This window comes from Sphingomonas sp. PAMC 26621 (assembly GCF_000251145.1).
Classification (GTDB): Bacteria; Pseudomonadota; Alphaproteobacteria; order Sphingomonadales; family Sphingomonadaceae; genus Sphingomonas.
Genome location: NZ_AIDW01000013.1, coordinates 1 through 56,410, shown reverse-complemented (window position 1 = coordinate 56,410; position 56,410 = coordinate 1). Strand labels below are relative to the sequence as shown.

Genomic DNA, 56,410 nt, shown 5'->3' with positions numbered 1-56,410 from the left:
GGCGCTCGACTGCGGGAAGCGCCGCGATCTGTTCCGCGGTCGTCCCGCGCGACCGCTTGAGCACCACCCCGGGCTGCGCCAGCGGTTCCTCGGTCAATGCCGGATCGGTGACGATCTCCGCCACGCCGCGCGCGAAAAGGTCGTGCGTGCTGCCCCATGCCGCGAGCGCGGCCTTCTTCGTCGGCGCGGCGACATAGGCGTCGTGGAAACCGATCGGGGTGCGAAAGACTTTCAGCGCGCGGGGCATGCGAGAACGCTAGACCGCGCGGACTGCGCCGACAACGCAGTGGTAGAACGCGACGGCCTGAAAAGTGGTGCGGGCGGTCGGAATCGAACCGACACTCCTTGCGGAACCGGATTTTGAGTCCGGCGCGTCTACCAGTTCCACCACGCCCGCACGCCAGACCCGCTAGCGTAACCCACGCTTCGCTGCAACACCCTGTTGCAGCGCGATGACAGCTTCGCTCAATTCACCGCGGAGCGCCGACGATAGCTTAGCGCCTCCGCAACATGCGCCCGCCCGACCCCTTCGACTCCCGCAAGATCGGCAATGCTCCGCGCGGTCCGCAGCACGCGCGTATAACCCCGCGCCGACAACCGCATCGCCTCCGCCGCCTGCGCGAGCAGCGCACGCCCTGCCGCGTCCGGAGTCGCCACCCGATCGAGCAGCGCGCCATCCGCCTCGGCATTGGTCCGCACGCCCTCCCCCGCGTAGCGTGCGCGCTGGATCGCGCGGGCAGCCGCGACCCGCGCGGCGACCTCGGCGGAGCCTTCGGCCGGGGGCGGCAGGACGAGATCGGCGGCGCTGACGGCCTGCACCTCGATGTGGAGATCGATCCGGTCGAGCAACGGCCCCGACACCTTCGCCTGATAATCGACCGCACAGCGTGGCGCGCGCGAGCAGGCGAGCGCCGCATCGCCGAGATGTCCGCAGCGGCACGGATTCATCGCCGCGATCAGTTGAACGCGCGCGGGGAAAGTCAGGTGCGCATTGGCGCGCGCGACACTCACCGTCCCCGTCTCGAGCGGCTGGCGCAGCGAATCGAGCACGACTCGCCGGAATTCGGGAAGTTCATCGAGGAAAAGCACGCCGAGATGCGCGAGGCTCACCTCGCCCGGCTTGACCTTGAGCCCACCGCCGACCAGCGCCGCCATCGACGCCGAGTGATGCGGCGCACGGAACGGCCGCGTGCGGGTCAGTCGCCCGCCGGTCAGCGTCCCCGCGACGCTCGCGACCATCGACACCTCGAGTGCCTCGGCCGCGTCGAGCGGCGGGAGGATGCCGGGGAGACACGACGCCATCAGCGACTTGCCCGACCCGGGCGGCCCGACCATCACCAGATTATGCCCGCCCGCCGCCGCGATCTCGAGCGCGCGCTTGGCGGTTTCCTGCCCTTTGACCTGCCGCAGGTCGGGGCCGGGCATGATCGGTTCCGCCTGCCCCGGCGGCGGCGGGGAGAGCAGTCCGTGGCCCTTGAAGTGGTTGATCAGCGCCAGGATGTCGGGCGCCGCGAGCACGCCCTGCCCCGCCCACGCCGCCTCCGCCCCCTGGGCGACCGGGCAGATCAGCCCCTTGCCGAGTTCGGACGCATGCAACGCCGCGAGCAATACCCCCGGCGACGGCGCGATCCGCGCATCGAGCCCGAGTTCGCCGACGACGACATAGTCGCCAAGGTCCTCGGCATCGACGATCCCCATCGCCGCGAGCAACGCCAGCGCGATCGGCAAGTCGAAATGCGAGCCTTCCTTGGGCAGATCGGCGGGAGACAGATTGACCACGATCCGCTTGGGCGGCAGCGCCAGCCCCATCGCGGCGATCGCGCCGCGCACGCGCTCGCGGCTTTCGCCGACAGCCTTGTCGCCCAAGCCCACCACGTTGAACGCGGGCAACCCCGGGATCAACTGGACCTGCACCTCGACCGCGCGCGCCTCCAGCCCCAGATATGCCACCGTCGACACACTTGCTACCATTGCTTCCCCCCCGGGCCTGCGACGGGGCTTAACGGCACGGCCGATGAAGTCCACCGTCTTGCCAAGCGCGCCCGGCTTCCCACATGCTAGCGCGATGCGATCCACCCGCCACCCGATGCTCCGGCTCACGCTGTTCTCGACCGGGGTCGTGCTCGTCGTCGCCTCGCCGATCGTCGGGGCGATTCCGGGGCCTGGCGGGATCTTCGTGTTCGCGGCGGGACTCGCGCTGATGCTGCAGAATTCGCTGTGGGCGAAGAAGCGTTTCGTCCATGCCAAGCGTCGCTGGCCCAAGGTCGGCCATTATGCGGACATGGGGCTACGCCGCCGCAGCGCCGCCCGCCGCCGTGCGCGTGATCGCGCAATTGACTAGCCCGCCCTTTTTGCCTAGGGGGACCGCTTACGAGGCCGTCCGCGTGGCGGCCCTTTTCTGTTTGCAGTCCTAGGGAATGAACGATGAAGCGGACCTTTCAGCCGAGCAATCTGGTGCGTGCACGCCGCCACGGGTTCCGCTCGCGCATGGCGACCCCGGGTGGCCGCAACGTGATTCGCGCCCGCCGCAACCGCGGCCGCAAGAAGCTGTCGGCGTAAACCGGGATCACCGCGGCGCGACCATCGAGACGATGGCGCGCCGCGCCGATTTCCTCGCCGCGAACGCGGGGAAACGCGCGCCGATGCCGGGATTCGTCCTGTTGATGCGGCGGCGCGACGATGGTTCCCCGGCGATGCGCGTGGGGTTTACCGTCACCAAGAAAGTCGGCAATTCCGTCATCCGCAACCGGCTCAAGCGCCGGCTGCGTGCCTTGGCGCGCGAGCTGTTGCCGGTCGCCGGAGTCGAGGGCGCGGATCACGTGCTGATCGGCCGTAGCGGCGGAATCGAACGCGATTACGCGGCGATGCGCAGCGAATTGACCAAAGCGCTGGCGAAGGTGGTGCGGTGATCTTCACCTCCCTTTCCGTCATACCGGCTTCGTACCGGTATCCACGGTGCGGCGCGCTCCCGCCGCTGAATTCGGCTGCCGTGCCGTCGGCGCGGTGGACCCGGGGACAAGCCCGGGGTGACGGTCCTTGTTGATGTGCACCCCGCGCCCCACCCTTCTCGCCCGTGCGCTGATCCTGGTCGCGCGTGGGTGGCAGATTGGCCCGTCCGCGGTGCTTCCGCCAAGCTGCCGCTATCAGCCAAGCTGTTCAAGCTATGCAATTACCGCGCTTCGCCGCTATGGCGCTGTGAAGGGCGGATGGCTGGCCGCGAAACGAATCGCGCGCTGTCATCCCTGGGGCGGGTACGGACCCGACCCGGTCCCATGATCGCCGAAACCCTGATCGACGAACGGATACGACTCGCGTGAAGCACGACAGCAAGAATTTCATCCTCTTCGCGCTCTTTGCCGCGATCATCCTGCTCGGCAGCAACTTCCTCACCCAGAAGTTCTTCCCCGCGGCGAACCCGCCCGCGACCAAGGTCGTCAAGGGCAAGTCGAAGGCGCTCGACACCTCGACCGGCCCCGCCGCGGACGGTGCGATGGCAGTCCGCGATCGCAACCTCGTGCTGCGCGAAAGCGCGGGCCAGCGGATCCGGATCGAGACGCCCAAGCTCAACGGGTCGATCAACCTCAAGGGCGCGTACGTCGATGATCTGACGCTGTCGCAATATCGGGAAACGGTTGCCAAGGGCTCGCCCCCGATTCGGCTGTTTTCGCCGCGCGGGACCAAGGACGCTTATTACGCCGGCTTCGGCTGGTCGGGCGACGGCGTGACCGTCCCCAACGGCGACACCGTCTACACCGCTTCGTCCAACGTGCTGCGCCCCGGCCAGCCGGTCACGCTGAGCTATGCGAACCCGCAGGGCCAGCGGTTCGCACTGACCGTCGCGATCGACGACAAGTACATGTTCACCGTCCGCCAGGTCGCTGCCAACGGGGGCGCGACGCCCATCGCGCTGCGCGCCTATTCGATCATCTCGCGCACCGGCATCGGCACCGAGGCCGACACCTGGACCAACCACGTCGGCCCGATCGGCGTGTTCGACAAGGGCGCGACCTACGACATCACCTATGACAATCTGAAGGGCAAGGACGCCTCGTTCTTCGGCAAGATCTGGGGCAGCGGTGCCAAGCCCGGCGAGAACATGTTCGACGGCAATGGCGGCTGGGTCGGCTTTGGCGACAAATACTGGCTCGCCGCGGTCATTCCCGACGCCAACAGTTCGGTCCATGCCGGCTTCACCGCTGCCAAGGGCGACACCTTCCAGGGCGGCTTCACGCTCGCCCCGCGCGTCGTCGCGCCGGGCAAGGCGCTCGTCACCACCGCCAAGCTGTTCGCCGGTGCCAAGGAAACCAACACGCTCGACCGCTATGAGGATCGCCTCGGCGTCCGCCACTTCGGCAAGGCGATCGACTGGGGCTGGTTCGAGGTCGTCGAGAAGCCGATCTTCAAATATCTCGACTGGTTGTTCCGCATGATCGGCAACTTCGGTGTCGCGATCATCCTGCTCACCGTCACGATCCGCACGCTGATCTTCCCGGTCGCACAGCGCCAGTTCGCGTCGATGGCGGCGATGAAGGCGCTCCAGCCCAAGATGAAGGCGATCCAGGAGAAGTATAAGGACGACAAGGCGCGCCAGCAGCAGGAAGTGATGGCGCTTTACAAGACCGAAAAGGTCAACCCGCTCGCGGGCTGTCTGCCGACGCTGATCCAGATCCCGATCATGTACTCGCTGTACAAGGTGCTGCTGCTGACGATCGAAATGCGCCACCAGCCGTTCGTCGGCTGGATCCACGATCTATCCGCGCCCGACCCTGCGACGATCCTCAACCTGTTCGGCTATCTGCCGTACCATCTGCCGCCGTTCCTCGCGATCGGGATCGTGCCCGTGCTGCTCGGCGTGTCGATGTTCTTCCAGTTCAAGCTCAACCCTGCGCCGATGGACGATGCCCAGAAGCAAGTGTTCGCGCTGATGCCGTGGGTGCTGATGTTCGTGATGGCGCCGTTCGCGGTCGGCCTGCAGGTCTACTGGATCACGTCGAACCTGTGGACCGTCGCGCAGCAGCGGTTGCTGTATGCGCGTCACCCGGGCATGCGTGAGCCTGCCGCTACGAAGGTCGTCAAGGCATGAGTTTCGAACCCGAAGCGATCGAGGCGGCGCGCAAGATCTTCGCGGGGCCGGTGGCCTTCCTGAAGTCCGCGCCCGCGCTCGAATTCCTGCCCAATGCGGTCGTGCCGGAGGTTGCGTTCGCCGGGCGCTCGAACGTCGGCAAGTCGTCGCTGCTCAACGCGCTGACGCATCGAAATTCGCTCGCGCGTACGTCGAACACGCCGGGGCGGACGCAGGAGCTCAACTTCTTCGACGTCGGAACGCCGCTGACGTTCCGGCTCGTCGACATGCCCGGCTATGGTTTTGCCAAGGCGCCCAAGGACATGGTCCGCAAATGGCGCTTCCTGGTGAACGACTTCCTGCGCGGGCGCGACGTGCTCAAACGCGCGCTCGTGCTGATCGACTCGCGTCACGGCATCAAGGACGTCGACCGCGAGATCCTCGAGATGCTCGACAAGGCGGCGGTCAGCTATCGCATGGTGCTGACCAAGGCGGACAAGATCAAGGCAAGCGACCTCGCCGAGGTGACCGAGGCGACGGCGGCTGAAGCCCGCAAGCGGCCCGCGGCGCATCCGGACATTCTGGTGACGTCGAGCGATACCGGGCTGGGCATCCCCGAACTGCGCGCCGCGGTGATCGAGGCGATCGGCTGAGGGGAAGGCGCTGCCCGCGCTGACGGCCTTCTGCTCTACTGCTTCCCCGGCGAAGGCCGGGGCCCAGGAGCGCGCGTTGAGTTTGCGAGCGCAACATCCTGTTACAGCAGCCTTCTCTATTGGGCCCCGACCTGCGCCGGGGAAGGACAGAAAAAGCGGGATCGCTCACCTGGATTAGACGTCCACCGCATCCTGCTCTATACCCGCGGCATGAGCCGTAAGATGCCAAAGCCCCTTCGCCCCCTCCTCATGGCAACCGCATGCGTCGCGGGCATCACGGGCACGTCGGGCGGCGCCTTTGCGCAAAACCTCGATCCGGCGCCTTCTGCCCCTACCAGCTCCACCCCGCGAGGTGACACGATCCGCCTCAGCGATGCCGAGCGCGACGCTATCCTGAACAGCAACACCGTGGAAAGCGCAGCGATTGCACGCGGCGAACGTGACGAGTCCGGCAAGCCTGGCCTCGGGATTCACGGCGAAGTCGGTGCGATGATCGGTTCGAACGGCCTGCGCAGCGCGTACGGCGTTGCGGCGATCCCGCTGGGCGACAATGCCGGCGCGGTTGTGTCGTTCGAAAGCACGCAGTTCGGCGGGTATCGCCGCGGTCGCTGAGCCCGCCGCCACGCGCCGTTTCCCATACATTCGAAACAAGAAAGCCGCCGGCACGAGGCCGACGGCTTTCCCTTGGTATCCGGATGATCCGGATCAGGCGGCGTATACGCGGGGGGCGCGCGTACGCAGGCGCCGCAGTGCAAAGCCGATCCCGCCGAAGCCCAGCAGCATCATTGCCCAGGTCGCGGGTTCGGGAACCGCGCCGGTCGGCTGGAAGTTGGCGCGCTGCGCGACCGACCCGTCCTGCGTCGTGAAGGTGCCGCCCAAATTGTAGCCGGTCGCGTTGGTGCGGAAGATATAGGTCGCGCTGGTCTGGCCGCCCGCTTCCAGCCCATTGTCGCCGAAGTCCGCCCGGACGACCGAACCGCTGCCGTTGCGCGAAGCGGTCGTGGTCGAGCCGGGGGGCCCCTGCAAATTGGGGTTGTTGGCGGCGGCGAAGATGCCCGCGCCGTCGAAGTCGGTCGTATCGACCAGTGCATCGACGGTGTAACCGAGGAAGCCCGCGGTGGTCAGGTTGTACACTTCATCGCCCGCATTGATCGTGCTGATTGCGACCTGATAATAGAAATCCAGCGTCCCCAGCGTGTTCTGATACACCGCGCTGCGCAGGAAACCGGTGTAGGTGGTGGCACCGGTCGTCCCGGTCTCGATCTCGGCGAGCCGGGTTCCGCGCGTGGCGGCGTTGAATGCCGAAAAAGCCACGCCACTCTGGCCGGGCATCAGGACGGTTGCGCTCGCCGGCGCGGAGGCCGCGATGCCCATGGCGGTCGCTATCGCCAGAAATCCGATATGCTTCATGAAACTTCCCTTTCCAACGGATTGAGCAGGACCAGCGGTAAACCCGCTCGTCACCGGCGCGCATCAGCCGCCAGGCGCGGAAGGAACGTTAATGTTCGGTAAATATACGCAGTCTCGTACGAAAGAAGGTAACCAGCGTACGGGCTGTCAGGACAGATTATGACATGCCGCGCTGGCGCAAGCGTTCCCACCGAAGCGTCTGGACAATCCGTGCCGAACCGTTCGCCGGTTCACCCGTTCGCCACGCGGGTGTTGAACCCCGGGAGTCTCCCCCGTCGTTCAGCCCTCGGCGTAGGTCGCCGCATGCTCCACCGAAAACGCCACCGACCGCGCGATGAAACAATGCGCGCCGACCTGCGCATGGAGTGCATCCGCCGCCGCCACGTCGCTCCCCGCCGCCAGCGTGATGTGCGGCCGCAATACCGCGCGGACGAACCGCCCGGTTCCGTCGGGCGCGCTTTCGCCCACACCGAGCGGATCGTCGGCATAGCCCGTCACGACGATCCCGGCGCTGCTCGCCAGATGCAGGAACCACAGCATGTGGCACGCCGCGAGCGACGACAGCAGCAGATCCTCGGGATTGGGCAGCGTGGGATCGCCGCCGAGCCGAGGATCGTTCGAGCACGCGACCGCCGCCCCGCCGGGCGTCACCAGGTCCCAGGTCCGGTCGTATCCCCGGTAGCTTTGCGTCCCCGCCCCGCGATTGCCGGTCCACGCGATCCGCGCGGTGAAATCGTGCCCCGCCATGCTACCCCTCGATGATGTGCGGCACGAAGCGCGCGGTATTGCCCGTGATCGGGCCGTCCTCGCGGATCCCCATGCCCGCGGGCGCGCCGTCGACCACCCACGCGCCGATCACGGGGCGCTGCGTCCCGCTGCCGGGCAGGTCGTAGAGCGCCTGATAGACGAATCCTTCCGCGCCATAGTCGCCGGCACTTTCCGCGAGCGTCGCGCCGCCCTTGACCAGCGTCACGTTCGCACCCTCGCGCGCGAGCAGCGGCTTGCGGACATGGTCCCCGAGCAGCGGCGTCCGCCGCGCCTCGAGCAGATTGGGGTGCCCCGGGAACAGTTCCCACAACACCGCGAGGATCGCCTTGTTGCTCCACAGCATCTTCCAGATCGGCTCGATCCAAAGCGTCGTGCCAAGGCTTTCGACCAGATCCTTGCCGAACGGCTCATTCACCAGCCATTCCCATGGATAAAGATGGAAGATCGCGTCGATCGGCATGTTGTCGAGATCGACGAACCGCCCCCCTGCGCTGTCCCAGCCAAGCTCCGGCATTTCGATCAGCCGCGTCTCGATCCCCGCCGCGCGTGCGGTATCGGCGAGATAGGCGGTGGTGACGCTGTCCTCGCCCGCCGCGTCGGCGACGTGCGCGAGATACAGCGCGCTGCTCCCTGGCGGCGGCGCGATGTCGCGCCACTTGGCGATCAGCGCCTCGTGCAGGCGGTTATACTGGTCCGCATCCGGGAAGACCGCTTCCTTCCAGTCCCACTGGATCACCGCCGCCTCGACCAGCGAAGTCGGCGTGTCGCAGTTGAACTCGAACAATTTGGGCGGTGCCACGCCGTCATAGCCAAGGTCGAAGCGCCCGAAATTGAGCGCGGGCGGCTCGGCGTTCCACGAATCGTGGATCGCATCGTGGCAGAAGTCGGGAATGCCGAAATCGCCCAACAGTTCGCGGTCGAGCACGTGCTGGCCCGCCGCGATGAACATCTCGTACAGGTCGGCGCTCGCCGACTCGATCGTCGCGATCTGCGCGGCGGTGAAGCTGTAGCACGCGCTTTCGTCCCAATAGGGCTTGCCGTCGGCGGTGTGCCAGACGAGCCCCAACGCCTCGACCTGCGCCTGCCAGTCGGCGCGCGGCGTCGTTTCGATCCGGCGCATCACTCGCCACCCCCGCCGCCGCCACGCGCGCTCATGCCGAAGCCACCGCGCGAGACGGTCGCGGCGGACGCGCGCGCGTAGCTCGTCCCGGCGCGCGGCGACATGTAGCCGCCCGCCAGCGGTCGCCCCATCGGGGGCACGACGCTGCCGCGCGAGAGGTAATACCACGCCGCCGCGCCCATGATCGCGCCGTTCATGCCGTGCCCGCCACCGCTGCGCGCGCAATTGGCGTCCGCCGTGCGCACGCCGTTCGCATCGCGGCACACCGCGACATCGGACCGGGCGACGTCGGTCGAGGGGCCACAGCCGCTCGCGAGCAACGCGGTCGCGACTGCGCTGGTGATGGGTAGAAATCTGGGATCGAACGTACGCTTCGTCATCGAAAAACCTCCCCGTGTATCGCGAGCATAAGGCACGCGGGGCGGCGGGAACAGGAAAACCGGGCCTAGCCGTGCCCAGGACCAGCCGCTGGCAGTGCATGCGCCCCCCGGACTCCCGCCTTTGCGGGAGAACGGTGCACGACGGTCTCGTTCCCACCAGATCCCTCGCTCGCCGCTTCGCCGCTCAGTCGCGCTTGTCCTCGACCAGCGCAAGGAACGGCTTGGCGAGCCCCTGATACAGCCGCTCGCGGCACACCAGCGTACTCGCCGCATCCGCGATCAGCGCGGTCGCGAACAACGGCAAGATCATTCCCCGTGCAGCGGTCGCCTCCATCACGATGATCACCGCGGTCAGCGGCGCGCGCACTACGCCGACGAAATACGCCGTCATGCCGAGGAGAACGACCGCGCCCGCCGGTTCGGCACTGAACAGCCCGGTCAGCAGATTGCCCAGCCCCGCCCCGACCGCCAGCGACGGCGCGAAGATCCCGCCCGGCGCGCCACTCAGCGTCGTCGCGAGCGCCGCGAGGAACTTGGCGGGGCCGAAATATTGCGATTGCCCCGTCCCCTCGACCAGCGCGCGGGTCGCGCCATAGCCCGTCCCCCAGGTACTCCCGCCGGTCGCGATTCCCAGCACCGCCACGACGAGACCGCAACCGAGCGCAAGCAGGATCGGTCGAGACCGCGCGACCACCACCGGACGCCATTGCGTCGTCGCGAACCCGAGCACCAGCCGCGCGAAGCCACCCCCCGCCGCGCCCCCCAGCACGCCTGCGACCGGCGCCAGCGTCAGCACCGCGGTCACGCCGAGCGTCGCGTGCATCGCGCCGAAATAGACGTAATCCCCTGAAATACCGAGGCTGGTCAGCCCCGCGATCATTACCGCACCCATTACCAGCACCGCGACGCGTTGTTCATAGGCGGCGGCAAGTTCCTCGATCGCGAAGGCGACCCCTGCGAGCGGCGTGTTGAACGCCGCCGCAACGCCCGCCGCGCCGCCCGCGATCAGCACGCCCGCGGTGATCGGCACGCGGAAATAGCGGTGGACCTTGACCATGATCGCCGCGCTGACCTGCACCGTCGGCCCCTCGCGCCCGACCGAAGCACCGCCGAGCAGCATCACCACCGTCAGCACGAGCTTGGCCGCCGCGGTCCGCAGCGAGACCAGCGCCGCCGCCGCGCGCGATTCGGGCGCGCGGCTCGCCGCGATCACCTGGGGAATGCCCGAGCCGCGCGCAAAAGGCGCGAACCGCCGGGTGATCCACACCACCAGCACGAACACCGCCGGCGTCAGCACCAGCGGCGCATACGGCCAGCGGACCACGAACGCCGCGAAGAATGCCTGCGCCCGGTCGCTGACCCCGGCAAACGCCAGCGCCGCGAGCCCGAGCAGCACAGCGCCGACCCCGGTGGCCATCCGCCGCCGCAGCCGCCCGAGATGTTCCCCCGCCTGCCGCGAGCCGCGCCGCCGCCAGACGATGGACACCAGTCGGACGAGTTGGGGAATGTTGCGACTCATGCCGCGCGTCATGCGGGATCGATCCCGGAGATGCCACCCGGGATTGCGGCGTTGCGTGGCGTCCGGCGCTCGCTTAGGCAGGGGGCATGAAACTGATCATCGGCAACAAGGCCTATTCGTCCTGGTCCATGCGCGGCTGGCTCGCGTGCAAGCAATCGGGCCTGCTGTTCGAGGAAGCGGTCGTCCCGCTGTACGACGCCGAATGGGACAAGCGCCGCGAGGGCGACGAGTTCGCGCCCTCCTCGGGCAAGGTGCCGATCCTGTGGGACGGCGACGCGGTGGTGTGGGACAGCCTCGCGATCGTCGAATATCTCGCCGAGAAGACCAGCCGCGACCTGTTCTGGCCCGCCGACGATTCGGCGCGCGCGATGGCGCGCTCGATGGCGGCGGAAATGCATTCGAGCTTCACCGCGCTGCGCCGCAAGCACAGCATGAACGTCCGCCAGATCTTCGCGCCCGTCGCCCCCGATGCCGACGTGCTTGCTGACCTGCAGCGAATCATGGAATTGTGGGCGCAGGCGCGCGCGCGCTTCGGTGGCGAGGGGGACTTCCTGTTCGGCGCGTTCGGCGCGGCCGACATCATGTATGCGCCGGTCGTCACGCGGATCATCACCTACGGCCTGCCGATCGCGCGCTTCGCGAACGGGTATATGGACGCGGTGCTCCACCACCCGTTCGTCCAGGACTGGATCGCGCAGGCGCAGGAAGAGGAATGGGTGATCGAACAATACGAGCAGCCCGCCGCGACCGTTTAACCCACGCGTCATCCCCGTTCAGGGCAAGCGCCGCGTTTCATACGGCGTTCCATCGCGATGGTGGTAGCCGTCGGGCCCGAAGCGCATGTCGATGTCCGGATAATCCCCGCCCACCAGCCTCGGCCCCGCGCCGATCGCGACAAAGACGCAGTCCGCATCGCTGCGGTTCTGCAAATGATGCCCGCTCCGCGTCCCCGCGGCGAAGGCCGCGACGTCGCCCGGACGCAGGACCGTCTCCCCCGCGTCCTCGACCAGCACGGCTTCCCCCGCCAGCATGACGACCAGCTCGTCCTCGTCCTCATGCCAGTGGCGCTGCGACGACCACGCGCCGGGCGCAAGCACGACGTGGCTCGCGCCGAGGTGGACCAGCCCGGCGACGGGCGCCAGGCGACGGTACAGGCGCCCTTCCACCGCGGCATCGAACGGCGGCGGATACCCCGTTGCGTTTGTCTGTGGGATCATCGCGAGATCGAGTTTCGGCACCATTCCCTCCGGCTGAGCGCTCGGTGGAATGGCGCCTCCCGGTCGTTTCGACAAGACAACGAAAAGGCCGCCGGTCCTATCGGACCGGCAGCCTTCCCGCTACGCTGCACCGATCGAAATCAGGCGTGGGCGAGCCGCGGCGTGGCGCTGCGGCGCGAGCGCAGGCCGAGGCCGATCATGCCGAAGCCCGCGAGCATCATCGCCCAGGTGGTGGGCTCGGGAACCGCGCCCTCGACTGCGGTGAACGAGAACTGGCCCGCATAATCCCGGTCGTCGCCGCCGGGGCGCGCGACATTGCCGCTGACATTGTTGGCGTGCACGCGGTCCCAGCCGAAACCGACAAACGTGTAGGTCGTGTTGCCGACGGTGGACGAGGTCACATCGAGGGCCTCATCGAAAAGCGGATCGTACACGCCCGAGATCGTCGCGCCGTCAGCGAACTTGAGCGTCAGCGTGTAGCGCGGGTCCGATGCGGCCTTGCCACCGATCGGCCAGCCGTCGCCGTTGATCGTGAAGCTGTTGAGGCCGGCTTCGGTCGGATCGTTGATCGCCTGGCCAGTCGGGTTCATCACATTGCCGAGCGGCTGCTGCAGGAAGACGGTGTAGTTGCCGGTCGAGCTGGTCGTGTTCCATACGGTCGCGCCGTTCGATCCCGTGACCGCTGCGCTGACGAGGTTTGCGGCGGCGTTGGCGCCGGTCGAAACGAGTGCGAGTGCGGTGGCGGCAGCAGCGAACAGGATGGTCTTAGTCATTAACTTTACTCTCTATTTTCAATGCGTCTCTGCCCATCACCTTCGCAAACGGCGTGCCAATCGAGCATTGCCGGGGCCCTTTATCGTTAATGCCCTGCGAGGGTGTAAGCCGGGCTGACAGCCCCCGCCTGCATCGCGATGCGGCGGCGACGCATCGGCGATTTGCGCCTGTCCCTCCCTGAGTCACGTCGGACGGGGTTCGGGCGTAACGCGGGTGGCACCGAGACAATCTCCGCATGACGGCGGCGGGATTGAAAGCGGCGGTCGCATCGGCGATGTCGGAAGGATGGACCACACCGCCCCTGCCCTCGACGTCGCCGCGCTGGCGACCGCCCTGCTCGCCTGCCCCAGCATCACGCCCGCGCGCGGCGCGGTGTTCGACGTGCTCGCGGACGCGCTCGCGCCGCTCGGCTTCACGGTCGACCGCTTCGTGGTGGGCGACGCGCCCGACGGACCGGTCGAGAACCTGCTCGCGACCCGCGCCGGTACCGGTCGGCATCTCGCGTTCGCGGGGCATCTCGACGTCGTCCCGCCCGGCGATGGCTGGACCGACGACGCCTTCACCCCGACGACGCGGGGCGGTTTGCTGTATGGGCGCGGTGCGGTCGACATGAAGGGGGCGATCGCGGCGTTCGTCGCCGCGATCCCGGCGGCCCCGGGCGCACCGCTCAGCCTCATCATCACCGGCGACGAGGAAGGCCCCGCCACCTACGGTACCCGCGCGCTGATCGACCGGATGCGCGACCGCGGCATCGCGCCCGACCTGTGCCTCGTCGGCGAACCCACCTCGGCGCAGCGGCTCGGCGATACGATCAAGATCGGGCGGCGCGGGTCGGTCAACCTCTGGCTTCACGTGCCTGGCAAGCAGGGCCATGTCGCCTACCCCCAGCTCGCCGACAATCCGATCCCGCGGCTGGTCGCGATGCTCGCCGAGATCGAGGGGATCGTGCTCGATGCGGGCAACCGCTGGTTCCAGCCGTCGAATATCGAGATCACCGACATCACCGTCGGCAACCCCGCGACCAACGTCATTCCCGCCCGCGCCGACGCGCGGCTCAGCATCCGGTTCAACGACGAACAGACCGGAGCCGCGCTGGTCGATCGGATCACCGCGCTGGTGGCGCGGCACGATCCCGCCGCGACCGTCACCGCGCGGATTTCGGGCGAGGCGTTCCTAACCGAGCCCGGCCCCCTCTCCGCGCTGGTCGCGGCGGCGATCGAGCGGCAGACGGGGATCGTCCCCGAACTTTCGACCACCGGCGGCACGTCCGATGCCCGCTTCCTGTCGCGCTTGTGCCCAACGGTCGAGTTCGGGTTACTCAACGCAACGATGCACAAGCTCGACGAAGCGGTCGCGCTGGCGGATCTCGCGGCGCTGACCGCGATCTACGCGGATATCATCGTAAGCGTGGCGGCTTGAGGCAGCGCAGGATCGGCAAGTCTGTCGCGCACAGACTGCTCAAAGTGCTTCCCCGGCGAAGGCCGGGGCCATGTAGCGAGACGGAATAGGTCGGCCGCTGCGTGCCGTTACTGCCACCAACGCCCCTGGCCCCAGCCTTCGCCGGGGAAGTGTCGAAAGGGGGAAGCGTTGGTTTCCCCCCGCGACGTACTTATAGCGCGTCGAAGTCGATCGGCGCGAACCGGTCGATCGCGGCGTCCGCGCGAGGCATCGGATATTTGAGCCCGGTCGCGCAATTGAACAACACGACGCGCTCGTCCTCATCCACTTCTCGGGTCCGCAGCGCCTCGCGATACGCCGCGAGCGTCGCGCCCCCTTCCGGGCAGAGCAGCAGCCCGTCCTTCCTCGCGCAATCGTCGACCGCCTGCAGGATCGCGGGATCGCCGACGCCGAGCGCCTTGCCGCCGCTCTCGCGCACCGCGCGCAGGATCAGGAAGTCGCCGACCGCCTTGGGGACGCGGATCCCCGCCGCCACCGTCGCCGCGTCTTCCCAACGTTCTGCATGTTCCTCGCCCGCCTCGAACGCGCGGACGATCGGTGCGCAGCCGCTTGCCTGCACCGCATACATGCGCGGGCGCTCCGACCCGATCCAGCCGAGCTTCTCGAGCTCGTCGAACGCTTTCCACATGCCGATCAGGCCGGTGCCACCACCAGTCGGGTAAAAGATCGCATCGGGCAGTTTCCAGCCGAACTGCGCGGCAAGCTCGAGCCCCATCGTCTTCTTGCCCTCGATCCGATACGGCTCCTTGAGGGTCGAGAAATCGAACCAGCGTCCTTCCGCCGCGCCCTTGCCGACGATCGCGCCGCAATCGTCGATCAGGCCGTTGACGCGGTAAACGCGCGCGCCCTGCAGCGCGATCTCGCGGACGTTGATCTCGGGCGTATCGTCGGGACAGAAGACGATCGTCTCGATCCCGCACCGCGTCGCATAGGCCGCGAGCGCCGCACCGGCATTACCGTTGGTCGGCATCGCGATCCGCGTCACGCCCAGTTCCTTCGCCATCGCCACCGCCATGACGAGCCCGCGCGCCTTGAACGATCCGGTCGGCAGGCGTCCCTCGTCCTTGACCAGAACATTGGGGCTGCCCGCGCTCTTGGGAATGGCGAGCAACGGCGTCTCGATCTCGCCGAGGCTGACGATGTTCTCGGTCCGGCGCACCGGCAGCAGCTCACGCCAGCGCCACAGGTCGGTGGGACGCGCCATGATCGCCTCGCGCGTAACCGCAGCCCCGAGTGCAGCCAAATCGTACCGAACAAGGAGGGGGCGTCCGGCCCGTGAAAGCCCGCTGAGAACATCCGCAGGATACCGCTCCCCGGTCAACGAACATTCGAGATGCGAAACGAACGTCGGGCGATCAATCGTCATGTTGCTAGGCATTTGGACTCCATTTCCTTCTTGCACCTTTTGGATGAACGTGCTGTCATAAAGCGTGGACCATTAGTCTTGGGCTAACTGTACAATTGCTTCAATGGACCCGAGAGATTCTTGGAATGAACAATCGCGGCTCTGCCACGACCCTCTTGCTGGTTCTCCCGCTGCCGATCTGGCGATGCGACGGAATCCTGTATCTGGATACGCAGGCGCTGAACGGGCTACGAATGTGGCTGAAGAATTTCAACCGCTTAATCCTGTGCGTTCCCCAGATCGAGGTTGGGTCACAGCCAGTCGGCACATCGCGCTGGGACGGGCAGGTCGATGCGGAGTCATGCCAGCTTTTCACCTTGCCCAACCGCCGCACTATCTTCGGCTTCCTGATCGCGCTGCCTGGTGGGGCAAGACTACTGACCAACCTGATCAACCGGTCAAGTCATCTCCATTTTGCTATCGGCGGTCTTGCCGGAGACTGGGCCGCAATCGGGGCGTTGATCGCGCGATACAAGCAGCGCCGCGCAGCGATCTGGACCGATCGCGTCGAATCGCAGGTCACCCATTTTCAGGCGCAGGAAGCGCACGGGCTGAAGCGCGCCTATCGCCTCGCGACATCTTTCGTGATGAAGCATTTCGAGCGCTTCGTTATCAAGCGCAGTTCGCTTGGCCTGTTGCACGGGGCGGACTGTTACGAAGCCTATGCGCAGTTCAGTCCTTGTCCCCAACTGGTCCACAACATTCACCTGAGTCCTGCCGCGCGGATCAAACCGGACGTGCTGGCCCGCAAGGTTTCGGCCATTACCGAAAGCCGTCCGCTCCGGATCCTGTACGCCGGTCGCGCGCATGGCGACAAAGGCGTCCGCGACTGGATCGACACGCTGCATCTGGCCGCACAGCACGGCGTCGTCTTCCAGGCGAGATGGCTCGGCGACGGCCCGAAACTGGCCGAGGCACGGTCCTATGTGGAGGAACTCGGGCTGCAGAACCGCATTTCCTTTCCGGGACATTCCTCGGATCGCGAGGCGTTCCTGGCGGAGCTGCAAGCCGCCGACGTGTTTCTCTTCTGTCACCAGACCAGCGAGTCCCCGCGCTGCCTGATCGAGGCGCTGCTGTCTGGGACGCCCATCGTCGGCTATGCGAGTTCCTATCCGGAAGATCTGATCAGCAAGCATGCCGGCGGCGTGTTGACCAAGAAGACGCCCGAGGCGCTTGCCGCGGCGCTTTCCAGCCTCAGCGCGGATCGGCCGCAGTTGCGGGAGCTTGTCGTCGCGGCATCGCGCGACGGCGCGCCATTCACTGATGAGGACGTCTTTCGTCATCGCGCCGAACTGATGAAGACCTACGCCTGATCAAGCACGCGGGGTGACCGCGCCCGCCGACAGTCGCGCTATTGTTTTTCGGCGTGGTCGGCGTGACGGCCCCGTCGGGACCGCCACGCCGACAGATCATTGGGCCTTGGCGACCCCGACGAGCGCCGGGCGCAACAGCCGGTCCTTGATCATATAGCCCGACTGCATTTCCTGGACGACCGTGCCGGCCGGCTGGTCGCTCGGCAGTTCGAACATCGCCTGGTGGAAATTCGGATCGAGCTTCTCGCCGATCGTCGTCATCTTCTTGATGCCGTGGCGCTGGAACACCGCCTCGAGCTCGCGGCCCGTTGCGTCGAGCCCGGCGACGAGGCCCTTCATCTTCTCGTCCTCGCGCAGCGCGGCCGGGATCGCATCGAGCCCGCGCGCGAGATTGTCCGCGACCGACAGCAGGTCGCGCGCGAACGCGGTCGACGCATAGGCACGCGCGTCGGCGGTTTCCTTCTCCGCGCGGCGGCGGATGTTCTGCGCCTCGGCGTGGGCGTAGAGCACCGCCTGCTTCGATTCGGCGAGCTCCGCCTCGAGCTTCTCGAACCGCGCGTCGGCGGCATCATGCTCGGCAACCTCGGGAGCGGCTGCGGCGGTTTCCTCGCGCAGGTCCTGGGCCTGGTTAATGTCGTTATCGCTCATGTCGTCCAAAAATCCCTGGTTCAACCCATCAAGCGCGCGAGTGTCGCGGCGGTATAATCCACCATGGGCACGACGCGCGCATAGTTCAACCTCGTGGGGCCAATCACGCCGACGACTCCGACCACGCGACCGTCCAGTCCGCGGAACGGTTTGGCGATCACCGACGACCCCGTCAGCGCGAACAATTTGGTTTCGGCCCCGATGAAGATGCGGGTCGCATCCCCCGCCGCCGCATTGTCGAGCAGCCGCGCAATGTCCTGTTTTCCCTCGAGATCGTCGAGCAGATCGCGGACGCGCTCGAGGTCGGCGGCGGCGGCATCGTCGATCAGCCGCGCCTGCCCGCGAACGATCAGCACCGGGCGGCGGTCGCCATCCTCGCTCCACACCGCGAGCCCGCGTTCGATCAGCGTGCGCGCCGCGCCATCCAGTTCGGCGCGTTCGTCCGCCATCTCGATCTCGATCCGCGCGCGCGCTTCGTCGATCGTCAGCCCGCCGAGCATCGCGCTCATGTAATTGCCTGCCTCGACCAGCGCAGACACCGGCAGCCCCGGCGGCAAGGCGATCACGCGATTCTCGACCGACCCGTCCGCGCCGACGAGCACCGCGAGCGCGCGCTCGGCGGATAGCGGCACGAAGCTCATCTGCCGCAGCACCAACTCGCGCTTGGCGACCATCACCATCCCAGCGCATGCCGACAGGCCCGACAGTGCGGCGGTCGTCGCAGCAATCGCTTCCTCCACCGGCCCGGCATGCGTCAGCCGCGCGGCAATCGCGGCCTGTTCCTCCAGCGAAGGTTCGAGCGCCTGCATCATTCCGTCGACGAACAGCCGCAGCCCGGTTTCGGTCGGCATCCGCCCCGCGCTGGTATGCGGTGCTGCGAGCAGCCCGAGTTCCTCGAGGTCCTGCATCACGTTGCGGATCGACGCGGGCGACAGGTTGAGCCCCGACAGATGCGCGATCGCGCGGGATCCGATCGGCGCGCCGGTGTCGAGATAGCTCTCCACCACCACGCGGAAGATGTCCCGCGCGCGGTCGTTGAGTTCGGTGATCGGGGCTGCGGTCATGCTTACCATATGGCCCCCCTTGGCGCTTCGCTCAACCGCCGTGCCGCGCGCCCGCCTCGCCGCACCTGATCAATGTTATTCTGTTTTCGAGGAACCGTCTCGCCCCCCAAGCGCGTTAACGACACCGCACCTCAGGAGGGCCCGATGCCAAACGTCAACACCGACGATGCCCCGCTATCCGCATCCAAACACAACGCCGCCGCCGTCGAAGCGATGACCGACTCGCTGCTGGAAAAGCGTGGCGATTCGTTTGTCGGGCGCGCGGTCACGATCAATCGGCCGCGTGCCGAACTCTTCGCCTATTTCCGGGACTTCACCAATCTTCCGACCTTCATGGACAATGTCGAGCGGATCGACGTGCTCGACGCCAAGCGGTCGCATTGGGTGGTGAAAGCCCCCGGCGGCAAGACGGTCGAATGGGACTCGGTAGTTACTGACGAAGCCGACGGCGAGTATATCGCCTGGGCGTCCGAACCCGGTGCGGACATCGACAATAGCGGTCGCGTCGATTTCCGCGATGCCGGCGCACGCGGCACCGTCGTCACCGCGACGCTGCTCTACGATCCGCCCGCGGGTGTCGTCGGTAAGCTGATCGCCAAGCTGTTCCAGCGCGAACCCGCGATCCAGGCGCGCCGCGACCTGCGCCGTTTCAAGCAATTGATGGAAACCGGCGAAGTTGCCACCGCCGCGCAGACGCGCAAGCAATATGAAGAGGAGAAGGCCTGATGCGCGCGCTGACCTGGCACGGCCGCCACGACGTCCGCGTCGACACCGTCGACGATCCCGAAATCATCAACCCGCGCGACGCGATCATCAAGATCACCGCGACCGCGATCTGCGGCTCGGACCTGCACCTGTACGACGGCTATATCCCGACGATGCAGTCGGGCGACATCCTTGGCCATGAGTTCATGGGCGAAGTGGTCGAGATCGGCCCCAAGTCGACGCTCAAGAAGGGCCAGAAGGTCGTCGTCCCGTTCACCATCGCGTGCGGGAGCTGCTATCATTGCGGCAAGCATCAATATTCGGCGTGCGACAACGGCCTCCCCGCGGACAATCAGGACATCGCGCAGACGCTGTACGGCCAGCCGATGTCGGGGCTGTTCGGCTACAGCCACATGACCGGCGGCTATGCCGGGGGGCAGGCGGAATATGTCCGCGTGCCGTTCAGCGACGTCGGCCCGATCGTCATCCCCGAGGGGATCGACGACGAAAAGGTGCTGTTCCTGTCCGACATCCTCCCGACCGGCTGGATGGCGGCGGAGAATGCCGACATCGAACCCGGCGATACCGTCGCGGTATGGGGTTGCGGACCGGTCGGCCTGTTCGCGGTGCAGTCGGCGTTCTTGATGGGCGCCGAACGCGTGATCGCGATCGATCATTTCCCGCGCCGCCTCGAACTCGCGAAGAAGTTCGGTGCGGAGACGATCAACTTCGAGGATTCGGCCGTCTATGACGCGCTGATGGAGATGACCGGCGGAATTGGTCCCGACGCCGTGATCGACAGCGTCGGCCTCGAGGCACACGGCTTCTTCGTCGACAACGTGATCGACCAGATCAAGAAGTCGACCTTCCTCGGCACCGATCGCACGCATGCGATCCGCCAGGCGATCTATGCCTGCCGCAAGGGTGGCCGTGTCTCGATGCCTGCAGTATACGGCGGGTTCGTCGACAAGTTCCCGCTCGGGGCGTTCATGGAAAAGGGCCTGACGCTGAAGACCGGGCAGACGCACGTGCAGCATTACCTGCCCGGACTGCTCGCCGCGATCCTCGAGGAGAAGATCGACACGACCTTCCTCATCTCGCACCGGCTGTCGCTGGAAGAGGCACCGCAAGGCTACAAGATGTTCCACGACAACCAGAATGAGGTGACCAAGGTCGTCCTCAAGCCCGGCCTCGCGCCCACGCTCTGACCCATATTCCAGGAGAGACTATCATGGCCAACAAACTCGCGATCATCACCGGCGCATCGACCGGGATCGGCTTCGAACTCGCCACCATCGCGGCGAAGGACCGCTACGACCTGATCGTCGTCGCGAACGAAGCGCTGATCGATTCCGCCGCCGCCGACTTCAAGCAGTTCGGCACCGACGTCCAGTCGGTCAACGCCGACCTGTCGTCAATCGACGGCGTCGACCAGTTGCTCGATGCCACCGGGGGCCGTCAGGTCGACCTGCTGTGCGCCAATGCCGGGATCGGCACCGGCGGTGCGTTCCTCGATCAGGATGTCGCCAAGTGGCGGCGTTCGGTCGACACCAACATCACGGGCACGGTCTATCTTATCCAGCGTGTCCTCAAGGACATGGTCGCGCGCGACGACGGCAAGATCCTCGTCACCGGGTCGGTCGCAGGCTACATCCCGGGCGCGTTCAACGCGGTGTACAACGGCACAAAGGCGTTCGTGGACAACTGGACCGAGGCTTTGCGCAACGAGATCAAGGAGTCGAAGGGCGTCACGATCACGACGCTGATGCCGGGGCCGGTCGAGACGGAGTTCTTCGATCGCGCCGGCATGAACGACACCAGCGTCGGCCAGAGCGACAGCAAGAGCGACCCGGCCAAGGTCGCGAAGGACGGCTGGGACGCGTTGTTCGCGGGCAAGGGCAGCATCGTCTCGGGGCTGTCGAACAAGCTACAGGTTGCGGCCACAGGCGTCTTGCCCCCGTCGTTCGTCGCCGAGCAGCATCGCAAGATGGCCGAACCCGGCAGCGGTACGGAGTAACGTGCGTTGGCGGCTTCCCTCGGGGCGTAAGTGCCGGGGGTTAGCCGCTAAGCACTATCCCCGGTTAGCACTTCCCCGGCGAAGGCCGGGGCCCAGTCGAGGGCGGGTAATGGCGGGCACTGCGCTCTCTTACCGCCGACACCTCTACTGGGCCCCGGTCTCCGCCGGGAAAGCGTTTAAGGGGGGATCATCCCCCGTTAGTCCTCTTCGTCCCCGCCTTCCCCACGCTCGATCGTCCACACCTGCTCCCCCGAAACCGTATCCGGCACCGCGACCCCCGCCGCCGTCCGCGTCGGCCGATACCGCAGCTTCTCGATGATCAGGTCACACGTCGCCGCATCCAGCCGCCGGTTGCCGCTCGACCGGGTGATCCGACACGCCGTCACCCGCCCCTTCACCCCCACGTCGAACGCCATCTCGACCCGCCCAGCGACATGCGCTTCGTACAGATCGCGCGGCAGATCGCGGTAGCGCAGCTCGCCGCGGATCAGCTCGAGCGGGATCTCCCCGCCCCCGCCGCCATCGCCATCCCCACCGCGACCACTGCCCCGGCCATTGCCCTGCCCCCCGCTCCCCGTCCCCGGCCCGACCACAAGTGCCGCCCCCGCCTTCGAGTCGCTCCCCGGCCCGGCCACCGGCGCGACCACGATCGGCGGCGGCTTGGGCAGGCGGATGACCGGCGGCGGCGCAACGACTTCGGTCGGCTTGGCGGTCAGGTTCGGCGGTGCGGCCTCGGCCTCCTTGCGCTTCTCCGCCTTGCGTGGTGCGGGGATGACCTCTTTCTTCGGCGGTGGCGGTGCGGGCGGCAGCACCGAAAACGCCTTCATCTCCTCGACCACGCGCGTGCGGAAGTCGACCGACAGCCCCGTGACCAGCCCGTATCCGATCGCCACCACCAGCAACGCAGCACCCCCCGCCCCCTTGATCCGGTCGCCAGTCGCGGAAGCTTGGTAGGTCGTCATCAGGGGGTCGGGCTCCGCGGTCGTGGCCCCCTCAGATAGGGGTGACACCGTCCGAACGCACGGGTAGGTCGTCGCGACCATTCTCAGGAGATTCCCGATGCGCCCAAGCGGCCGTACCCCCGACCAGATGCGCAGCATCACGATCGAGCCGCGTTTCACGCGTCACGCCGAAGGATCGGTGCTGATCGGTTTTGGTGACACCAAGGTCCTCGTCACCGCCTCGATCGAGGAAAAGGTCCCGCCCTTCCTGCGCGGCAAGGGCGAAGGCTGGGTCACCGCCGAATATGGCATGCTCCCGCGCGCGACGCACACCCGCGGCAGCCGCGAAGCCGCCAAGGGCAAACAGTCCGGCCGGACGCAGGAAATCCAGCGCCTGATCGGGCGCAGCTTGCGCGCGGTCACCAACCTCAAGCTGCTCGGCGAGCGCCAGATCGTGCTCGATTGCGATGTGATCCAGGCGGATGGCGGCACGCGCACCGCGTCGATCTCGGGCGCCTGGGTCGCACTGCGGCTCGCGATCGACGGGCTGATGGCGAGCGGCAAGCTCACCGCCGACCCGCTGACGCAGAAGGTCGCGGCGGTTAGCTGCGGCATCTACAAGGGCACGCCGGTGCTCGACCTCGATTACGACGAGGATTCGAACGCCGACGCGGACGCCAATTTCGTCCTGCTCGAGAACGGCAACATCGCCGAAGTCCAGGCGACCGCCGAAGGCGCGACTTATGACGAGGAAGCGCTGCTCCGCCTGCTCCGTCTGGCGCGGATCGGCTGCACCGACATCTTCGCGGCACAGGCGCGCGCGGTCGCCAAGTGACGCCGACCCCGCAGGAGGGCGTGCCGCCCCAGGCGATCCGCAAGCTTGCCCCCGGCAAGCTGGTGATCGCCAGCCATAATGCGGGCAAGGTCCGTGAAATCGGCGCGCTGCTCGCCGAACACGGGATCGAGGCGATCTCCGCCGCCGATCTCGACCTGCCCGAGCCTGAGGAAACCGGCACGACCTTCGTCGCCAATGCCGAGCTGAAGGCGCTGCAGGCCGCCGACCTTTCGGGCCTCCCCGCGCTCGCCGATGACAGCGGACTGTGCGTCGAGGCGCTCGGCGGGGATCCGGGGGTCTACACCGCCAATTGGGCGGAGACGCCCAACGGGCGCGACTGGACGCTGGCGATGACCAAGGTCGAGGACGCGCTCGCCGCCAAGGGGCCTGACGCAAGCCGCAGCGCGCATTTCGTCTGCGTCCTCGCGCTCGCGTGGCCCGACGGGCACGTCCAGTGGTTCGAGGGCCGCGCCGAGGGTTCGCTCACCTGGCCGCCGCGCGGGGATGTCGGGTTCGGCTACGACCCGGTGTTCGTGCCCACCGGTGGCGAACAGACCTACGCCGAGATGGACCCCGCGCAGAAACACGCGATCAGCCACCGCGCCGCCGCCTTCGCGCAGATGACCGCGGCGGTGCTGTAGCGACGCGCACCGCGCGATCCCGACCGTCGGGGCGGTCGCCCACGCAAAAAACCCGGCGGTCGCCAGACCGCCGGGTTTTTCATTACCGTCCCGCCGAAACTCAGGCGAAGCTGAGCTTGGTCGAACGCTTGCGGTAGCGCAGGGCGGCGCCCATCAGGCCGAACCCGGCGAACATCATCGCCCAGGTCGCAGGCTCGGGCACCGCAGCGGTCACCGATGGCGTGAACTTCGCATAGACGTAACTGCCCAGCGTCGCGGTCGAGGCGTTCGCCGCGATCGAGGCGGGGACGCTGAAGTCGAGCGACGTGGTGAAGCTGTTGACCGCGTCGCCCGCCAGCACGACCCCGAAGCCCTGTGCGTACGGGATCAGGATGTTGCAGACAGCGCTGCTGGTGCAGCCGGCGGTCAGGTTCGGCCGGGTGTCGAACGCACCCGCTGCGCCGTTGATGAAGACCTGCGACAGCAACGCGTTGCTTGCCGTCATCGCGCTCGACAGGCTGGTGAAGGTGAAGTGGCTGGCGTTGCACGCACCGAAGACGCTGCCGCAGGTGCCATCCAGGAACGCGACGTCGTAGCTCTTGCCACCGATCTCGACGCCGGTCGCGCCGGTCAGCTTGCCCGCGCTGACGATCGGGGTTGCGGCCACGGCCGGCATCGCGACGAGGGCGCTGGCAAGCGCGGCGGCGGCATACAGGCCGTTGATCATCTTCATTGGTCACACCCCTTTTGATACTGGGCCGTCAACAGGCCGCTTGGTAAGAACGGGTGTATCGCCAACAAAAATCGTCATCAACGCGTCATAAGGGCCTGTTAACCAGCATCTGTTCCGAATCAGGAAGAGTAACGTTAATATCGCCGATATTGTTTGGCGGCTGCGTCAGCCGCTATTGGCTTTACCTTCGAACCAGATCGCATCGCCGATGTTAACCATGTCCGCCGGCCGAGCAACTCAACTGACGCGCTGGCCGACCACATTGCCCGGCGGCGAGTAACGGCACACCAGATAATCGTCCTGCGCGCTGCTCGCCATTGCGCAGCCGACGTGGGTCGTCGCGCGCCAGATGATCTGGGTGTAATGCGCGACATCCTCGCCGCGCCCGGTCCGGCTGAAATAGGGCGTCGCCGCATCGACGAAGTCCTTTTTCTCGGCGACCCACAGGTCGACCATCTCGCGATACGAATAGGCCCCGCGCGTTCCCCGGAACAGCGTCTCCCCCTCCCGGCCCGGTCCCATCGGCTGGTCGGCGTGGCGGAACCGTTCGGTTTCGGCCAGTTCGGCGGCATAGACCGCCGCGTCGGCGACGAGGGTCTCGTCCCATATCAGCGGCGGGGCACCGACTTCGGCGCGCGCATCGGCATGCCCGCCGAGCATCGCCGCGCGCAGCAGCGCCGCCCCGCGCGGATAATTGCCGATCTGGGTGCGCGGCTCGACCACGCGTTCTGGCTCCTGTGCCTGGCACGCCCCCACCGTCATCAGCGCGAGAACACCCACCGCGATCCGCCTTTTCAACCCCGTCAACCTTCCCACCATGCCCGTCTGCCGTCATAGCGCGGACAATGCCCGCCACGATCGATCCTACCCCGCCGCCGTTAGCGCTTTATGTGCACTGGCCGTTCTGCGTCTCGAAATGCCCGTATTGCGACTTCAACAGCCACGTCCGCGACGTGGTCGACCAGGACGCGTGGCGCAAGGCGCTGCTCGCCGACCTGAGGCACGAAGCCGATGCATTGCCCGGACGGCGGCTCGGCTCGATCTTCTTCGGCGGCGGCACGCCGTCGCTGATGCCCCCCGAGACGGTCGCGGCGGTGATCGATGCCGCCACCGCTTATTGGCCGCCCGAGCCCGACATCGAGATCACGCTCGAGGCCAACCCCTCCTCGGTCGAGGCGGCGCGCTTCGCGGATATTGCGCGGGCCGGGGTCAATCGCGTGTCGCTCGGGTTGCAGGCGCTCGACGACGACGCGCTCCGCTTCCTCGGCCGCGCGCATGACGTAACCGAGGGACTCGACGCGCTCGCCACCGCGCAGGCGGCGTTCGCGCGCGTCAGCTTCGACCTGATCTACGCGCGCCCCGGCCAGCGGATCGACGCGTGGGAAGCCGAGCTCGCGCGCGCGATCGCCTTCGGGACCGAGCATCTGTCGCTGTACCAGCTTACCATCGAACCGGGCACGCGCTTCGCGACCGAGGCGGCGGCGGGGCGGATCGTTATTCCGGACGGCGATTCCGCGGCGGATTTGTTCGAGGCAACGCGCGCGATGACCGCGGCGGCGGGATTGCCGGCATATGAAATCTCCAACCACGCGCGCCTTGGCGCGGAGAGCCGGCACAACCTCGTCTACTGGCGCTACCGCGATTACGCCGGGGTCGGTCCCGGCGCACACGGGCGACGCGGCGGACTCGCGACCGCGCGGCACAAGAAGCCCGAGAACTGGATCGGCGCGGTCGCGCGCAACGGACATGGCGCGCAGATCGAGGAACCGCTCGTCCCCGCCGACCGCGCGACCGAGGCGCTGCTGATGGGGCTGCGGCTGCGCGAAGGTGTCGATCTCGCGCGGATCGCGCGGTTGGGCGAGACGAGCGTCGACGGTCTGATCGATGCGTCCGCTGCGGAGCGGCTTGTCACGCTGGGACTGGTCGCGCGCGACGGCGACTGGATGGGGGTGACCGAAGCGGGGATGCTGCTGCTCGACGCGATCCTGCCGCTGGTGGTGCGAACGGCGTAGCGCGCAAATCAGGCGTGCCGGGGTGACGGACGCCTTGCCGCCACCCCGGTGCCCTGGATCAGAACCCGGTCGGCGCAGGCGACACCGTCACCGTCGTCCCGCTGCGAATCTCCTGCACTTCGAGCGCGCGCTCGGCCACGCTGTCGCGGCCGAAGCGGAACGCGCCGTCTATCCCGGCGAAACCGCCACGATCGCGCAACTTTTCCTCGGGGAACGCCGTGCCGATCGGCCAGTCACGCATGATGCGAATCGTCAGCAGCACCGAATCATAGCCGAGGCTCGACAGCCGAAACGGCGCCGAGCCGAACCGCGCACGATATTTGGCGGCATATTGCCGGTACAATCCGTCCGACACGCTCGCGAACCACGCACCGTTCAACGCAACCTTGCCCGCGATCGTGCTGTCCGAATTCCATAATTCGGTCCCGATGATCCGTGCGCCGCCCATGCCGTTGCGGCGCAGCACGGGAACTCCCGCCGCCGCCGCATTGCCGCCGTCGGCGATCAGCACTGCCTGATACGGCGCGCTCTTCGCCATCCGCGTGATCGCCGCGCTCATCGATCCGGTCACCCGGTCATAGGTCTGGAGCGACCCGACCCGGCCCCCGGCGGATTCCACCGCGCGCAGGAACGCGGTCGATGCGCGCTCGCCATACACCCCGTTGGGGACGAGCCCGCCGAAGCTGGTGACGCCGTGCGCCTTGGCATAATCGACCACGCGGCCGATCGACTGCGCGGGGACATAGCCCATCAGGTACACGCCGTTGCCCGCCGCGGTGGTGTCGTTCGAATAGCTCACCACCGGCACGTGCGCCTGCTTGGCGATCGGCGCGACCGCGCGGACGTCGTCGGCCAGCAGCGGCCCGAGAATCAACTGGTTGCCGTCCGCGAGCGCGCGCTGCGCGGCGGCGGCGGCGCCGGGGGCGGTATCATAGGTCGTGATCCGGACCGATTCGTTGCGCGAATCGAGCAACGCGAGCTGAGTCGCATTGGCGAGGCTCTGCCCCACCCCCGCATTGCTCCCGCTCAACGGGACGAGCAGCGCGACGCGGTGACGTGCGGTGTCCTTGGGGATGCCCTGCTCGAACACCGGCTGCTGCGGCTGGCTCGGCCCCGTCGGCGCGCGCGGGCGCGGCACCGGGCCGCGCGGGACCACCGTCTGGCACCCGCTGAGGACGATCGCACCCGCGACCAAGGAGGCCTGTCCCAGCCGCCTGATGCCGATGCGTCGTTGCATGTCCGTATCCCGCTCTGCCATGACCGTCCCTGATGACCAATGATCTATCCCCGGGCCTCTACATCGTTGCCACCCCCATCGGCAATCTCGGCGATCTGTCGCCGCGGGCGGCACATATCCTGAGCCATGCCGCTGTGATTGCGGTGGAAGACAGCCGCGTGACGGCGAAGCTGCTGCATCACATCGGGGTCAAGCGCCCGATGGTGCCGTATCACGACCACAATGCCGAGGAGGTCCGCCCCGGGCTGATCGCGCGGATGGGGACGGAGCCCGTCGCGCTCGTTTCGGATGCGGGGACGCCGCTGATCTCGGACCCGGGCTACAAGCTCGTCCGCGATGCGCGCGCGGCGGGGCATACGGTGTGGACGATTCCGGGGCCGTGCGCGGCGGTGGCGGCGCTGACGCTCGCGGGGTTGCCGACCGACCGCTTCCTGTTCGTCGGCTTCCTGCCCGCCAAGACGCAGGCGCGCGCGACCGCGATCGCTGAGATCGCGACGATCCGCGCGACGCTGGTGCTGTATGAATCCGGCCCGCGGCTTGGCGTCACGCTCGCAGCACTCGCGGAGGGGCTCGGCGACCGCGAGGCGGCGGTCACGCGCGAGATCACCAAGCATTTCGAGGAAGCGGTGACGGGCACGCTGTCGATGCTCGCCGCGCGCTATGCCGATGCGCCGCCCAAGGGCGAGATCGTTGTGGTCGTCGCCCCGCCGGGCGCGCCCGAGGCGGCGAGCGCAGAGGATGCCGACACCGCGCTGACCGAGGCGTTGACGCGCCTCTCGACCGGACAGGCGGCGAGCGAGGTCGCCAAGAAGCTCGGGCTGGATCGCAAGTCGCTGTATGCGCGCGCACTGGAATTGAAGGCGTGAGAGATCGCCGCGTCGCCGAAGCTGCCGGGCGACGGGGCGAACGGCTCGCGGGATGGTGGCTGCGGCTCCACGGCTGGGAAATCCTCGCGCGGCGCGTGCGGACGCCGGCGGGCGAGATCGATCTGGTCGCGCGCAAGGACCGGCTGGTGGCGTTCGTCGAGGTCAAGCAGCGCAAGACTGCCGCCGCGCTCGACTACGCGATCGACGAGCGGCGGCTGGCGCGGGTCGCGGCGGCGGCGGAAGTGCTGATGCCGCGGTTCGCGGGGCCAGGCGACGACATCCGCGTCGACGTGCTGCTGCTCGCGCCGGGGGTGCGGCCGCGGCATATCGAGAATGCGTGGATCGGGTAAACCCCTCCCGTCACAGCAGAGCGGTCCGGGGTGACACGGTGCGATCGACCCCCTATCTGCGCCGGGGTGACGGAACAGTCCCCGACGGAGTTACGATCAATGAGCCTGACAGTCGCCGTCCAGATGGACCCCATCGCTTCCATCAACATCACGGGCGATTCGACCTTCGCGCTGATGCTGTCGGCGCAGCAGCGCGGGCACAAGCTGTTCCACTACACCGCCGAGGCGCTCAACTATTCGAACGGCCGGGTCTGGGCGAAGGCTGAGCCGGTCACGGTCCAGCGTGTCCAGGGCAACCATTTCACGCTCGGCGACCCCGTGAACCTCGACCTGGGCGACGAAGCCGACGTCGTGCTGATGCGGCAGGATCCGCCGTTCGACCTCGGCTATATCACCGCGACGCACCTGCTCGAGCGGATCGCGGGACGGACCCTGGTGGTCAACGACCCCGCACAGGTCCGCAACGCGCCCGAAAAGGTGTTCGTGCTCGATTACGCGCAGTTCATGCCGCCGACGCTGATCACGCGCTCGCTCGACGAGGCGCGCAAGTTCCTCGCCGAGCATAAGGAAATCGTGATCAAGCCGCTCCACGGCAACGGCGGCAAGGCGATCTTCAAGGTCGGCAGCGACGGCGCGAACCTGTCCGCGCTGATCGAGGTCTTCAACACCATGTGGCGCGAACCGCACATGGTGCAGGCATTCCTTCCTGACGTCGCGAAGGGCGACAAGCGGATCGTGCTGGTCGACGGCGAGGTCGCAGGCGCGATCAACCGCTTGCCGGGCGAAGGCGAGATCCGCTCCAACCTCGCGGTTGGCGGGTCCGCGGTGAAAACCGAGCTGACTGACAAAGAGCGCGAGATCTGCGCGGTGCTCGGGCCGGAGCTCAAGAAACGCGGGTTGCTGTTCGTCGGGATCGACGTGATCGGCGGCGAGTGGCTGACCGAGATCAACGTCACCTCCCCCACCGGCATCGTCGCGATCGAGCGGTTCAACGGGACCGATGTCGCGGGGATGATCTGGGACGCGATCGAACGCAAGGTCGCGGGCTGACCGCCCGTCCGCGATGACCGAGCTGATCATCGATCTCACCGCCTGGGGCGGCTATTTCGGCATTTTCCTGCTGATGGTGCTGGAGAACGTCTTCCCGCCGATCCCGTCCGAGGTCATCATGGGGCTCGGCGGGATTGCGGTCGCGCGCGGGCAGATGGGCCTCGTCCCGCTGATCGTCGCCGGGACCGCGGGGACGGTCGCGGGGAATTACTTCTGGTACGCCATCGGCTACCGGCTCGGCTATCACCGGCTGCGCCCGTTCATCGACCGGCATGGCCGCTGGCTGACGCTCGACTGGCAGCATGTCGAGCAGCTCGAGGCGTTCTTTCGGGCGCGCGGGCAATGGGTCGTGTTCGTGTTCCGCTTCATGCCCGCGTTCCGGACGATGGTGTCGCTCCCCGCCGGCATGGCGCGGATGCCGCACCTGCGCTTCATCCTGTGGACGGCGGCCGGGTCGGCGATCTGGAACACGGGGCTCGCCTGGGCTGGCTATTATCTCGGCGCGAATTTCCGCGAACTCGATGCGTATATCGGCCCGGCGGCGGTCGCGCTGACGGTCGCGATCGTGGTCGGCTACATCTGGCGGCTGCTGACGTGGAAACCGCGCGGCTGATCGTACCATTGTTGCACTGCGGTAGTAATCGCGGGATGCGCTACCCATCTGCCGATCAGCGCGGGCTGATCGTCCGCTGGAGTAGACACTATGAACATCCTGATCGTCCTCACCTCGCATGACCAGCTCGGCGACACCGGCGCCAAGACCGGCTTCTGGCTCGAGGAGCTTGCCGCGCCTTATTATGTTTTGAAGCAGGCGGGTGCCACGCTGACGCTCGCCTCCCCCAAGGGTGGCCAGCCGCCGCTCGACCCCAAGTCCGCCGACGAGAGCGCCAAGACCGACGACACGCGCCGGTTCGAGGCTGATGCCGAAGCCAAGGCGCAGCTCGCCAGCACGGTGCGGCTCGACTCGGTCAAGATCGAGGACTTCGACGCGGTCTTCTATCCCGGCGGCCACGGTCCGCTGTGGGATCTGGCGGAGGACTCGACCTCGCGCGCGCTGATCGAAGGCGCGATCGCCGCCGACAAGCCGGTCGCTCTGGTGTGTCACGCACCGGGCGTGCTCCGCCACGTGCAGGCAGCCGACGGCAAGCCACTGGTCGCAGGCAAGAAGGTCACGGGCTTCACCAACACCGAGGAAGCTGCGGTCGGGCTGACCGACGTGGTGCCGTTCCTGGTCCAGGACATGCTGACCGCGGCGGGTGGCGTCTACTCCAAGACCGACGACTGGGGCGTCCATGTCGTGCGCGACGGGCTGCTGATCACCGGGCAGAACCCGGCGTCGTCCGCCGCCGCAGCGCAGGCGCTGGTCGAGGCGCTGCGCTAAACGTTCGTCAGCGGTAGCGTTCCGCGCCGCTCCCCGTCACCCCGGCCTGCGCCGGGGTGACGGGCATTATGCGCGCGGATGCGCGTTGCGATAGACGTCGAGCAGATGCGCCGCGTCGACCTGCGTATAGATCTGCGTCGAGCTCAGGCTCGCATGCCCCAGCAACTCCTGCAACGCGCGCAAATCCGCCCCGCGCCCGAGCAGATGCGTCGCGAACGAATGCCGCAGCGCGTGCGGCGTCGTCCGATCTGGCAATTGCAGCCGCACCCGTGCCCGCTGCACCGCGCGCCGCACCATCCGCGGCGAGAGCGGGCCGCCCTTCGCCCCGCGAAACAGTTCGGCATCGCGCGCGGTGCCATAGGGGCACAGCGCGACATACGCCTCGATCGCCGCGCGCACCTGCGGCAACAGCGGGACGATCCGCGTCTTGTCGCGCTTGCCCGTGACGACCAGCGTCGCGCCGAGCGGCAACGCCGCGCCGGTCAGCCCGAGCGCCTCCGCGACGCGCAGCCCGGCGCCGTACAGCAGCAGGAGCACCGCGAAATCGCGCGCGCCGATCCACGGCTCATCCGGATCTTCGGATACGTCCTCCGCGAGCGCGACCGCCTCGGCGGGGGAGATCGGGCGCGGCACGCCCTTGGCGACGCGCGGACCTTTCAAGCGCGGCGTGGTGCCCGCGCCGGTGACGTGATCGAGGAACCCCCGCACCGCCGACAGTTCGCGCGCCGCCGAGGCATTGCCGATCCCCTCCCCGCGCCGCGCGGCGAGGAAGGCGCGCAGGTCGGCGGTGGTGACGCGCGCGAGTACGGCCTGGTCGATCGCTTCGCCCCAATGGGTCTGGAGAAAGCCGCACAGCCGGACTGCGGTCGCTTCATAAGCGCGCACGGTGTGTGGGGAGCGCCTGCGGTCGCGCGCGAGATGCTCGGCATAGGCGCGGGGAAGGTCGCTCATGGAGTGGGTGTAGCGGATGTAGCCCGACAAGAGAATCCGCTTCTTCTTCCTTAAGCCCCTCCCCTTCAGGGGAGGGGTTGGGGTGGGGAAGTCCAGCAGAGCTCTGCTGTCTGTGAGACACAGCCCCACCCCCAACCCCTCCCCTGAAGGGGAGGGGCTTGAGAAGAAGAACACCCCCCTGAAGGTAAGGGGCGAAAGGAGAAGCCCCCCTTTGCGCCCGCCCCCGCAACCCGCCATATACCCCATATGTCCCGCGCCCGCGTCCTCGTCCTCAACTCGGCCCTCGGCCCGCTGGATTATCGCGTGCCCCACGGCATGCACGTCGAACCCGGCTCGATCGTCGTCGCGCCGCTCGGCCCGCGCCAGTTGCTCGGCGTGGTGTGGGAAAGCGAGCATATGCCGTCCGATGCCGAGGTCGGCGACAATCGCCTGCGCAACCTCGTCAGCGTCTTGCCCGTCCCCCCGCTCGCCGCGCCCTTGCGGCGGCTGGTCGAATGGACCGCGGATTATTATCTCGCCTCGCCCGCGTCGGTGGTGCGGATGGCGCTCGCCTCCACGTCCGCGCTGGAAGGCGCGAAGACGATCGTCGAATATCGCGCGACCGGCACCCTCCCCGATCGCCTCACCCCACAGCGCGAGCAAGCGATCGAGCGGATCGGCACGACCCAGGGCCTGATCCGCGAACTCGCCGCAATCGCCGAAGTCTCCGACGCGGTGATCCGCGGGCTGGTCAAGGTCGGCGCGCTGGAAGCGGTCGAGGTCGACATCGACAGCCCCTTCCCGCGCCCCGACCCCGCCTTCGCCGCACCCGCGCTCTCCGCCGACCAGCGCGCCGCCTCGGGCGCGCTCGTCGCAGACGTCGCCGCAAAGGCGTTCAAGCCCACCCTGCTCGACGGCGTGACCGGCTCGGGCAAGACCGAGGTCTATTTCGAAGCGGTCGCCGAAGCGATCCGCGAGAACCGCCAGTCGCTCGTCCTGCTGCCCGAGATCGCGCTGACCGAACCGTTCCTCAAGCGCTTCGCCGCGCGCTTCGGGGTGCAGCCGGTCGCGTGGCACTCGGGGCTGCGCTCGTCGCAGCGCCGTCGCGCGTGGCGCGCGATCGCGAGCGGCCAGGCGCTGGTCACCGTCGGCGCGCGCTCGGCGCTGTTCCTCCCTTATGCCAATCTCGGGCTGATCGTCGTCGACGAAGCGCATGAGACGAGCTTCAAGCAGGAGGAAGGCGTTCATTATCACGCGCGCGACGTCGCAGTGATGCGCGGCAAGTTCGAGCAGATCCCGGTCGTGCTCGCCTCCGCCACCCCCGCGATCGAGACGCGGCAACAAGTCGCCAACGGGCGCTATGCCGAGGTCAAGCTTCCCGGCCGCTGGGGCGCTGCCGAAATGCCGTCGATCCAGGCGCTCGACCTGATTGCCGACCCGCCCGAGCGCGGCCGCTGGATCGCGCCCAAGCTCGTCACCGCGATCGGCGAGACGCTCGCGCGGCGCGAGCAGGTGCTGCTGTTCCTCAACCGACGCGGCTATGCGCCGCTGACCTTGTGCCGGACCTGCGGCCACCGCTTCCAATGCCCCAATTGCACCGCGTGGATGGTCGAGCACCGGCTCGTCCGCCGCCTTGCCTGTCATCACTGCGGGCATACCGAGCCGGTCCCGCGCGTCTGCCCCGAATGCCAGAATGAGGACACGCTTGCGGCGGTCGGCCCGGGGGTCGAGCGGATCGCGGACGAGGTCGCGGCGATGTTCCCCGATGCCAAGACCGCGGTCGTCACCTCGGACACCATGGGGTCCCCCGCCAAGGCCGCCGAATTCGTCGCGCGGATGGAAGCGCATGACATCGACATCGTGGTCGGCACGCAATTGGTGACCAAGGGCTATCACTTCCCCAATCTGACGTTGGTGGGGGTGATCGACGCCGACCTCGGGCTCGACGGCGGCGATCTGCGCGCGAGCGAGCGAACCTTTCAGCAGATCATGCAGGTGGCGGGCCGCGCCGGGCGCGGGGCGAAGCCGGGGCATGTCTTCATCCAGACGCACAGCCCCGACGCGAGCGTGATGCGCGCCCTGGTGTCGGGCGATGCGGAAGCGTTCTACGCCGCCGAGACCGAACATCGCCGCGAGGCGGGCGCGCCGCCGTTTGGGCGGTTCGCGGGGATCGTCATCTCGAGCGAGGACCAGGGCGCGGCGCTGGAGACCGCGCGCGCGATCGGGCGGTCCGCGCCGACGCATGAGGCGATGGAGGTTTACGGCCCCGCGCCTGCGCCGCTCGCGATGCTGCGCGGGCGGCATCGCTATCGGTTGCTGGTCCATGCGCGGCGCGCGTTCGACGTGCAGGACATGTTGCGCGAGTGGCTAGGCGGGGTGGACTGGCCGTCCAAGGTGCGCGTGGTGGTGGACGTCGATCCGTACAGCTTCGTGTGACGGAAGGTTACCAGCTATATCTCCACCGGTTACTTCAGCGAAGGATAGCGTTCGGCACACCGTCCGTCATCCTGAACTCGTTTCAGGATCCAGCCCTCCGCGAGTCCGGACTGTGCTTGTTGCACGGTGGATGCTGAAACACGTTCAGTATGACGGCAGCCTTTGGGGCGAAGGGTGACGATAAACCTTCGAGCGCCTTCTTGCAGAGGTCTCGCGAAGGCCGGGGCCGATTGGCGAAACGGCGGAAGGCGGGCGGATGCATGACAGCGCACCCGTCATTCGACTGGACCCCCGCCTCCGCCGGGGAAGCGCCTTCGGTTCAAGCCCGATCCACGTCCCCAAGGGTATCGCTACAGATCCACCGAAGCCGATAGCTTCACCGTTCGCGGTGCCCCCTGCAGCAGCGCCGCCCCGAACGAATCGAACGACGACGCCCAATACCGTCGATCCGCGACGTTATCGACGCCCGCGCGGAACGTCACCGGCCGGTCTGCGACGACCGCGACATAGCGCGCGCCCAGATCGACCCGGGTCCACGACGGAATCGACAGGCTGTTCGCCGCATTCACCTGCTGCTTGCCGGTGTTGACCACCCGCCCGGTCAGCGTGACCCCGCGCAGGAACGGCGTGTCCCACTCGACATTGCCGTTGATGAGATACTCCGGCACGCCGACCGCGGTGTTGCCGTCATTCGCCCCGCCAGCGGTGTTGCGCAGCGTGGCGTCATTGACCGATCCGCCCGCGATCACCCGCAACCCCCGCGTGAGTTCGCCGTCGACGCTCAGTTCGATCCCGCGATTGCGCTGCTTGCCGAACACCCCGTAGCGAAACGTCGTCGGCGTGACGGCGATGCTGTACGCGCTCGGCTGCTCGGTCTGGAACAGCGCAACGCTCGCGTTGAACCGCCCAAGCCCGAGCTTCCCGCCGACCTCATATTGCGTGGATGTGTAGGGCGCGAAGATCTCGCCAGCGTTGAGCGTCCCCGCCGGCGCGACAGGTCCTGCGGCCAACCCCTCGATCCGGTTCGCGAACAGCGACACTCCTTTGACCGGCTTGACCACAAGCCCGAAGACCGGCGTCACCGCACTCTCGTCATAAATGCCGCTCAGCGACCCGTCGGTGTACGAATAGCTGCGCTGGTTGATCGTCTGGAGCCGCAGCCCGGCGGTCAGCAACACACGGTCGTCGAGCACCCCGATCGTATCCGACGCGAACGCGCTCCCCAGTCGGGTACGCGAGACCGGGAACGGGTCCGCGAGATTGCCCCCGACCAGCAACGAGGCGGGCAGCGCGACCTGCTGCGTATCATAGAGGTTGGTCGCGAACCCGTCGAAGCTCGCCCCGTAGCGGAAGTCATACGCATTGCGATTGACCTGCCAGATCATCGACCCGCCGACGTTGAACTCCTGCGTCACGCCCCCAGCCGCGAGCTTGACGCGAAGCCCCGCCTGCGCGGTCTCGTTATTGTCGGTGCGCGGGACATACAAAGCGGTGCCGCTCGCCGCGCCCGTCACCGCGTCGGTGACGGTGATCCCGCTGTAGATCCCCTGCTCGCTCCCGTCGCGCGCGCCCGCGGCGGCGTAGAGCATCGCGTTGTCGGTGACGTCATATTCGATCCGCCCCGATCCGAAGAGGTCGCGCAGCGTGGTGTAGGCGAACTTCTGCCCGTAATTGGCGGTCGAATCGGGCACGCGCGGGATCGTCGCCGCGCTGGCGATCGTCACCTTGGGGCGCAGGTCTCGGACCTGGACCCGCTGATACGCGAGATCGAGCGACAGCCGCAGCCGCTCGCCGCGATAGTCGAGGCCAGCGCCGATCACCGCGCTGCGGCGGAACTCGTCGTCGATCGCGACGTCGCCCGCGCGATACGCACCGTTGATCCGCACGCCAATCTCCCCGCCGCCGCCGAAGCGCCGGCCAACGTCGAAGCTGCCGCCGAAATGCCGGTCGCCGCTATAGGTCACGCTCAGTCGCGTGAGCGGTGTGTTGCCCGCGCGCTTGGAGACGAGGTTCACGCTCCCGCCGATCCCCGATCCGCCGGGTGCCGCGCCATTGAGGAACGCGCTCGCGCCGTTGAGGACCTGCACCTGTTCGTACAATTCGGGCGCGACGAGCTGGCGCGGGGTCAGGCCGTACAGCCCGTTGAAGCCGATATCGTCGCCGAACAGCGTGAAGCCGCGGATCACGAACTGCTCGGCGGCATTGCCAAAGCCGTAGGTCGTGCGCACCGACGGATCGTTCTCGAGCACCTGCCCGAGCGTCTGCGGCTGCTGGTTGAGGATCAGCGCGGCAGTGTAGCTCTTGATGCTGAACGGCACGTCCGCCGCCGCCTTGTTCCCCAGCACGCCGACCGACCCGTCGCGCGACACTTCGGTGCGGTTCTGGCGCTGCGCGGTGACGACGATGTCGGCCGAGGAATCGTCGGGCGTTGCGTTCTGCGCGAAGACCGGGGTCGCCAGCGCGGCGGCGGCAAAGGAGAGAGCCGAAGCGGATCGGCGGAACACGGTCGTCATCCGCTCAGTCCCGAACCAGCGTGGCGACCGACGCCCACCGTAGCGGCGCACGCTTCGCCCGCGGCACCCGCGCCATCGCCCAGCCGACCGCCGCGATCGGGCACCCGAGGCCGATCCAGCTCAGCGCGTCGCGCATCCCGTCCCCGGTCAGGGCGACGACGAGCCCGAACACCGTCGCCAGCGCGATCAGCACCGGAAGCGCGAAGGTCGATCGAATCATCCCGAAATTCCCTTTTGAAACGCAGGTGCGCGCACCGCGCGGTCGGCGACGAGCCGCGTGGCATCGCCAAGCGAGCGTCGGCGGCCGATCCACAGATAGACCCCCGAGCCGAGCACGATGATCGTGAACGCATCGAGCACTGCCCACAGCAACTTGAGCGGCATGCCCCCGTAATCCCCGAAGTGAAGCGGGCGCGACAGCGACAGCGCCTTGAAATACCACGGCATCGGCCGTGCATCGGTGAGCGTCGCGGTTTCCGCGTCGACCAGCGCGGTGGTCAGCAGATGCTTGGTCAGCGGGGTCGTGCCCTGGAAGAACACGCCGTAATGATGCCCGCTGCTGAACGCCGTTCCCGGAAAGGCGACGAACTGGGGATTCATCCCCGGGATCGCACGCCTTGCGGTCGCCATCGCCGCGTCGACCGAGCCGTAGCGCGCGGACGGTAGCGGCGCGCGACCGGCATAGGCACGGGTCATCGCGGCGAGCTCGTTCGCCTGCCACACCTTGGTGATCGGCGTGACGAACGCGTTGATCACCCCGGTAAGCCCAACGACGCTCATCCACGCCAGCGCGACGATCCCGATGAGATTGTGATAATCGAGCCACTTGAGCCGCGTGCTGCGGGTCGTGCGCAGGATGCCGAAGTCATGCTTGCGCATGAACGGCGCGTAGACGACCACCCCCGAGACGATCGCGACGAAGAACACCAGCCCCATCCCCCCGAGGAACAGCTCGCCGCCGAGCCCTAGGAACATGTCGGTATGGAGCTGCAGCAGGAATTCTGTGATCGCATGCCCGCCGCCCGCTTCCGCAACCGGTTCGCCGGTCAGGCGATTGATGATCTGGATATGCATCCCGCTCACCGGCACGTCGGGGCGCGCGCCGGTGGTGACGGTCATCAACGGGCGATCGTCGTAGAACGCCATGTAGAGCGGGATCTCCCCCGGGCGCTGCGCAAGCGCGCGCGCGAGGACCGAATCGAGCGGGCGCAACGCGGGGTCCGTGCCCGAGGCCGCGATCCCGGAGACGACCGCCGCCGGATCGCCGGTCGCGGCATCGATTTCTTCGTGGAAAATCAACGGCAGCCCGGTGATGCACAGCATCAGCAGGAACAGCGTGCACGCCAGGCTGCTCCAGGTGTGCAGCGCAATCCAGAAGCGAACCGTCGCACGCGTCACCGCAAATGTCCGTTGTTTTTATTGCGACGCATTCGCAGCGACTAGCGCAGCGGCTTGTTGCGAGCAAGTCGCAAAATGCCGCCATGCGCTTCGCGGCGGCTGGCCGCGCCGCCTGTACCACGGCCGAGAGAGTCGGCATGACATGGTTGCAACACCCTCAAACCTTTATGGTTTATCTTTCCGGGCTACGGCTTGACCAAGCAGAATGCGCTGATACTCTGGTTAAGAGAAGGTTAACCATTATCCAGATGGCGACCGTTGAAGAGGGGCTTCCATGCGTAGACTAAAGTTGCGGACACTGATCGCGTTCGCAGTCAGCACGACGATTTTGGCGACGTCGCCTGCCCAGGCGGTGAACTTCAACCTGATCGATATTGGCGGTGCTGCCGAGGGCACTCAGGCCCGCAGCGGTTTCGACATCGCGACGGCCTATTGGTCTTCGGTTCTCAAGGACAACGTCACCGTCAACCTGCAGATCGGGTTCCGCCCACTCGGCCCCAACATCCTCGGATCGACCGGCAGCGGTACCGCGCTGACCTCGATGGCCGCCGCTTACTCCGCGCTGGCGCAGGACAAGACGAGCCTGCTCGATGCGCAGGCGGTGGCCGGGCTGCAGCCGCTCGGCGTCAGCACCAGCATTCCCGGGGCAGGCGCGGTCACCGCGATCGCCAATGCGATCAACAAGACGAACGACGGCTATGTCGACAACGTCACGCGACTGGACAATGACGGCAGCGTCAACAATTCGACGCTTGCGATGACGAGCGCGAACGCCAAGGCACTCGGCATCAAGACCGACGTCAACGACGAGGCGATCGATCCCAAGGCGATCGACGGCCAGATCTCGTTCAGCAACGCCTTCGCCTTCGACTTCAACCCGAGCGACGGGATCGCCAAGAACGCGTTCGACTTCATCGGCGTCGCGATCCACGAGATCGGCCATGCGCTCGGGTTCATCTCGGGCGTGGATACGTATGACGCCTTGAGCAATGCGGACGGCACGAACACGATCACCACGGTCGAGGACTATGTCGTGATGAACACGCTCGACCTGTTCCGCCACAGCGACGACACCGCGCTCGACTGGTCGACGTCCGAAACCCCGAAGTTCTTCTCGCTCGACGGCGGCAAGTCGCAGCTGTTCGGCGATTCGCTGTTCTCGACGGGGACCGACAATGGCGACGGGTCGCAGGCGTCGCACTGGAAGGACAGCGCCGCGAACATCCCGCAGCTCGGCATCCTCGACCCGACCTCGGGCCGCGGCCAGATGCAGGAAGTCACCGCGCTCGATCTCGCCGCTTACGACGCGATCGGCTGGAACGTCGGCTTCGACGTTCTCGCAAACCCGAACTACCGTTTCAGCACCGCCGACATCTATCGCTCGCTCGGCGGCGCGGTGCCCGAGCCGAGCACCTGGGCGATGATGCTGCTGGGCTTCGGCGGGATCGGCGGCGCGCTGCGCCGGCGCCGCGGGACGGTCGCGCCGCAGCCTGCCCGCGCGGGCTGATCGCCGCGACGACCGTGGGGGCGCGGTCTTCGGGCGCTCCCCCATCGTGCGGCGTTACGCTTCGCCGACGTATTTCCGAAAGTGGGCGTCACCCTGAACGTGTTTCAGGGTCCACCGCGGAACGACGGCTGGCTGCACGGCGGAGGGCTGGATGCTGAAACCAGTTCAGCATGACGGCGTACGGAAGACAGGTCGCCCCCCACCACCCGGCGTCATCCTGAACGCGTTTCAGGGTCCACCGCGCCACACTGGCTGACCGCCCAAGTGGAGGGCTGGATGCTGAAACAAGTTCAGCATGACGGCGCTCGGGGGATAGGTCGCCCCCACCGCCCGGCGTCACCGTGAACTCGTTTCAGGGTCCACCGCGCCACACTGGCTGACCGCTCAAGCGGAGGGCTGGATGCTGAAACAAGTTCAGCATGACGCCGCTCGGGGGACAGGTCGCCCCCACTGCCCGGCGTCACCCTGAACTCGTTTCAGGGTCCACCGCTCCACACTGGCTGACCGCCCTAGCGGAGGGCTGAATGCTGAAACCGGTTCAGCATGACGGCGCACAAGGCGAGCGGCGCGCCCGCCCCCGCTCTCGTACTACTCGGCGTCGCGTCCACCACACGGCGTCACCCGTGCGGCGTGCCCCCTATCGCTCCGCCATGTTCGACCAGGCGGTCTGCACCACGCCGCGCAGCTTGCGCCCGCGCGCGATCGACACCTCGCGCAGGCGTTCGCCCGCGCTGGTCAGCGCCAGCGAGCGGTTCGCGACGCCGTCGAGTCCCTCGACTTGCATCACCCACAATTGCCGGAACGCGCCACCCTTCTGCCGGAGCAGAAGCTGCGGCGGGCCGTCCTCGACGATCCGCCCGTTCTCGACCACGATGACGCGGTCGAACCCGACGATCGTCGACAGCCGGTGCGCCACCGCGATCACGGTGCGGTTGCGCACCAGTGCATCGAGCCCGTTCTGCACCTCGAGCTCGCTCTCGGTGTCGAGCGCGCTGGTCGCCTCGTCGAGCAGGACGATCCGTGCGTTCTTGAGGAACGCGCGCGCGATTCCGATCCGCTGGCGCTGCCCGCCCGACAGGTTCGCGCCGCGCTCGCCGACGATGCTGTCGTACCCGTGCGACAGGCGGCGGATGAAATCGTCGCACCCCGCCGCGACCGCCGCCTCGTGAACGTCCTCGTCGCTCGCATCGGGCCGTGCGATCCGGATGTTGTCCATTACCGAGCGATGGAACAGCAGCACTTCCTGCGGCACCACTGCGATCGCGTCGCGCAGCGACTCCTGCGTCACCTGGTCGATCCGGTGCCCGTCGATCGCGAGATGCCCGATCTGCGGATCGTGGAAGCGTTGCACGAGCTGGAGGAGCGAGGATTTGCCCGCGCCCGACGGCCCGACGATCCCGACCTTCTGTCCGGCGGGAACCGTCAGCGACAGGTCGTGGATGATCGGATCGCGGGGGTCGTAGCCGAAGGTGACGTTGCGAATTTCGACGCTACCCTCGCCGACGCGCAGCCGCGCCGCACCGGGCGCGTCGCTCAGCGTTTGCGGCACGCCGATGATATCGAGCGTCTCGCGCAGATAGCTGAATTGCTGGCTGGTATCGATCACCGCCATCGCGAGGTCGCGCGAACCGTGGAGGATGCGGAAGGTCATGGTGCTGATGATGACCACGTCACCGGTCGAGATCGCGCCGGTCGACCAGCGCCCGATTGCCCACACCAGCGTTCCGCCGACCAGCACCGCGAGCGACAGGTCGTGCAACCCGCGCATCTGCTCGACGAAGAACCAGCCGCGCCGCTGCGCGCTCGCTTCCTTGTCGAGGAACCCCTCGAGCCGCTCGAGCTCGCGGTCACGCGCGGCGAACGCCTTGACCACCCAGATGTTGCCGATCAGGTCGATCAGCTCGCCCCCCGCGGTCCCGGCATGCTGCGCGAAGGCGGTGTGGTGGACGTGCCCGCGCAAACCCAGCACGATCAGCGCCGCGGTCACCGCGAGGAACACCCCGCCGAGGATCGCCGCCATCACTGCGTCGATCGTCACGAAGATCAGCATCGCGCCGGCAAAGGCGATCAGCGGCGGCGTCACTTCCTGTAGCAGCCGGTGGACGATCGCGCCGAAGATCCCCGCGAGCCCCGAGATGCGATGCCCCAGCGACCCGGCGCGCTGGTTCTGGAAAAACGGCATCTGGTGCCCGGTAAGGTAATTGACCATGTCGAGCCGGATCCCGACCCCCGAACTGACCGTCGCCTGCCCCAGCGTCAGGGCAGCCGAGCGTTGCAACAGGCTTTCGAGGATCACCAGCCCGAGGAACATCGCGAGCGCGACATAAACCGTGTCGCGCGCGCGGACCCCGCCGGTCATCGCGTCGACCAGCAGCTTCATCGCATATTGCGTCCCGATCGAACTGATCGACGCGCCTGCGACGAGCAGCCCGAGCAGCAGGAACATCCCCGGCCGCGCCGCGACATAGTGAAGGATGAACCGCGTTGGACTCTGCAGGAAGGGCAAAAGATCGTGCTCCCGGGATGAGCGTATCTGCTGCAACGCAGCAACAACCGATACAAGTGGCCATTGGTTGCACCGCCCTGCGCACGCGATGGCTCGAGCGACGGCGCGCCGTAAACCGACACGGACGCGTGCCTGGCAAAAGACGAGAAGCGCGATCACGCCGCACGCGTCACCGCGATCTACCTTGCCGTTTGGTTCAAGGCCCATCGAACAGCGGTGGTCCAGCGTGCGTTACCGTCTATCGACTACACTCGAAACGAACGCTCTGTAATTGAACGCGAAATTCTCCATTAGGCCGGCACATCAAAGGCGGTGGCATGTCCGTCGGCAGCGCCACTGCAGGATCGTGCTCCTGCGGAAGGCAGAAGCGCAGGAGTCGCGCGAGGCATCAGACGGTTTTTTGCCTGGTTTCGGGTTCCTGCTTTCGCAGAGATACCGTGCCTCGGTCAGCGACCCGGCAAACCGTCGCAGCGCGCCCGACGTGCGCGGGGGTGTCGGGCGTGCCCCACGTCGCATCTTGCTCCCCGAGACGCGAAAGGCCGCCGGTCTTCCAACCGACGGCCTGCAGGATCGCAGCGCGCGTGTCAGGCGGCGACAGCCCCCCGCCAGCGCGCAGCCGTTCCACGTCGCACGGCGAAGCCGATCAGCGCGAACCCCGCGATCATCATCGCCCAGGTGGCCGGCTCGGGCACCGCGGCCACCACCGCGGTGGTCGCGCGGACGCGAAAGGTGTCGATCGCAAGCCCGTCGTCGGCGCCGGCCGGATCGGCATCGATCCAGCGGAACGCGAAGGTCGCGCCCGAGCCGATCGCGAGCTTCGACAGCGTGGCGGACAGCGCGCGGCTGTTCGCGGCGGCATTCCCGTCGAGGGCGCCGCCGTTGCTGCTGTTGGTCGGCGACAGGAAATTGAGCGCCGAAACCGAGGTCCACGCGGCGCTGGTCAGTGCGTCGGCAAAGTTGGTCGAGGTCAGCGAATATTGGAAATTGAGCGAATCCACCGGGCTGCCGCCATCGCGCCACTGCTCGCCGGTATAGGCGATGACCAGGTCGGTGATCTTGCTGCCGGTTGCATTGGTGAAGATCGCGCCGATCGCCGGCAGGAGGTTGCCGCTGCGCAGCGTCCCCAGCGCCCGGTCGGTCGAACCCGTAGCGCCGAAGCTGTAGACGTTGCCGGTGTTGAGGCTGCCATTGCCGACGCCGTAGGTCCCGTTCGCGGAGGCCCCGTCCTCCAGCGCGCGCCAGCCGTTCGGCAGCGCGATCCCGGTCGTGCCAGTGGACGCGAGCGTATCGAAGCTCTGCGTGTAGACCGTCGTGCCAAGCGCGATGGTTCCCGTGCCATACGTCGTCGCTGCGCGTGCAGGCGCTGCATTCAGCGCAAGGGTCGTGGCGACGACGCCAAGCGCGGCCGCAATCGAAAATCTCGTCATGTTTTTCAGTCCCCGGTTTCAACCCAACGCGAGTGCTCGCATTCGCGGGGCGATATCGATGAATCGCGCACCTTATATTACAGTATTAAAATTCTGTTAAACAAACCGAATATTGGGGTGGACGACGTTCTTGCCCGATTTCTGTCGTTTCTTGCCAAGGCAAGTCTGAAACGCGCCGGGACTGTCCCGTTTCGAGGCGTGACCCCAGGGTGATACTGTCGCTGGCGCATGCATTGCCGCTCCTGTCGCGTCGAGCACCGACGACGCATGGGAACGCGCGCTCCGGGATTGGCCGTGCCCGCGGCGCGCTTCGGCGGGAGACGAGTCGCTGCGCAACATTCCCCTGTCCTACACCGCCGCATGCTGTCAGAATCGACGCCACCATGGCCATTGCATTTCTGACTCGCCAGTCCGCACCCGTGCGCCGCCTGTGCAACCTTCGCGACGTTCGCCCGCTCCTCGCCGCCGCGCTGCTGCTGCTGGCCGGGCTCGCCGTCGCGCCCCCGGCGCGCGCCGACGACATTTCGGCTACCGCGCGCAGCGTCGTCCGCGTCGTCTCGATCGCGATCGTCGATGACGAAGTCGTCGGCTTCGGCCACGGCAGCGGCTTCGCGGTCGCGCCCAACCGGGTCGTCACCAACGCGCATGTCGTCGATCTTGCTTCGCGCTATCCGGGCAACGTCGTCATCGGCGTCGTCCCGTCGGAGGGCAGCAAGGGGTATGAGGGCCGCGTCATCGCGATCGACAAGGTCCACGATCTCGCGCTGATCGAATTCACCGGCGGGCGGCTGCCGACGGTCGCGCTTTACAGCGGACCGGTCGACGAGGGCGCGATGGTCACGGCGCTGGGCTATCCCGGCAATGTCGACATGGCGACCGCGCGTTCGGCCGCCGACTACATCCACCCGCTGTCGCCGATCCGTTCGGAGGGCGTGTTCTCGGGTCGCCGTCAGATGTCGGGGACCGACGTCCTGCTCCACACCGCCGGAATCGCGCGCGGCAATTCGGGCGGGCCGTTGCTCGACCCCTGCGGGCGCGTGCTCGGGGTAAACTCGGCGATCACGCAGGGGGAGGAAGGCGACACCAGCTTCGGCTTCGCGATCGCCGACAGCGAGCTCGCCGCCTTCCTGACCCGCGCGAAACAGCCTTATGCTGCGGTCGGCGCGCCCTGCACCAGCATTGCCGAGAGCGACAAGGCGGACCGCGACGCGGACGCGCAGGCCTCGAGCCTCGCCGACGCGGCGCGCCGCGATACCGCCAGCCGCCTAGCGACCGAGCAACAGGCGACGATGGCGAGCGCCCGGATCGCCGCCGACCGGCACCGCGAGAATGTAATGGCGATCGCGACGTTGCTGCTCGTGTTCGGCGCGATGGGGATCGGTGCGGGAACGCTGTTCGAGCTGCAGGCAAAGCGCCGCCCCGCCGTGTGGGGCTGGATCGGCGGTGCCGCGGTGATGCTCGGCGCAGTGGCGGTGTTCATGCTGCGGCCCTCGGGCGAACCAATGTTGCCACGCGGTGTCACGGCAACCGTGCCGCCGGCATCGTCCGGCGCCGTGTCGTCGACCGCCGCGCTCGGCAGGATGACGTGCCGCTTCGTTCCCGAGCGCAGCCGCGTCGTCTCGTCGCAGACGAGCGACGTCGCGATCGACTGGGGCACGTCCGGCTGCATGAACGGGCGCACGCAATATGCCGAGAATGGCAGCAAATGGGACCGCATCCTCGTCCCGGCCGAGGAGCAGACCGTGTCGGTGATGCAGTTCGATCCCGCCACCCGCGCCTATGTCACGCGGCGCTATTTCCTGTCGGCGGACCAGATGGAGTCGGTCCGCAAGATCCGCTCGCAGGTGACGCTCAAGGCCTGTTCACCCGACGAGGCGGGACGCGCCAACCTTGCCACGCAGCAGGCCGCAATCCGCACCGCGCTGCCGCCGCAACCCAATGAGAAGATCGTCTACAGCTGCACCCCCGCCGCCGCGTCAGGCGGCTGAGCGGCGGCGCACCCATAAAGGCGCGACGACCAGGCCGCGGCGCTGCGCGAGGACCAGCAAGCCGATCCCGAACACCGTGTTGACCAGCACCGCGGGCAGCGACGCCTCGGCGCCGAAACTGCCCCCGGTGAGCCACTCCGGCCCCTGGATCTCGGGGCGCAGCAACCCGGTCTGCTGGAAGCCCGACACCGCGATTCCGTAGATCCCGCCCTGCGCGAAGTTCCACGCGGCGTGCAGCCCGATCGCCGCCCAAAGTCGCCGCGTCAGCATGTAGAGTGCGGCGAGCATCACGCCCGCTTCGAGCGCAATGGCGATTGCGGCGGACAGTGTCGCATTGGGGTTGCCGAGATGCAGCGCGCCGAACAGCGCCGCGGACAGCGCCAGCGCGATCCAGCTCCCGAGCAGCCGTTCGAGCAACCGGAAGAACAGCCCCCGCAGCACGATCTCCTCGACCACCCCCGACAGGATCGCCAGTGCCGCGGCGGCATAGATCGACGACACCGCACCGGTCCCGACCACGCGATACCCGCCCAGCGCCGCAATGATCCCGATGACGAGGCTGAACAAAACCGTCCCGCCGGCGAGCCCCGCCGCCAGTTCGCGCGCCCACCCCTGCGCGCCGAATTCGTAGACCGGACGCCGCTCGATCAGCCGGACGAACGCGACATATGCGCCGGCAATCAGCGCGGCGAAGGCGGCGGCCTGAAGCACGCTGACCGGCGAGCCCTTGAGCGGCGGCGACAGCTTGGCGAACGCGCTCGCCACGATCTGCCCGCCGAACACGAAGACAAACCCGATGAACAGAAGGACGAGCGGAAAATGGAGGAACCGCCAGACGCGACTGTTGGGCGGTGTGTTCGGTTCGGTCGGCAGCATTGGCGTTTCCCCTTGTGAGGGGGACGCTAACGCGCTTTTAGCAGGAGACAATGGTCGGGGCCGCGACCGGCCTGTCAGGGAAGGAATGCGCGCTGCTTCCTTTGCGCTTTCCCGGCGAAGGCCGGGGTCCGGGGTCCGGGGGCGCAACTGGCGCCAGCGAAGGACTGCGCCCCGTTTCCTTGACCACTTCTACCGGGCCCCGGCCTTCGCGGGGGAAGCGGCGTCAAGAAACCTGGCCCCCTAAACCACCCCCTCGCGCTTGCGCAGCACCACCTTCCGATCGATCCCGTATGCATAGCCCCCCAGCGTCCCGTCCCCGCGCTGGACGCGATGGCACGGCACCACGATCGACACCGGGTTCGCGCCGCACGCCGTCCCCGCCGCGCGCACCGCGGAAGGGTTGCCGATCATCGCCGCAAGCTCGGCATAGCTGCGCGTCTCACCCAGCGGGATCGCGCGGAGCGCCTGCCAGACCGCCTCCTGGAACGCGGTGCCCTGCACGTCGAGCGGCAGATCCTGGTCGCGCTCGGGCGATTCGACGCTGGCGACGACCTGGGCTGCAAGCGTCGCGAGCGCGGCGCCCCCGGGGAGGATCTCCGCTTCGGGAAACCGTGCGCGCAACGCGGTCTCATCTTCGTCGAACGAAACGCGGCACAGCCCCTTGTCGGTCGCCGCGACCAGCATCGCCCCCAAGCTGGTGTCCGCGATCGTCCAGCGGATCGTAACCCCGGCGCCGCCGCGCTTCCACGCGCTCGGGCTCATCCCGAGCCGTTTCGCGCCATCTTCGTAGAATCGGCTCGGCGCGGAATAGCCCGCTTCGTAGATCGCCTCGGTCACGCTCGTTTCTCCTGTCAACGCCAATGCCGCCCGCCGCGCCCGCAGCCCGCGCGCATAGGCCGCCGGGGTCACCCCGGTCGCGCGCTTAAACAGGCGGTGGAAATGGTGCGGCGCGTAGCCGACCTGCGCCGCGAGCGCGTCAAGCGCGAGCATGTCCTCCGCCGCCTCGAGCAACGCGACCGCGCGCGCGACGGCGATCCGGTCGCGCCCGACCTCGTCGGGCTTGCAGCGCAGGCACGCGCGATACCCGGCGGCACGCGCCTCGGCGGGGTCGCGGTAGAAGGTAACGTGCTCGCGCTTCGGGTGGCGCGCGGGGCAGCTTGGCTTGCAGTAGATGCCGGTGGTCTTCACCGCACCGACGAAGCGGCCATCGCTGTGGCGGTCCCGCGCTTCGAACGCGGCCCAGGCCATCGCGGGATCGAGAAGGAAAGTTTGCGTCATGCCGACGCTATACGCTCCGGCGGGATGCGATCACATCCCGCCGGTTGCGCTCAAAGCGTCAACCGCCGTTCGCGGCGAACAGGTCGAGCGTGCGCTGCTTGGCGAGCTTCGCGCTCTCCGCGTCATAATCGTCGCGGCGATCCGAGTTGAAGCCGTGACCCGCCTCGTAAAGATAGACGGTCGCGTTTGGCCAATCCTTGGCAATCACCTTCTCGACGCCCGCCAGCGGAATGTGGTCGTCCTTCTTGCCGAAGTGCAGGATCGTCGGGACCTTGGGCTCCTCGTCGGCGGCATCGGGAATCATGCTGCCGTAATAGCCCGAGACTGCCGCGACGCCGCGCAGGCTGGTCGCCGCCTTCCACGCGACCGACCCGCCGTAGCAATAGCCGACGACGAACACCGGCCCCTTGTCGGCAAGCGAATCGATGCAGGTCTGGACGTCGGCGAGCGTAAGCTCGAACGGATGCAGCTTGCTCGCGAGCTCGACGCCGCGCGCGAAGCCTTCGCCCGAATATTCGGCCTCGAAGCCCGGATGCTCGCGGTCGAACACCGCGGGCGCGAGCACTTCGTAACCGTCGGCGGCATAGCCGTCGCACAGGCTGCGGATGTGATCGGTCACGCCGAAGATCTCCTGCACCAGCACGAGGCCGCCGCGGCGTTCGCCTTCCGGTTCGGCGTGATAGACGGAAATTTCGGCGCCGTCGGACATGGTCATCTTGATGGTGGTGGCGGACATGTGAGTCGCTCCTGCTGGGGGTGCCTGCGCCATACCGCGCCGCCAGCATTGGTCTAGGGGGTGCGTCGTCTCTTGCCGGGTTTCTGCCGCAAGGGACCGTCGTGCCGGCGCGATGCCGGACGCGGGCGAAGGACGTTCAACGCCCCCCGCCCGTCACCCCGGCGAAGGCGAGACCTCTCCTACAGTCGGTTTGCGGCCCCCTCCTTGGCTGTTTTCCCGTGAAGGCGGGAATCCAGGGCCAAGCAAAGCAACAGCGTACAGCTCTCGCGACTCCTGGGCTCCCGCCTCCGCGGGAGAACACCTATGGTTTCGCAGAGGTATCGCGAAGGCCGGGGCGGTGTCGTAATCCAGCCGTGATGGGGATCATACTTGCCCCCGCCTCTTGTAACCGTCCGTCATCCTGAATGCGTTTCAGGATCCAGCCCTCCACGGGCCCGGACTATGCCCGTTGCGCGGTGGATGGTGAGACGAGTTCAGCATGACGGCAGCGATAGAGGCGGCGGGTGACGATTAAGCCTGCCATTGCCTTTATGCAGAGGTCGCGCCTTCGCCGGGGTGACGGAGCGTGCCCCCCTCTCGACCCGCCGACAGGTATCACGCCGCGCGCACGTCGGCGATCAGCCCGTTGATCTGCCCGCGCAACGTCTCCACCCCGACTGCCACATCGCAGGCGGTGCGGGTCACCTGGTCGGCGCTGTGGCGCGAGCGTTCGGCGCGTTCGCGCAGCGTCTGCATGTTGGCGGCGGCGTCGGCGGTGCCGTCCTCGACCTCGGCGATGGCATAAGCGATCGCCTGGGTCATCCCGCGCTGCTGGTCGACCGCCTGCGCGACATTGGCGGAGGAGCGGTCGAGCTCGGCGACCAGCCCGTTGACCGATTCGATCGTCTCGAGCACCGTGTCGGTCGCGACGCGCACCGCCTCGAGCCGTTCCTCGATCCGCCGCGCTGCGGTCTGGGTCTGGCGCGCCAGCCCTTTGACCTCATCGGCGACGACCGCGAAGCCGCGGCCCGCCTCGCCCGCGCGCGCCGCCTCGATCGTCGCGTTGAGCGCGAGCAGATTGGTCTGCCCGGCAACCGCCGCGATCATGTCGAGCACCACCGAGATTTCCGAAACCAGCGCGCCGAGCGATTCGGCGCGGTCGCGGCCTTCCAGCGTCCGCGAACGCACCGTCGCCACGCTGGCGCGTGATTCATTCGCTTCGCGGCTGATCTGATCGATCGCCCCGGCCAGCGCCGATGCGGAATGCGCGATCGTGCGCGCGTTGCTCGCGCTTTGCTCGGTCAGCGCGGCGGTCGCCATCGCCTGTTCCTGGGTCGTCCCGGCCTCATCGGCCATTGCCCCCGCCGTCTCGCGGAGCGCGGGGCCCGCCGAGGCGAGCCGCTTGACCGACGTGCCAGCGTCCTGTTCGAACGTCTGGAACAGCGCTTCGAGATGCGCCGCGCGGCGCGCCCGCGCGGCATCCTCGCGCCGTTCGTTGGCGTTGAGCGCGTCGGCGGTACGGCGCGCTTCCTCGCTCAGCCGGCGTGCCTCGGCCGAACGATCGCGCGCGAAGGCGAGCGCGCGGGCGATCTCGCCGATCTCGTCGGTGCGGTCGAGCGCGGGGATCACCGCGTCCAGACGGTCCAGCGTGATGTCGCGCGTCGCGGCGGCTATCTGTGCCAGCGGCTGCTCGACCCGCCGCGACAACATGCGCATCCCCCAGAAAGACACCAGTACCGCGACGACCGTGATGACCGTCACCAGCAGGTACACCTGCCCGAACCCCAGCTCCAGCGCAGCACGCTCGCGGATCGCGTCGGCGCGCAGGTCGGCAATCAATGTGGCGCTGGACACCGTCAGCGGGTCGATCGCCGCGTACATCGCCCCGCTCAGGAAGAAGTCGAGTTGATCGACGTGCCCGCCGCGCAGCAGCGCCAGCAACTTGTCGAGCGCGGCGTCCGCGTCGTGCCGCGCGGTCGCGACTTTGGCAACTTCTCCGGCCCGACGGCTGTCGAGGTTGTGGCGGGTAAAGGCGTTCCAGCTGCTCGCGATCTCCCCGCGGGTCGCCTCGATCATCGCAATCGCGCCAACCGCGGAGAGATTGCCGCTGCGCACCTTGTTGGCGGTCAGCAACGCCGTGCTGTAGCTCGCGTTGACGCGTTGCAATTCGCCGATCGGGTAAAGCCGATCCACCACCAGCGCCGTGACGCGGTGGCTGGTGGCAAGCGTCGTGCCCAGCAGCGTAACCGCGAAAAGCGCTTGGATGGCGAGCAGCGCACAGACGACCCTGCGCAGCTGCACCCGCATATTGCGTTCGCCATCCGTCCATCTGACAAGCAACCCCCCGATCAGGGGTTTCAGAAAGCGGGTCGGTAGCAGGGGCGTAACGATCTTCATGGGCCGCTAATGCGCACCAAGGGGCTGACAGCTAGTTAACCGAATATTACAGTTAAAAGAAATTGGACGGGAAAAACCGTCCCGCCCCGGACACATTTCAGCGCGCGGCTTGCATCCCCGGCAACCCGATGCTAGCGAACCGGCAACCCATCTGGAGGCGCTTTTGCCGCCTTCATTCCCCATGGGGCCACCTTATGACGTCCAAGAGGATTCCAATCGCGTGGAGACATCCGGCGGTATTCAAGCAAGCTTAAGCGGACGTTATGCCACCGCATTGTTCGAGCTTGCCCGAGACACCCGTAGCATCGACGCAGTCGAGGCGAGCCTTGGTCGTGTGCGCGAAGCGCTTGCGCAATCGGACGAATTCGCCGCGCTGGTCGCCAGCCCGGTGATCTCGCGCGCGGCCGCCGCCAAGGCGGTCGAGGCTGCGGCCGAGATGATCGACGTGGACGACACGACGGGCAAGTTCCTCGGCGTCCTCGCCGACAACCGTCGCCTGGCGCAATTGCCCGCGATCATCCGCGCGTTTCGTGATCTGGCTGCGCGCCATCGCGGCGAGACGACCGCCGAGGTCACGTCGGCGCATCCGCTGTCCGAAGACCAGGTCGACGCGCTCAAGCAGCAGCTGCGCACCCGGATCGGGACCGACGTTTCGGTCGACCTGTCGGTCGACCCCGCACTTTTGGGAGGGCTGGTCGTGAAGATCGGCTCGCAGATGATCGATTCGTCGATCCGCACCCGTCTCAACACCCTCGCGCACGCGATGAAAGGCTGAAGTCGTAATGGATATCCGCGCCGCAGAAATCTCGAAGGTCATCAAGGACCAGATCGCATCGTTCGGCACCGAGGCGCAGGTCTCGGAAACCGGCCAGGTGCTCAGCGTCGGTGACGGCATCGCGCGCATCCACGGGCTCGACAACGTCCAGGCAGGCGAGATGGTCGAGTTCTCGAACGGCGTGCAGGGCATGGCGCTCAACCTCGAGGCCGACAATGTCGGCGTCGTGATCTTCGGCTCGGACAGCCAGATCAAGGAAGGCGACGTCGTCAAGCGGACCGGAACGATCGTCGACGTCCCGGTCGGCAAGGGCTTGCTCGGGCGCGTCGTCGACGGTCTCGGCAACCCGATCGACGGCAAGGGCCCGATCGTTTCTGACCAGCGCAGCCGCGTTGAGGTCAAGGCACCGGGCATCATCCCGCGCCAGTCGGTCAGCGAGCCGGTGCAGACCGGACTCAAGGCGATCGACGCGCTCGTTCCCGTCGGTCGTGGCCAGCGCGAGCTGATCATCGGCGATCGCCAGACCGGCAAGTCGGCAGTCGCGATCGACACCTTCATCAACCAGAAGGCGGCGCATCAGGGCGACGACGAGTCGAAGAAGCTCTATTGCATCTACGTCGCGGTCGGCCAGAAGCGCTCGACCGTCGCACAGCTCGTCCGCACACTGACCGAGCAGGGCGCGATGGATTACTCGATCGTCATCGCGGCGACCGCATCCGACCCTGCCCCGCTCCAGTTCCTCGCGCCCTACACCGGTTGCGCGATGGGCGAGTATTTCCGCGACAACGGCATGCACGCGGTCATCGTCTATGACGATCTCTCGAAGCAGGCCGTCGCCTACCGCCAGATGTCGCTGCTGCTGCGCCGTCCGCCGGGCCGCGAAGCCTATCCGGGCGACGTCTTCTACCTTCACTCGCGTCTCCTCGAGCGTGCGGCGAAGATGAACGACAAGGAAGGCGGCGGCTCGCTGACCGCGCTCCCGATCATCGAGACGCAGGCCGGCGACGTGTCGGCCTACATCCCGACCAACGTGATCTCGATCACTGACGGCCAGATCTTCCTCGAGACCGACCTGTTCTTCGCGGGCATCCGCCCGGCGATCAACGTCGGCCTGTCGGTGTCGCGCGTCGGCTCCGCCGCACAGACCAAGGCGATGAAGAAGGTGTCTGGCTCGATCAAGCTCGAGCTCGCACAGTATCGCGAAATGGCGGCCTTCGCACAGTTCGGCTCGGATCTCGATGCGTCGACGCAACGCTTGCTCAACCGCGGTGCGCGTTTGACCGAGCTGCTCAAGCAGGCCCAGTTCCAGCCGATGCCGTTCGAAGAGCAGACCGTGTCGATCTTCGCCGGCACCAACGGCTTCCTCGATACGGTCCCGGTCAACGCGGTCGTCCGCTACGAGCAGGCGATGCTGTCGACGATGCGCAGCGATCACGCCGATCTCCTCAAGGACATTCGCGACAAGCGCGACCTGTCCAAGGAGACGACCGAGGCGCTGAAGTCGGCGCTGGGTGCGTTTTCGAAGACGTTTGCGTAAACTTCTCCCTCTCCCCCACGGGGAGAGGGCAGACGAGCGAAGCGAAGTCGGGAGAGGGCAGTAACGCGGACGTAAGTTTGTGACTGCCCCTCTCCCCGACCCTCTCCCCGGGGGGGAGAGGGAGAAGAAGGACGAGAATGGCAAGCCTAAAGGCCCTCAAGATCCGCATCGGCTCGGTGAAGTCGACGCAGAAGATCACCAAGGCGATGAAGATGGTCGCCGCTGCCAAGCTGCGTCGCGCGCAGGAAGCGGCCGTCGCCGGTCGTCCCTATGCCGAGCGGCTCGAGCAGGTGATGGCGAGCCTCGCGTCGAAGGTCTCGGTCAGTGAATCGAGCCCCAAGCTGCTCGCGGGCACCGGCAAGGACCAGGTCCATCTGCTGATCATCGCGACCAGCGAGCGTGGCCTCGCGGGGGCGTTCAACTCGAACATCGTTCGCGCCGCGCGCCGCAAGGCCGAGGAACTCGAAGCCGCCGGCAAGACGGTCAAGTTCTATGTCGCGGGCAAGAAGGGCCGGGTCATCCGCCGCTTCTTCCCGACGCAGATCGCCGCCGATCATGAAATGAGCCACATCAAGACGGTGTCGTTCAACGATGCGCGCGCGATCGCCGACGATGTCATCGCACGCTTCGAAGCGGGCGAGTTCGACATCGCGCATCTGTTCTACGCCAAGTTCCAGTCGGCGCTGGTGCAGACCCCGGTCGGCAACCAGATCATCCCGGTCGCGATCGACACCAATGCCGCTCCCGTTTCGGACGGCGGCGCTGCGGTCGAGTACGAGCCTGACGAGGAAACGATCCTCGCCGATCTGCTCCCACGCAACGTGGCGATCCAGATCTTCCGCGCGCTGCTCGAGAATGCGGCATCGGAGCAGGGATCGCGTATGACCGCGATGGACAATGCGACGCGCAACGCGGGCGACATGATCAAGCGTCTCAGCATCCAGTACAACCGGGCACGTCAGGCCGCGATCACGACCGAGCTGGTCGAAATCATCTCGGGCGCCGAAGCGCTCTAAGCAGTCGATACGAGGAAAGAACCATGGCAACCGCCCCCGAAATGACCACGCCTCCCAAGGCTACCACCAACAGCGTCGGCCGCATCAGCCAGGTCATCGGCGCCGTCGTCGACGTGACGTTCGAGCAGAATCGCCTCCCCGCGATTTTGAACGCGCTCGAGACGTCGAACAACGGCAACCGCCTCGTGCTCGAAGTCGCGCAGCATCTCGGTGAGAACACCGTCCGTACGATCGCGATGGACTCGACCGAGGGTCTGACCCGCGGCCAGGAAGTCACCGACACCGGCTCGCAGATCCGCGTTCCCGTCGGCCCGCAGACGCTCGGCCGCATTCTCAACGTCATCGGCGAGCCGATCGACGAGCGTGGGCCCGTCGGTCACACCGAGACGATGCCAATCCACGCGCCTGCCCCGCTGTTCGTCGACCAGTCGACCGAGAGCGCAATTCTGGTCACGGGCATCAAGGTCATCGATCTGCTCGCACCGTACGCAAAGGGCGGCAAGATCGGCCTGTTCGGCGGCGCCGGCGTCGGCAAGACCGTGCTGATCCAGGAACTGATCAACAACATCGCCAAGGGCCATGGCGGCACCTCGGTGTTCGCGGGCGTCGGCGAGCGCACCCGTGAGGGTAACGATCTTTACCACGAGTTCCTCGACGCAGGCGTCATCGCCAAGGACGCCGACGGCAACCCGACCCCCGAAGGTTCGAAGGTCGCGCTCGTGTTCGGCCAGATGAACGAGCCGCCAGGCGCGCGCGCCCGCGTCGCGCTCTCGGGCCTGACGATCGCTGAGTATTTCCGCGACGTCGAAGGCCAGGACGTGCTGTTCTTCGTCGACAACATCTTCCGCTTCACGCAGGCGGGTTCGGAAGTGTCGGCACTGCTCGGTCGTATTCCGTCGGCCGTGGGCTATCAGCCGACGCTGTCGACCGACATGGGCGCGCTGCAGGAGCGCATCACCTCCACGAACAAGGGTTCGATCACCTCGGTGCAGGCGATCTACGTTCCGGCGGACGATCTTACCGATCCGGCACCGGCAACCTCGTTCGCCCATCTGGACGCGACGACCAACCTCAACCGCGCGATTTCGGAGCTGGGCATCTACCCGGCCGTCGATCCGCTCGACTCGACCTCGCGCGTTCTGACCCCGGCGATCGTCGGCCAGGAGCATTACGACACCGCCCGCCGCGTTCAGGAGACGCTGCAGCGCTACAAGTCGCTCCAGGACATCATCGCGATTCTGGGCATGGACGAGCTTTCGGAAGAAGATAAGTCGACCGTCTCGCGCGCCCGCAAGATCCAGCGCTTCTTGAGCCAGCCGTTCCACGTCGCAGAAGTCTTCACCGGCATCAGCGGCAAGTTCGTGCAGGTCGAGGATACCGTGAAGTCGTTCAAGGCGGTCGTCGACGGCGAGTATGACCACCTGCCCGAGAGCGCCTTCTACATGGTCGGCGGGATCGACGAAGTCGTCGCCAAGGCTGAGAAGATGGCCAAGGAAGCTTAAGACACTATCTCCCTCTCCCCTCCGGGGAGAGGGCCGGGGAGAGGGGCTGCCACAAGCGCCGTCTCCCGATA

Annotated in this window: 54 protein-coding genes and 1 tRNA gene (1 of these 55 cut by a window edge); 28 read left to right on the top strand and 27 right to left on the bottom strand. The window is 67.2% G+C overall.

Going from position 1 to position 56,410, the window contains the following annotated elements; genetic code table 11:
- From RI03_RS06300 to RI03_RS06290, 3 genes are all read right to left on the bottom strand, one after another.
- Positions 1–247 carry the beginning of a hypothetical protein gene (locus RI03_RS06300; protein ID WP_010215991.1) on the bottom strand. The gene continues 341 nt to the left of window position 1, outside the view, so only the first 247 of its 588 coding nucleotides appear in the window; it begins with the start codon at positions 245–247; its stop codon lies off the left edge, out of view.
- A gap of 65 nt (positions 248–312) precedes the next feature.
- Positions 313–397: transfer RNA gene (locus RI03_RS06295), tRNA-Leu, on the bottom strand.
- Between the two features lie 68 nt (positions 398–465).
- Positions 466–1,971: a YifB family Mg chelatase-like AAA ATPase gene (locus RI03_RS06290; RefSeq protein ID WP_010215989.1), complete on the bottom strand. Its 1,506-nt coding sequence runs from the start codon at positions 1,969–1,971 to the stop codon at positions 466–468.
- Positions 1,972–2,014: 43 nt separating this feature from the next.
- Between RI03_RS06290 and RI03_RS06285 the strand changes: the two genes are divergently transcribed.
- From RI03_RS06285 to RI03_RS06260, 7 genes are all read left to right on the top strand, one after another.
- On the top strand, positions 2,015–2,341 hold the full coding sequence (locus tag RI03_RS06285; RefSeq protein WP_238542293.1) for a hypothetical protein: 327 nt from the start codon (positions 2,015–2,017) through the stop codon (positions 2,339–2,341).
- An 83-nt stretch (positions 2,342–2,424) separates the two neighbouring features.
- Positions 2,425–2,559, top strand: coding sequence for a 50S ribosomal protein L34 (gene rpmH, locus RI03_RS06280; RefSeq protein WP_010162954.1), 135 nt, complete (start codon positions 2,425–2,427; stop codon positions 2,557–2,559).
- Positions 2,560–2,591: 32 nt separating this feature from the next.
- Complete coding sequence (gene rnpA / locus RI03_RS06275) at positions 2,592–2,909, top strand: ribonuclease P protein component (RefSeq protein ID WP_010162953.1); 318 nt, start codon at positions 2,592–2,594, stop codon at positions 2,907–2,909.
- Positions 2,910–3,042: 133 nt separating this feature from the next.
- Entirely contained in the window at positions 3,043–3,276 is a 234-nt protein-coding gene (yidD, locus tag RI03_RS22630; RefSeq protein WP_010215987.1) for a membrane protein insertion efficiency factor YidD, read from the top strand.
- Positions 3,277–3,313: 37 nt separating this feature from the next.
- Positions 3,314–5,083, top strand: a complete 1,770-nt coding sequence (gene yidC / locus RI03_RS06270; RefSeq protein ID WP_010215986.1) for a membrane protein insertase YidC — start codon at positions 3,314–3,316, stop codon at positions 5,081–5,083.
- Positions 5,080–5,715 carry a ribosome biogenesis GTP-binding protein YihA/YsxC gene (yihA, locus tag RI03_RS06265; RefSeq protein ID WP_010215984.1) on the top strand — a complete coding sequence of 212 codons (636 nt, stop codon included), beginning with the start codon at positions 5,080–5,082 and terminating at the stop codon, positions 5,713–5,715. The genes yidC and yihA overlap by 4 nt, the downstream gene beginning before the upstream one ends.
- Before the next feature lie 249 nt (positions 5,716–5,964).
- A complete protein-coding gene (locus RI03_RS06260; protein WP_010162949.1) occupies positions 5,965–6,327 on the top strand; it encodes a hypothetical protein in 363 nt (120 codons plus the stop codon).
- Between the two features lie 93 nt (positions 6,328–6,420).
- On the opposite strand, the gene RI03_RS06255 is transcribed toward RI03_RS06260, so the two are convergent.
- The 5 genes from RI03_RS06255 to RI03_RS06235 form a co-directional block, all read right to left on the bottom strand.
- Positions 6,421–7,125, bottom strand: a complete 705-nt coding sequence (locus RI03_RS06255; protein ID WP_010215982.1) for a PEPxxWA-CTERM sorting domain-containing protein — start codon at positions 7,123–7,125, stop codon at positions 6,421–6,423.
- Between the two features lie 279 nt (positions 7,126–7,404).
- Entirely contained in the window at positions 7,405–7,872 is a 468-nt protein-coding gene (locus RI03_RS06250; protein WP_010215980.1) for an OsmC family protein, read from the bottom strand.
- A 1-nt stretch (position 7,873) separates the two neighbouring features.
- Positions 7,874–9,013, bottom strand: coding sequence for a glutathionylspermidine synthase family protein (locus tag RI03_RS06245; protein WP_010215979.1), 1,140 nt, complete (start codon positions 9,011–9,013; stop codon positions 7,874–7,876).
- A complete protein-coding gene (locus tag RI03_RS06240) occupies positions 9,013–9,393 on the bottom strand; it encodes a hypothetical protein (protein ID WP_010215978.1) in 381 nt (126 codons plus the stop codon). Before RI03_RS06240 ends, RI03_RS06245 begins: the two co-directional genes overlap by 1 nt.
- Before the next feature lie 184 nt (positions 9,394–9,577).
- A complete protein-coding gene (locus RI03_RS06235; RefSeq protein WP_010215976.1) occupies positions 9,578–10,924 on the bottom strand; it encodes a chloride channel protein in 1,347 nt (448 codons plus the stop codon).
- A 74-nt stretch (positions 10,925–10,998) separates the two neighbouring features.
- On the opposite strand from RI03_RS06235, the gene RI03_RS06230 reads away from it, so the two are divergent.
- On the top strand, positions 10,999–11,667 hold the full coding sequence (locus RI03_RS06230; protein ID WP_010162943.1) for a glutathione S-transferase family protein: 669 nt from the start codon (positions 10,999–11,001) through the stop codon (positions 11,665–11,667).
- A gap of 18 nt (positions 11,668–11,685) precedes the next feature.
- Here RI03_RS06230 and RI03_RS06225 read toward each other — a convergent pair whose 3' ends face one another.
- Together RI03_RS06225 and RI03_RS06220 are read right to left on the bottom strand one after the other, a co-directional pair.
- Positions 11,686–12,153: a cupin domain-containing protein gene (locus tag RI03_RS06225; RefSeq protein WP_010215975.1), complete on the bottom strand. Its 468-nt coding sequence runs from the start codon at positions 12,151–12,153 to the stop codon at positions 11,686–11,688.
- A 116-nt stretch (positions 12,154–12,269) separates the two neighbouring features.
- Entirely contained in the window at positions 12,270–12,902 is a 633-nt protein-coding gene (locus RI03_RS06220) for a PEPxxWA-CTERM sorting domain-containing protein (RefSeq protein ID WP_010215973.1), read from the bottom strand.
- 286 nt (positions 12,903–13,188) lie between these two features.
- Here RI03_RS06220 and dapE point away from each other — a divergent pair, with 286 nt between their 5' ends.
- Entirely contained in the window at positions 13,189–14,322 is a 1,134-nt protein-coding gene (gene dapE, locus RI03_RS06215) for a succinyl-diaminopimelate desuccinylase (protein WP_010215971.1), read from the top strand.
- Positions 14,323–14,512: 190 nt separating this feature from the next.
- Here the strand turns inward: dapE and RI03_RS06210 are convergent, their stop codons facing one another.
- Entirely contained in the window at positions 14,513–15,739 is a 1,227-nt protein-coding gene (locus tag RI03_RS06210; RefSeq protein WP_026046498.1) for a threonine synthase, read from the bottom strand.
- A 113-nt stretch (positions 15,740–15,852) separates the two neighbouring features.
- Between RI03_RS06210 and RI03_RS06205 the strand changes: the two genes are divergently transcribed.
- Positions 15,853–17,079, top strand: a complete 1,227-nt coding sequence (locus tag RI03_RS06205; protein WP_010215967.1) for a glycosyltransferase — start codon at positions 15,853–15,855, stop codon at positions 17,077–17,079.
- 96 nt (positions 17,080–17,175) lie between these two features.
- Here RI03_RS06205 and grpE read toward each other — a convergent pair whose 3' ends face one another.
- Positions 17,176–17,727, bottom strand: coding sequence for a nucleotide exchange factor GrpE (gene grpE, locus RI03_RS06200; RefSeq protein WP_010215966.1), 552 nt, complete (start codon positions 17,725–17,727; stop codon positions 17,176–17,178).
- A 20-nt stretch (positions 17,728–17,747) separates the two neighbouring features.
- Positions 17,748–18,791, bottom strand: coding sequence for a heat-inducible transcriptional repressor HrcA (hrcA, locus tag RI03_RS06195; protein WP_010215965.1), 1,044 nt, complete (start codon positions 18,789–18,791; stop codon positions 17,748–17,750).
- Positions 18,792–18,935: 144 nt separating this feature from the next.
- On the opposite strand from hrcA, the gene RI03_RS06190 reads away from it, so the two are divergent.
- Genes RI03_RS06190 through RI03_RS06180 form a run of 3 tightly spaced genes read left to right on the top strand, consistent with a single transcriptional unit; the run spans position 18,936 to position 21,513 of the window.
- Positions 18,936–19,517, top strand: coding sequence for an SRPBCC family protein (locus RI03_RS06190; protein WP_010215964.1), 582 nt, complete (start codon positions 18,936–18,938; stop codon positions 19,515–19,517).
- The gene (locus tag RI03_RS06185) at positions 19,517–20,704 is read left to right on the top strand and encodes a zinc-dependent alcohol dehydrogenase (RefSeq protein ID WP_010215963.1); all 1,188 of its coding nucleotides are present in this window, start codon (positions 19,517–19,519) and stop codon (positions 20,702–20,704) included. The genes RI03_RS06190 and RI03_RS06185 overlap by 1 nt, the downstream gene beginning before the upstream one ends.
- Positions 20,705–20,727: 23 nt before the next feature.
- Positions 20,728–21,513 carry an SDR family NAD(P)-dependent oxidoreductase gene (locus RI03_RS06180; RefSeq protein WP_010215961.1) on the top strand — a complete coding sequence of 262 codons (786 nt, stop codon included), beginning with the start codon at positions 20,728–20,730 and terminating at the stop codon, positions 21,511–21,513.
- Positions 21,514–21,710: 197 nt separating this feature from the next.
- Here the strand turns inward: RI03_RS06180 and RI03_RS06175 are convergent, their stop codons facing one another.
- Complete coding sequence (locus RI03_RS06175; RefSeq protein ID WP_010215960.1) at positions 21,711–22,475, bottom strand: energy transducer TonB; 765 nt, start codon at positions 22,473–22,475, stop codon at positions 21,711–21,713.
- 97 nt (positions 22,476–22,572) lie between these two features.
- Between RI03_RS06175 and rph the strand changes: the two genes are divergently transcribed.
- Both rph and rdgB read left to right on the top strand, forming a co-directional pair.
- On the top strand, positions 22,573–23,289 hold the full coding sequence (gene rph, locus RI03_RS06170) for a ribonuclease PH (protein WP_010215959.1): 717 nt from the start codon (positions 22,573–22,575) through the stop codon (positions 23,287–23,289).
- Positions 23,286–23,930: an RdgB/HAM1 family non-canonical purine NTP pyrophosphatase gene (gene rdgB, locus RI03_RS06165; protein WP_010162928.1), complete on the top strand. Its 645-nt coding sequence runs from the start codon at positions 23,286–23,288 to the stop codon at positions 23,928–23,930. Before rph ends, rdgB begins: the two co-directional genes overlap by 4 nt.
- 100 nt (positions 23,931–24,030) lie before the next feature.
- Here rdgB and RI03_RS06160 read toward each other — a convergent pair whose 3' ends face one another.
- Entirely contained in the window at positions 24,031–24,642 is a 612-nt protein-coding gene (locus RI03_RS06160) for a PEPxxWA-CTERM sorting domain-containing protein (protein WP_010215958.1), read from the bottom strand.
- Positions 24,643–24,879: 237 nt separating this feature from the next.
- Positions 24,880–25,461 carry a CAP domain-containing protein gene (locus RI03_RS06155; RefSeq protein WP_051007237.1) on the bottom strand — a complete coding sequence of 194 codons (582 nt, stop codon included), beginning with the start codon at positions 25,459–25,461 and terminating at the stop codon, positions 24,880–24,882.
- Between the two features lie 26 nt (positions 25,462–25,487).
- Between RI03_RS06155 and hemW the strand changes: the two genes are divergently transcribed.
- Positions 25,488–26,654, top strand: coding sequence for a radical SAM family heme chaperone HemW (hemW, locus tag RI03_RS06150; RefSeq protein WP_010215955.1), 1,167 nt, complete (start codon positions 25,488–25,490; stop codon positions 26,652–26,654).
- A 58-nt stretch (positions 26,655–26,712) separates the two neighbouring features.
- Here hemW and RI03_RS06145 read toward each other — a convergent pair whose 3' ends face one another.
- The gene (locus RI03_RS06145; RefSeq protein WP_010215954.1) at positions 26,713–27,891 is read right to left on the bottom strand and encodes a penicillin-binding protein activator; all 1,179 of its coding nucleotides are present in this window, start codon (positions 27,889–27,891) and stop codon (positions 26,713–26,715) included.
- 32 nt (positions 27,892–27,923) lie between these two features.
- Here RI03_RS06145 and rsmI point away from each other — a divergent pair, with 32 nt between their 5' ends.
- The 5 genes from rsmI (at position 27,924) to RI03_RS06120 (ending at position 31,538) form a co-directional block, all read left to right on the top strand.
- The gene (gene rsmI / locus RI03_RS06140; protein WP_010215952.1) at positions 27,924–28,757 is read left to right on the top strand and encodes a 16S rRNA (cytidine(1402)-2'-O)-methyltransferase; all 834 of its coding nucleotides are present in this window, start codon (positions 27,924–27,926) and stop codon (positions 28,755–28,757) included.
- The gene (locus RI03_RS06135; protein ID WP_010215951.1) at positions 28,754–29,107 is read left to right on the top strand and encodes a YraN family protein; all 354 of its coding nucleotides are present in this window, start codon (positions 28,754–28,756) and stop codon (positions 29,105–29,107) included. The genes rsmI and RI03_RS06135 overlap by 4 nt, the downstream gene beginning before the upstream one ends.
- A 99-nt stretch (positions 29,108–29,206) precedes the next feature.
- Entirely contained in the window at positions 29,207–30,157 is a 951-nt protein-coding gene (gshB, locus tag RI03_RS06130) for a glutathione synthase (protein WP_010215950.1), read from the top strand.
- Positions 30,158–30,170: 13 nt separating this feature from the next.
- Positions 30,171–30,770, top strand: coding sequence for a DedA family protein (locus tag RI03_RS06125; RefSeq protein ID WP_010215949.1), 600 nt, complete (start codon positions 30,171–30,173; stop codon positions 30,768–30,770).
- Between the two features lie 90 nt (positions 30,771–30,860).
- The gene (locus tag RI03_RS06120; RefSeq protein ID WP_010215948.1) at positions 30,861–31,538 is read left to right on the top strand and encodes a type 1 glutamine amidotransferase domain-containing protein; all 678 of its coding nucleotides are present in this window, start codon (positions 30,861–30,863) and stop codon (positions 31,536–31,538) included.
- 66 nt (positions 31,539–31,604) lie between these two features.
- Here RI03_RS06120 and RI03_RS06115 read toward each other — a convergent pair whose 3' ends face one another.
- A complete protein-coding gene (locus RI03_RS06115; RefSeq protein WP_010215946.1) occupies positions 31,605–32,489 on the bottom strand; it encodes a tyrosine recombinase XerC in 885 nt (294 codons plus the stop codon).
- Between the two features lie 246 nt (positions 32,490–32,735).
- On the opposite strand from RI03_RS06115, the gene RI03_RS06110 reads away from it, so the two are divergent.
- Entirely contained in the window at positions 32,736–34,904 is a 2,169-nt protein-coding gene (locus RI03_RS06110; RefSeq protein ID WP_026046495.1) for a primosomal protein N', read from the top strand.
- A gap of 350 nt (positions 34,905–35,254) precedes the next feature.
- Here RI03_RS06110 and RI03_RS06105 read toward each other — a convergent pair whose 3' ends face one another.
- The 3 genes from RI03_RS06105 to RI03_RS06095 are packed head-to-tail and all read right to left on the bottom strand — an operon-like array spanning position 35,255 to position 38,815.
- The gene (locus tag RI03_RS06105; RefSeq protein WP_010215943.1) at positions 35,255–37,417 is read right to left on the bottom strand and encodes a TonB-dependent receptor; all 2,163 of its coding nucleotides are present in this window, start codon (positions 37,415–37,417) and stop codon (positions 35,255–35,257) included.
- Between the two features lie 4 nt (positions 37,418–37,421).
- Positions 37,422–37,637, bottom strand: coding sequence for a hypothetical protein (locus tag RI03_RS06100; RefSeq protein ID WP_010162915.1), 216 nt, complete (start codon positions 37,635–37,637; stop codon positions 37,422–37,424).
- Complete coding sequence (locus RI03_RS06095) at positions 37,634–38,815, bottom strand: PepSY-associated TM helix domain-containing protein (protein ID WP_010215941.1); 1,182 nt, start codon at positions 38,813–38,815, stop codon at positions 37,634–37,636. The genes RI03_RS06100 and RI03_RS06095 overlap by 4 nt, the downstream gene beginning before the upstream one ends.
- Before the next feature lie 274 nt (positions 38,816–39,089).
- Between RI03_RS06095 and RI03_RS06085 the strand changes: the two genes are divergently transcribed.
- Positions 39,090–40,322 carry an NF038122 family metalloprotease gene (locus tag RI03_RS06085; protein WP_238542292.1) on the top strand — a complete coding sequence of 411 codons (1,233 nt, stop codon included), beginning with the start codon at positions 39,090–39,092 and terminating at the stop codon, positions 40,320–40,322.
- A gap of 637 nt (positions 40,323–40,959) precedes the next feature.
- Here the strand turns inward: RI03_RS06085 and RI03_RS06080 are convergent.
- Together RI03_RS06080 and RI03_RS06075 are read right to left on the bottom strand one after the other, a co-directional pair.
- Complete coding sequence (locus RI03_RS06080; RefSeq protein WP_010215938.1) at positions 40,960–42,828, bottom strand: ABC transporter ATP-binding protein; 1,869 nt, start codon at positions 42,826–42,828, stop codon at positions 40,960–40,962.
- A 584-nt stretch (positions 42,829–43,412) separates the two neighbouring features.
- Positions 43,413–44,255, bottom strand: a complete 843-nt coding sequence (locus RI03_RS06075; RefSeq protein ID WP_010215937.1) for a PEPxxWA-CTERM sorting domain-containing protein — start codon at positions 44,253–44,255, stop codon at positions 43,413–43,415.
- Between the two features lie 383 nt (positions 44,256–44,638).
- Here RI03_RS06075 and RI03_RS06070 point away from each other — a divergent pair, with 383 nt between their 5' ends.
- Positions 44,639–46,243: a S1C family serine protease gene (locus RI03_RS06070; protein ID WP_010215936.1), complete on the top strand. Its 1,605-nt coding sequence runs from the start codon at positions 44,639–44,641 to the stop codon at positions 46,241–46,243.
- Here the strand turns inward: RI03_RS06070 and RI03_RS06065 are convergent.
- From RI03_RS06065 to RI03_RS06050, 4 genes are all read right to left on the bottom strand, one after another.
- Positions 46,232–47,119 (bottom strand): CPBP family intramembrane glutamic endopeptidase, encoded by an 888-nt coding sequence (locus tag RI03_RS06065; RefSeq protein ID WP_010215935.1) that lies wholly within the window; start codon positions 47,117–47,119, stop codon positions 46,232–46,234. The two genes, RI03_RS06070 and RI03_RS06065, sit on opposite strands and share 12 nt — an antisense overlap.
- 240 nt (positions 47,120–47,359) lie before the next feature.
- Positions 47,360–48,397, bottom strand: coding sequence for a bifunctional DNA-binding transcriptional regulator/O6-methylguanine-DNA methyltransferase Ada (gene ada, locus RI03_RS06060; RefSeq protein ID WP_010215933.1), 1,038 nt, complete (start codon positions 48,395–48,397; stop codon positions 47,360–47,362).
- Positions 48,398–48,455: 58 nt separating this feature from the next.
- Positions 48,456–49,133 (bottom strand): dienelactone hydrolase family protein, encoded by a 678-nt coding sequence (locus tag RI03_RS06055; RefSeq protein WP_010215932.1) that lies wholly within the window; start codon positions 49,131–49,133, stop codon positions 48,456–48,458.
- A gap of 594 nt (positions 49,134–49,727) precedes the next feature.
- Entirely contained in the window at positions 49,728–51,419 is a 1,692-nt protein-coding gene (locus tag RI03_RS06050) for a methyl-accepting chemotaxis protein (RefSeq protein ID WP_238542291.1), read from the bottom strand.
- Between the two features lie 310 nt (positions 51,420–51,729).
- Here RI03_RS06050 and RI03_RS06045 point away from each other — a divergent pair, with 310 nt between their 5' ends.
- From RI03_RS06045 to atpD, 4 genes are all read left to right on the top strand, one after another.
- Positions 51,730–52,284, top strand: coding sequence for a F0F1 ATP synthase subunit delta (locus RI03_RS06045; protein ID WP_026046494.1), 555 nt, complete (start codon positions 51,730–51,732; stop codon positions 52,282–52,284).
- Between the two features lie 7 nt (positions 52,285–52,291).
- On the top strand, positions 52,292–53,821 hold the full coding sequence (gene atpA / locus RI03_RS06040) for a F0F1 ATP synthase subunit alpha (protein WP_010215930.1): 1,530 nt from the start codon (positions 52,292–52,294) through the stop codon (positions 53,819–53,821).
- A 137-nt stretch (positions 53,822–53,958) separates the two neighbouring features.
- Positions 53,959–54,837 (top strand): F0F1 ATP synthase subunit gamma, encoded by an 879-nt coding sequence (locus RI03_RS06035; RefSeq protein ID WP_010215929.1) that lies wholly within the window; start codon positions 53,959–53,961, stop codon positions 54,835–54,837.
- 41 nt (positions 54,838–54,878) lie between these two features.
- The gene (gene atpD, locus RI03_RS06030; protein WP_010215927.1) at positions 54,879–56,339 is read left to right on the top strand and encodes a F0F1 ATP synthase subunit beta; all 1,461 of its coding nucleotides are present in this window, start codon (positions 54,879–54,881) and stop codon (positions 56,337–56,339) included.
- Positions 56,340–56,410 lie beyond the last annotated feature (71 nt).

Coding starts and splice junctions, on each gene's coding strand:
- RI03_RS06100 (WP_010162915.1), bottom strand. CDS start 37,637: ATGATTCGATCGACCTTCGCGCTTCCGGTGCTGATCGCGCTGGCGACG.
- RI03_RS06160 (WP_010215958.1), bottom strand. CDS start 24,642: ATGAAGATGATCAACGGCCTGTATGCCGCCGCCGCGCTTGCCAGCGCC.
- grpE (WP_010215966.1), bottom strand. CDS start 17,727: ATGAGCGATAACGACATTAACCAGGCCCAGGACCTGCGCGAGGAAACC.
- RI03_RS06125 (WP_010215949.1), top strand. CDS start 30,171: ATGACCGAGCTGATCATCGATCTCACCGCCTGGGGCGGCTATTTCGGC.
- RI03_RS06035 (WP_010215929.1), top strand. CDS start 53,959: ATGGCAAGCCTAAAGGCCCTCAAGATCCGCATCGGCTCGGTGAAGTCG.
- RI03_RS06225 (WP_010215975.1), bottom strand. CDS start 12,153: ATGGTGCCGAAACTCGATCTCGCGATGATCCCACAGACAAACGCAACG.
- RI03_RS06220 (WP_010215973.1), bottom strand. CDS start 12,902: ATGACTAAGACCATCCTGTTCGCTGCTGCCGCCACCGCACTCGCACTC.
- RI03_RS06155 (WP_051007237.1), bottom strand. CDS start 25,461: ATGGTGGGAAGGTTGACGGGGTTGAAAAGGCGGATCGCGGTGGGTGTT.
- yidD (WP_010215987.1), top strand. CDS start 3,043: ATGTGCACCCCGCGCCCCACCCTTCTCGCCCGTGCGCTGATCCTGGTC.
- yihA (WP_010215984.1), top strand. CDS start 5,080: ATGAGTTTCGAACCCGAAGCGATCGAGGCGGCGCGCAAGATCTTCGCG.
- RI03_RS06245 (WP_010215979.1), bottom strand. CDS start 9,013: ATGCGCCGGATCGAAACGACGCCGCGCGCCGACTGGCAGGCGCAGGTC.
- rph (WP_010215959.1), top strand. CDS start 22,573: ATGCGCCCAAGCGGCCGTACCCCCGACCAGATGCGCAGCATCACGATC.
- RI03_RS06235 (WP_010215976.1), bottom strand. CDS start 10,924: ATGACGCGCGGCATGAGTCGCAACATTCCCCAACTCGTCCGACTGGTG.
- rnpA (WP_010162953.1), top strand. CDS start 2,592: ATGGCGCGCCGCGCCGATTTCCTCGCCGCGAACGCGGGGAAACGCGCG.
- ada (WP_010215933.1), bottom strand. CDS start 48,397: ATGACGCAAACTTTCCTTCTCGATCCCGCGATGGCCTGGGCCGCGTTC.
- dapE (WP_010215971.1), top strand. CDS start 13,189: ATGGACCACACCGCCCCTGCCCTCGACGTCGCCGCGCTGGCGACCGCC.
- RI03_RS06075 (WP_010215937.1), bottom strand. CDS start 44,255: ATGACGAGATTTTCGATTGCGGCCGCGCTTGGCGTCGTCGCCACGACC.
- atpA (WP_010215930.1), top strand. CDS start 52,292: ATGGATATCCGCGCCGCAGAAATCTCGAAGGTCATCAAGGACCAGATC.
- RI03_RS06285 (WP_238542293.1), top strand. CDS start 2,015: ATGAAGTCCACCGTCTTGCCAAGCGCGCCCGGCTTCCCACATGCTAGC.
- RI03_RS06190 (WP_010215964.1), top strand. CDS start 18,936: ATGCCAAACGTCAACACCGACGATGCCCCGCTATCCGCATCCAAACAC.
- RI03_RS06180 (WP_010215961.1), top strand. CDS start 20,728: ATGGCCAACAAACTCGCGATCATCACCGGCGCATCGACCGGGATCGGC.
- RI03_RS06115 (WP_010215946.1), bottom strand. CDS start 32,489: ATGAGCGACCTTCCCCGCGCCTATGCCGAGCATCTCGCGCGCGACCGC.
- RI03_RS06230 (WP_010162943.1), top strand. CDS start 10,999: ATGAAACTGATCATCGGCAACAAGGCCTATTCGTCCTGGTCCATGCGC.
- rpmH (WP_010162954.1), top strand. CDS start 2,425: ATGAAGCGGACCTTTCAGCCGAGCAATCTGGTGCGTGCACGCCGCCAC.
- RI03_RS06065 (WP_010215935.1), bottom strand. CDS start 47,119: ATGCTGCCGACCGAACCGAACACACCGCCCAACAGTCGCGTCTGGCGG.
- RI03_RS06175 (WP_010215960.1), bottom strand. CDS start 22,475: ATGACGACCTACCAAGCTTCCGCGACTGGCGACCGGATCAAGGGGGCG.
- RI03_RS06205 (WP_010215967.1), top strand. CDS start 15,853: ATGAACAATCGCGGCTCTGCCACGACCCTCTTGCTGGTTCTCCCGCTG.
- RI03_RS06260 (WP_010162949.1), top strand. CDS start 5,965: ATGGCAACCGCATGCGTCGCGGGCATCACGGGCACGTCGGGCGGCGCC.
- RI03_RS06250 (WP_010215980.1), bottom strand. CDS start 7,872: ATGGCGGGGCACGATTTCACCGCGCGGATCGCGTGGACCGGCAATCGC.
- RI03_RS06085 (WP_238542292.1), top strand. CDS start 39,090: ATGCGTAGACTAAAGTTGCGGACACTGATCGCGTTCGCAGTCAGCACG.
- RI03_RS06055 (WP_010215932.1), bottom strand. CDS start 49,133: ATGTCCGCCACCACCATCAAGATGACCATGTCCGACGGCGCCGAAATT.
- RI03_RS06050 (WP_238542291.1), bottom strand. CDS start 51,419: ATGCGGGTGCAGCTGCGCAGGGTCGTCTGTGCGCTGCTCGCCATCCAA.
- RI03_RS06105 (WP_010215943.1), bottom strand. CDS start 37,417: ATGACGACCGTGTTCCGCCGATCCGCTTCGGCTCTCTCCTTTGCCGCC.
- RI03_RS06210 (WP_026046498.1), bottom strand. CDS start 15,739: ATGCCTAGCAACATGACGATTGATCGCCCGACGTTCGTTTCGCATCTC.
- atpD (WP_010215927.1), top strand. CDS start 54,879: ATGACCACGCCTCCCAAGGCTACCACCAACAGCGTCGGCCGCATCAGC.
- RI03_RS06255 (WP_010215982.1), bottom strand. CDS start 7,125: ATGAAGCATATCGGATTTCTGGCGATAGCGACCGCCATGGGCATCGCG.
- RI03_RS06290 (WP_010215989.1), bottom strand. CDS start 1,971: ATGGTAGCAAGTGTGTCGACGGTGGCATATCTGGGGCTGGAGGCGCGC.
- RI03_RS06110 (WP_026046495.1), top strand. CDS start 32,736: ATGTCCCGCGCCCGCGTCCTCGTCCTCAACTCGGCCCTCGGCCCGCTG.
- hemW (WP_010215955.1), top strand. CDS start 25,488: ATGCCCGCCACGATCGATCCTACCCCGCCGCCGTTAGCGCTTTATGTG.
- RI03_RS06145 (WP_010215954.1), bottom strand. CDS start 27,891: ATGCAACGACGCATCGGCATCAGGCGGCTGGGACAGGCCTCCTTGGTC.
- RI03_RS06185 (WP_010215963.1), top strand. CDS start 19,517: ATGCGCGCGCTGACCTGGCACGGCCGCCACGACGTCCGCGTCGACACC.
- RI03_RS06120 (WP_010215948.1), top strand. CDS start 30,861: ATGAACATCCTGATCGTCCTCACCTCGCATGACCAGCTCGGCGACACC.
- rsmI (WP_010215952.1), top strand. CDS start 27,924: ATGACCAATGATCTATCCCCGGGCCTCTACATCGTTGCCACCCCCATC.
- gshB (WP_010215950.1), top strand. CDS start 29,207: ATGAGCCTGACAGTCGCCGTCCAGATGGACCCCATCGCTTCCATCAAC.
- RI03_RS06070 (WP_010215936.1), top strand. CDS start 44,639: ATGGCCATTGCATTTCTGACTCGCCAGTCCGCACCCGTGCGCCGCCTG.
- RI03_RS06240 (WP_010215978.1), bottom strand. CDS start 9,393: ATGACGAAGCGTACGTTCGATCCCAGATTTCTACCCATCACCAGCGCA.
- hrcA (WP_010215965.1), bottom strand. CDS start 18,791: ATGACCGCAGCCCCGATCACCGAACTCAACGACCGCGCGCGGGACATC.